The 53,846-nt window shown below is 56.3% G+C and carries 61 protein-coding genes, 4 tRNA genes and 1 pseudogene (1 of these 66 only partly in view); 55 read left to right on the top strand and 11 right to left on the bottom strand.

Going from position 1 to position 53,846, the window contains the following annotated elements; all coding sequences use genetic code 11:
* Positions 1-79: 79 nt before the first annotated feature.
* From birA to bfr, 50 genes and pseudogenes are all read left to right on the top strand, one after another.
* Positions 80-1,039, top strand: coding sequence for a bifunctional biotin--[acetyl-CoA-carboxylase] ligase/biotin operon repressor BirA (birA, locus tag V5E99_RS11780; RefSeq protein WP_499802584.1), 960 nt, complete (start codon positions 80-82; stop codon positions 1,037-1,039).
* Positions 1,029-1,778, top strand: coding sequence for a pantothenate kinase (locus V5E99_RS11775; protein ID WP_499802583.1), 750 nt, complete (start codon positions 1,029-1,031; stop codon positions 1,776-1,778). The genes birA and V5E99_RS11775 overlap by 11 nt, the downstream gene beginning before the upstream one ends.
* A 7-nt stretch (positions 1,779-1,785) precedes the next feature.
* A complete protein-coding gene (locus tag V5E99_RS11770) occupies positions 1,786-2,226 on the top strand; it encodes a hypothetical protein (protein WP_499802582.1) in 441 nt (146 codons plus the stop codon).
* 142 nt (positions 2,227-2,368) lie between these two features.
* Positions 2,369-2,453 (top strand) — tRNA-Tyr (locus tag V5E99_RS11765).
* Positions 2,454-2,477: 24 nt separating this feature from the next.
* Positions 2,478-2,551, top strand: a tRNA-Gly gene (locus V5E99_RS11760).
* A 26-nt stretch (positions 2,552-2,577) separates the two neighbouring features.
* Positions 2,578-2,653 (top strand) — tRNA-Thr (locus tag V5E99_RS11755).
* 84 nt (positions 2,654-2,737) lie between these two features.
* Positions 2,738-3,931, top strand: a complete 1,194-nt coding sequence (gene tuf / locus V5E99_RS11750; RefSeq protein WP_007896619.1) for an elongation factor Tu — start codon at positions 2,738-2,740, stop codon at positions 3,929-3,931.
* A gap of 53 nt (positions 3,932-3,984) precedes the next feature.
* Positions 3,985-4,060, top strand: a tRNA-Trp gene (locus V5E99_RS11745).
* 45 nt (positions 4,061-4,105) lie between these two features.
* Entirely contained in the window at positions 4,106-4,474 is a 369-nt protein-coding gene (gene secE, locus V5E99_RS11740; protein WP_008145488.1) for a preprotein translocase subunit SecE, read from the top strand.
* A gap of 63 nt (positions 4,475-4,537) precedes the next feature.
* The gene (gene nusG, locus V5E99_RS11735; RefSeq protein WP_008041295.1) at positions 4,538-5,017 is read left to right on the top strand and encodes a transcription termination/antitermination protein NusG; all 480 of its coding nucleotides are present in this window, start codon (positions 4,538-4,540) and stop codon (positions 5,015-5,017) included.
* Positions 5,018-5,134: 117 nt separating this feature from the next.
* Positions 5,135-5,566, top strand: a complete 432-nt coding sequence (rplK, locus tag V5E99_RS11730) for a 50S ribosomal protein L11 (protein WP_003228756.1) — start codon at positions 5,135-5,137, stop codon at positions 5,564-5,566.
* The gene (gene rplA / locus V5E99_RS11725) at positions 5,566-6,261 is read left to right on the top strand and encodes a 50S ribosomal protein L1 (RefSeq protein ID WP_019693883.1); all 696 of its coding nucleotides are present in this window, start codon (positions 5,566-5,568) and stop codon (positions 6,259-6,261) included. Before rplK ends, rplA begins: the two co-directional genes overlap by 1 nt.
* Positions 6,262-6,459: 198 nt before the next feature.
* A complete protein-coding gene (gene rplJ, locus V5E99_RS11720; protein ID WP_028621539.1) occupies positions 6,460-6,960 on the top strand; it encodes a 50S ribosomal protein L10 in 501 nt (166 codons plus the stop codon).
* Positions 6,961-7,040: 80 nt separating this feature from the next.
* Entirely contained in the window at positions 7,041-7,406 is a 366-nt protein-coding gene (gene rplL, locus V5E99_RS11715; RefSeq protein WP_499802581.1) for a 50S ribosomal protein L7/L12, read from the top strand.
* A 220-nt stretch (positions 7,407-7,626) separates the two neighbouring features.
* Positions 7,627-11,700 carry a DNA-directed RNA polymerase subunit beta gene (gene rpoB / locus V5E99_RS11710; protein ID WP_499802580.1) on the top strand — a complete coding sequence of 1,358 codons (4,074 nt, stop codon included), beginning with the start codon at positions 7,627-7,629 and terminating at the stop codon, positions 11,698-11,700.
* Between the two features lie 64 nt (positions 11,701-11,764).
* The gene (gene rpoC / locus V5E99_RS11705; RefSeq protein WP_499802579.1) at positions 11,765-15,964 is read left to right on the top strand and encodes a DNA-directed RNA polymerase subunit beta'; all 4,200 of its coding nucleotides are present in this window, start codon (positions 11,765-11,767) and stop codon (positions 15,962-15,964) included.
* A gap of 216 nt (positions 15,965-16,180) precedes the next feature.
* Positions 16,181-16,552, top strand: a complete 372-nt coding sequence (gene rpsL / locus V5E99_RS11700) for a 30S ribosomal protein S12 (protein WP_002555494.1) — start codon at positions 16,181-16,183, stop codon at positions 16,550-16,552.
* Between the two features lie 118 nt (positions 16,553-16,670).
* Complete coding sequence (rpsG, locus tag V5E99_RS11695) at positions 16,671-17,141, top strand: 30S ribosomal protein S7 (protein WP_002555493.1); 471 nt, start codon at positions 16,671-16,673, stop codon at positions 17,139-17,141.
* A 30-nt stretch (positions 17,142-17,171) separates the two neighbouring features.
* Positions 17,172-19,277, top strand: a complete 2,106-nt coding sequence (gene fusA, locus V5E99_RS11690) for an elongation factor G (RefSeq protein WP_499802578.1) — start codon at positions 17,172-17,174, stop codon at positions 19,275-19,277.
* Positions 19,278-19,307: 30 nt separating this feature from the next.
* Positions 19,308-20,501 carry an elongation factor Tu gene (gene tuf, locus V5E99_RS11685; RefSeq protein ID WP_008145495.1) on the top strand — a complete coding sequence of 398 codons (1,194 nt, stop codon included), beginning with the start codon at positions 19,308-19,310 and terminating at the stop codon, positions 20,499-20,501.
* A 141-nt stretch (positions 20,502-20,642) separates the two neighbouring features.
* A complete protein-coding gene (gene rpsJ, locus V5E99_RS11680) occupies positions 20,643-20,954 on the top strand; it encodes a 30S ribosomal protein S10 (protein WP_003186070.1) in 312 nt (103 codons plus the stop codon).
* Between the two features lie 80 nt (positions 20,955-21,034).
* Positions 21,035-21,670 carry a 50S ribosomal protein L3 gene (rplC, locus tag V5E99_RS11675; protein ID WP_003186059.1) on the top strand — a complete coding sequence of 212 codons (636 nt, stop codon included), beginning with the start codon at positions 21,035-21,037 and terminating at the stop codon, positions 21,668-21,670.
* A 12-nt stretch (positions 21,671-21,682) separates the two neighbouring features.
* A complete protein-coding gene (rplD, locus tag V5E99_RS11670) occupies positions 21,683-22,285 on the top strand; it encodes a 50S ribosomal protein L4 (RefSeq protein ID WP_007896707.1) in 603 nt (200 codons plus the stop codon).
* A complete protein-coding gene (gene rplW / locus V5E99_RS11665) occupies positions 22,282-22,581 on the top strand; it encodes a 50S ribosomal protein L23 (RefSeq protein WP_002555488.1) in 300 nt (99 codons plus the stop codon). The genes rplD and rplW overlap by 4 nt, the downstream gene beginning before the upstream one ends.
* Before the next feature lie 14 nt (positions 22,582-22,595).
* Positions 22,596-23,420: a 50S ribosomal protein L2 gene (gene rplB / locus V5E99_RS11660; RefSeq protein WP_003176423.1), complete on the top strand. Its 825-nt coding sequence runs from the start codon at positions 22,596-22,598 to the stop codon at positions 23,418-23,420.
* A gap of 16 nt (positions 23,421-23,436) precedes the next feature.
* Positions 23,437-23,712: a 30S ribosomal protein S19 gene (gene rpsS, locus V5E99_RS11655; protein WP_002555486.1), complete on the top strand. Its 276-nt coding sequence runs from the start codon at positions 23,437-23,439 to the stop codon at positions 23,710-23,712.
* A gap of 13 nt (positions 23,713-23,725) precedes the next feature.
* On the top strand, positions 23,726-24,058 hold the full coding sequence (rplV, locus tag V5E99_RS11650) for a 50S ribosomal protein L22 (protein WP_003103908.1): 333 nt from the start codon (positions 23,726-23,728) through the stop codon (positions 24,056-24,058).
* Positions 24,059-24,071: 13 nt separating this feature from the next.
* Positions 24,072-24,746 (top strand): annotated as a pseudogene (gene rpsC, locus V5E99_RS11645) (30S ribosomal protein S3); the annotation flags it as partial.
* Positions 24,747-24,770: 24 nt separating this feature from the next.
* Positions 24,771-25,184 (top strand): 50S ribosomal protein L16, encoded by a 414-nt coding sequence (gene rplP, locus V5E99_RS11640; RefSeq protein WP_008145497.1) that lies wholly within the window; start codon positions 24,771-24,773, stop codon positions 25,182-25,184.
* Entirely contained in the window at positions 25,184-25,375 is a 192-nt protein-coding gene (gene rpmC, locus V5E99_RS11635; protein WP_008030901.1) for a 50S ribosomal protein L29, read from the top strand. The genes rplP and rpmC overlap by 1 nt, the downstream gene beginning before the upstream one ends.
* 2 nt (positions 25,376-25,377) lie before the next feature.
* On the top strand, positions 25,378-25,644 hold the full coding sequence (gene rpsQ, locus V5E99_RS11630; protein WP_003176419.1) for a 30S ribosomal protein S17: 267 nt from the start codon (positions 25,378-25,380) through the stop codon (positions 25,642-25,644).
* A gap of 23 nt (positions 25,645-25,667) precedes the next feature.
* Positions 25,668-26,036, top strand: a complete 369-nt coding sequence (rplN, locus tag V5E99_RS11625; protein WP_002555479.1) for a 50S ribosomal protein L14 — start codon at positions 25,668-25,670, stop codon at positions 26,034-26,036.
* Between the two features lie 11 nt (positions 26,037-26,047).
* Positions 26,048-26,362 carry a 50S ribosomal protein L24 gene (rplX, locus tag V5E99_RS11620; RefSeq protein WP_003176416.1) on the top strand — a complete coding sequence of 105 codons (315 nt, stop codon included), beginning with the start codon at positions 26,048-26,050 and terminating at the stop codon, positions 26,360-26,362.
* A gap of 20 nt (positions 26,363-26,382) precedes the next feature.
* Positions 26,383-26,922 (top strand): 50S ribosomal protein L5, encoded by a 540-nt coding sequence (gene rplE / locus V5E99_RS11615; RefSeq protein WP_003176415.1) that lies wholly within the window; start codon positions 26,383-26,385, stop codon positions 26,920-26,922.
* Between the two features lie 13 nt (positions 26,923-26,935).
* Positions 26,936-27,241, top strand: coding sequence for a 30S ribosomal protein S14 (gene rpsN / locus V5E99_RS11610; RefSeq protein ID WP_003176414.1), 306 nt, complete (start codon positions 26,936-26,938; stop codon positions 27,239-27,241).
* Positions 27,242-27,450: 209 nt separating this feature from the next.
* A complete protein-coding gene (rpsH, locus tag V5E99_RS11605) occupies positions 27,451-27,843 on the top strand; it encodes a 30S ribosomal protein S8 (RefSeq protein WP_003186040.1) in 393 nt (130 codons plus the stop codon).
* Between the two features lie 12 nt (positions 27,844-27,855).
* Positions 27,856-28,389, top strand: coding sequence for a 50S ribosomal protein L6 (gene rplF / locus V5E99_RS11600; RefSeq protein ID WP_003176412.1), 534 nt, complete (start codon positions 27,856-27,858; stop codon positions 28,387-28,389).
* A 10-nt stretch (positions 28,390-28,399) separates the two neighbouring features.
* Positions 28,400-28,750 (top strand): 50S ribosomal protein L18, encoded by a 351-nt coding sequence (rplR, locus tag V5E99_RS11595; protein ID WP_003186037.1) that lies wholly within the window; start codon positions 28,400-28,402, stop codon positions 28,748-28,750.
* Positions 28,751-28,753: 3 nt separating this feature from the next.
* Positions 28,754-29,254: a 30S ribosomal protein S5 gene (gene rpsE / locus V5E99_RS11590; RefSeq protein ID WP_007943782.1), complete on the top strand. Its 501-nt coding sequence runs from the start codon at positions 28,754-28,756 to the stop codon at positions 29,252-29,254.
* A gap of 2 nt (positions 29,255-29,256) precedes the next feature.
* Positions 29,257-29,433 (top strand): 50S ribosomal protein L30, encoded by a 177-nt coding sequence (gene rpmD / locus V5E99_RS11585; RefSeq protein ID WP_003186033.1) that lies wholly within the window; start codon positions 29,257-29,259, stop codon positions 29,431-29,433.
* A 3-nt stretch (positions 29,434-29,436) separates the two neighbouring features.
* Positions 29,437-29,874 (top strand): 50S ribosomal protein L15, encoded by a 438-nt coding sequence (rplO, locus tag V5E99_RS11580; protein ID WP_007896782.1) that lies wholly within the window; start codon positions 29,437-29,439, stop codon positions 29,872-29,874.
* Entirely contained in the window at positions 29,875-31,203 is a 1,329-nt protein-coding gene (gene secY / locus V5E99_RS11575) for a preprotein translocase subunit SecY (RefSeq protein WP_003228718.1), read from the top strand.
* Between the two features lie 27 nt (positions 31,204-31,230).
* Entirely contained in the window at positions 31,231-31,347 is a 117-nt protein-coding gene (gene rpmJ / locus V5E99_RS11570) for a 50S ribosomal protein L36 (protein WP_002555468.1), read from the top strand.
* A 130-nt stretch (positions 31,348-31,477) separates the two neighbouring features.
* Positions 31,478-31,834, top strand: coding sequence for a 30S ribosomal protein S13 (rpsM, locus tag V5E99_RS11565; protein WP_003186020.1), 357 nt, complete (start codon positions 31,478-31,480; stop codon positions 31,832-31,834).
* Between the two features lie 30 nt (positions 31,835-31,864).
* Positions 31,865-32,254, top strand: coding sequence for a 30S ribosomal protein S11 (gene rpsK, locus V5E99_RS11560; RefSeq protein WP_002555466.1), 390 nt, complete (start codon positions 31,865-31,867; stop codon positions 32,252-32,254).
* A gap of 18 nt (positions 32,255-32,272) precedes the next feature.
* Positions 32,273-32,893: a 30S ribosomal protein S4 gene (gene rpsD, locus V5E99_RS11555; RefSeq protein WP_003210056.1), complete on the top strand. Its 621-nt coding sequence runs from the start codon at positions 32,273-32,275 to the stop codon at positions 32,891-32,893.
* A 28-nt stretch (positions 32,894-32,921) separates the two neighbouring features.
* Positions 32,922-33,917: a DNA-directed RNA polymerase subunit alpha gene (locus V5E99_RS11550; protein ID WP_499244095.1), complete on the top strand. Its 996-nt coding sequence runs from the start codon at positions 32,922-32,924 to the stop codon at positions 33,915-33,917.
* A 42-nt stretch (positions 33,918-33,959) separates the two neighbouring features.
* Complete coding sequence (gene rplQ, locus V5E99_RS11545) at positions 33,960-34,346, top strand: 50S ribosomal protein L17 (RefSeq protein ID WP_007896790.1); 387 nt, start codon at positions 33,960-33,962, stop codon at positions 34,344-34,346.
* A gap of 241 nt (positions 34,347-34,587) precedes the next feature.
* Positions 34,588-36,042 carry a catalase gene (locus V5E99_RS11540; protein WP_499802577.1) on the top strand — a complete coding sequence of 485 codons (1,455 nt, stop codon included), beginning with the start codon at positions 34,588-34,590 and terminating at the stop codon, positions 36,040-36,042.
* Positions 36,043-36,191: 149 nt separating this feature from the next.
* Positions 36,192-36,656 carry a bacterioferritin gene (gene bfr / locus V5E99_RS11535; RefSeq protein WP_499802576.1) on the top strand — a complete coding sequence of 155 codons (465 nt, stop codon included), beginning with the start codon at positions 36,192-36,194 and terminating at the stop codon, positions 36,654-36,656.
* Positions 36,657-36,735: 79 nt separating this feature from the next.
* Here the strand turns inward: bfr and uvrA are convergent, their stop codons facing one another.
* Positions 36,736-39,570, bottom strand: coding sequence for an excinuclease ABC subunit UvrA (gene uvrA, locus V5E99_RS11530; RefSeq protein ID WP_499802575.1), 2,835 nt, complete (start codon positions 39,568-39,570; stop codon positions 36,736-36,738).
* A gap of 191 nt (positions 39,571-39,761) precedes the next feature.
* Between uvrA and V5E99_RS11525 the strand changes: the two genes are divergently transcribed.
* Both V5E99_RS11525 and V5E99_RS11520 read left to right on the top strand, forming a co-directional pair.
* Positions 39,762-41,159, top strand: coding sequence for an MFS transporter (locus V5E99_RS11525; RefSeq protein ID WP_499802574.1), 1,398 nt, complete (start codon positions 39,762-39,764; stop codon positions 41,157-41,159).
* A 9-nt stretch (positions 41,160-41,168) separates the two neighbouring features.
* Positions 41,169-41,696: a single-stranded DNA-binding protein gene (locus tag V5E99_RS11520; RefSeq protein WP_010467282.1), complete on the top strand. Its 528-nt coding sequence runs from the start codon at positions 41,169-41,171 to the stop codon at positions 41,694-41,696.
* A 70-nt stretch (positions 41,697-41,766) separates the two neighbouring features.
* On the opposite strand, the gene V5E99_RS11515 is transcribed toward V5E99_RS11520, so the two are convergent.
* The 10 genes from V5E99_RS11515 to V5E99_RS11470 all read right to left on the bottom strand — a co-directional run bounded on the left by V5E99_RS11515 (position 41,767) and on the right by V5E99_RS11470 (position 51,092).
* Positions 41,767-43,971 carry an OsmC domain/YcaO domain-containing protein gene (locus V5E99_RS11515; RefSeq protein ID WP_499802573.1) on the bottom strand — a complete coding sequence of 735 codons (2,205 nt, stop codon included), beginning with the start codon at positions 43,969-43,971 and terminating at the stop codon, positions 41,767-41,769.
* A gap of 146 nt (positions 43,972-44,117) precedes the next feature.
* Complete coding sequence (locus tag V5E99_RS11510) at positions 44,118-45,275, bottom strand: glutathionylspermidine synthase family protein (protein WP_499802572.1); 1,158 nt, start codon at positions 45,273-45,275, stop codon at positions 44,118-44,120.
* A gap of 12 nt (positions 45,276-45,287) precedes the next feature.
* Positions 45,288-46,022, bottom strand: coding sequence for a DUF1190 domain-containing protein (locus tag V5E99_RS11505; RefSeq protein ID WP_499802571.1), 735 nt, complete (start codon positions 46,020-46,022; stop codon positions 45,288-45,290).
* 17 nt (positions 46,023-46,039) lie between these two features.
* On the bottom strand, positions 46,040-46,468 hold the full coding sequence (locus V5E99_RS11500; RefSeq protein WP_499802570.1) for a DUF350 domain-containing protein: 429 nt from the start codon (positions 46,466-46,468) through the stop codon (positions 46,040-46,042).
* 14 nt (positions 46,469-46,482) lie between these two features.
* Entirely contained in the window at positions 46,483-47,160 is a 678-nt protein-coding gene (locus tag V5E99_RS11495; RefSeq protein WP_499802569.1) for a DUF2491 family protein, read from the bottom strand.
* The gene (locus V5E99_RS11490) at positions 47,147-48,181 is read right to left on the bottom strand and encodes an ion channel (RefSeq protein WP_499802568.1); all 1,035 of its coding nucleotides are present in this window, start codon (positions 48,179-48,181) and stop codon (positions 47,147-47,149) included. Before V5E99_RS11490 ends, V5E99_RS11495 begins: the two co-directional genes overlap by 14 nt.
* Before the next feature lie 62 nt (positions 48,182-48,243).
* A complete protein-coding gene (locus V5E99_RS11485) occupies positions 48,244-48,807 on the bottom strand; it encodes a rhomboid family intramembrane serine protease (RefSeq protein WP_499802567.1) in 564 nt (187 codons plus the stop codon).
* Positions 48,808-48,970: 163 nt separating this feature from the next.
* Positions 48,971-49,669, bottom strand: a complete 699-nt coding sequence (locus tag V5E99_RS11480; RefSeq protein WP_499802566.1) for a PspA/IM30 family protein — start codon at positions 49,667-49,669, stop codon at positions 48,971-48,973.
* A 24-nt stretch (positions 49,670-49,693) separates the two neighbouring features.
* On the bottom strand, positions 49,694-50,275 hold the full coding sequence (locus V5E99_RS11475; protein WP_499802565.1) for a YjfI family protein: 582 nt from the start codon (positions 50,273-50,275) through the stop codon (positions 49,694-49,696).
* Between the two features lie 268 nt (positions 50,276-50,543).
* Positions 50,544-51,092, bottom strand: a complete 549-nt coding sequence (locus V5E99_RS11470) for a cysteine hydrolase family protein (RefSeq protein WP_499802564.1) — start codon at positions 51,090-51,092, stop codon at positions 50,544-50,546.
* A gap of 100 nt (positions 51,093-51,192) precedes the next feature.
* Here V5E99_RS11470 and V5E99_RS11465 point away from each other — a divergent pair, with 100 nt between their 5' ends.
* The 3 genes from V5E99_RS11465 to V5E99_RS11455 all read left to right on the top strand — a co-directional run.
* The gene (locus V5E99_RS11465) at positions 51,193-52,188 is read left to right on the top strand and encodes a GlxA family transcriptional regulator (RefSeq protein ID WP_499802563.1); all 996 of its coding nucleotides are present in this window, start codon (positions 51,193-51,195) and stop codon (positions 52,186-52,188) included.
* 276 nt (positions 52,189-52,464) lie between these two features.
* Complete coding sequence (locus V5E99_RS11460; RefSeq protein WP_499802562.1) at positions 52,465-53,574, top strand: DUF3182 family protein; 1,110 nt, start codon at positions 52,465-52,467, stop codon at positions 53,572-53,574.
* Positions 53,564-53,846: the start of an alpha/beta hydrolase family protein gene (locus V5E99_RS11455; RefSeq protein WP_499802561.1), read on the top strand. 476 nt of this gene lie beyond the right edge of the window; only the first 283 of its 759 coding nucleotides appear in the window; it begins with the start codon at positions 53,564-53,566; its stop codon lies beyond the right edge, outside the window. Before V5E99_RS11460 ends, V5E99_RS11455 begins: the two co-directional genes overlap by 11 nt.

Here is a 53,846-nt window from a genome sequence, read left to right as displayed (position 1 = left end):
AAAATCCGACCTGTAGGGTTTCTATGCAACAGCTCGAGGCATGGCTATTATTCGGGCCTCATTGTGAGGCGAGACTTGCATGCTGACGTTGTTAAAGCTCCTTAAGGATGGTCGATTTCATTCAGGTCAGGCCCTGGGTGTTGCTCTGGGCATCAGTCGTAGCGCTGTATGGAAGCAGCTCCAGCATTTGGAGGCTGAGTTGGGTTTATCGATCCATAAGGTGCGCGGTCGTGGCTATCAATTGGCCGCACCATTAACGCTGCTTGATCCTGTTGAAATTGATGGCAGGTCGTCTGCTTGTGGCTGGCCTATTCAGGTTTTTGATTCTATTGACTCTACCAATGCAGAAGCGCTGCGTGCGATCGAGCGAGGCCGGCCCGCGCCTTTTCTGGTGCTCTCGGAGCGCCAGACTGCAGGTCGCGGTCGGCGTGGTCGCAAGTGGGTAAGTCCGTTCGCTGAAAATATCTACTACAGCCTGGTGCTGCGTATTGAAGGTGGAATGCGGCAGTTGGAGGGTTTGAGTCTGGTTGTTGGTCTCGCCGTAATGCATGCATTGCGCAAACAGGGTGTTCCTGGTGTGGGTTTGAAGTGGCCTAACGATCTTCTTGTGGGGCAGAAAAAGATCGCCGGCATACTGCTTGAGTTGGTGGGGGATCCCGCAGATGTGTGTCATGTGGTAATGGGTGTCGGAATCAACGTAAACATGTTGATGGCCAATGAGGTTGATCAGCAGTGGACGTCCATGCGGCTTGAATCTGGGCAACTGTTCGATCGCAATCACCTAGTGTCGGAGCTGGGGTTGATGCTCCAGGCTTACTTGAAGCGCCATCAAGTCGACGGTTTTTCAGCCATTCGCGCTGAGTGGGAACAGAATCATTTATGGCAGGGGCGAGCGGTGTCGTTGATTGCTGGTGTTAACCAGATCGATGGCGTTGTATTGGGTATCGATAGTCAGGGTGCCTTGCGCTTGAAGGTGGGTGGCGTGGAAAAGATCTTTAGTGGCGGTGAGCTCAGTTTGAGGTTGCGCGATGATTCTTGAGCTCGATTGCGGGAACAGCTTTATCAAATGGCGTGTGCTTGGTGCGGACATCCGCTTGGTGGTCGCTGAAGGCGTTGTGGATTCGGATGTTGCACTGTTGGAGAGTTTAAAGTTGCTCGCTGATTTGGCTCTCAATCACTGCCGAATGGTAAGTGTCAGGACTGGCGAGGAGACTGGTGCTCTCATTTCAATGTTGAGCGACGCGTTTGGGGTGTCCGTGGTCTGCGCGGCTTCCTCGCGTGAGATGTCTGGCGTGCGTAATGGTTACGAGGATTACGAAAAACTGGGGCTTGATCGCTGGCTTGCGATGCTTGGGGGCTTTCACCTGGTCTCCGGTGCATGTCTTGTGCTGGATTTTGGAACGGCGGTCACTGCTGATTTCATAGCTGGTGATGGTCGGCATTTAGGGGGGTTTATTTGTCCGGGAATGCCGCTGATGCGTAACCAATTGCGCACCCATACCCGTCGTATTCGCTATGGCGATGTTGCGGCCGAACGCGCTCTGGAAACCCTTGCTCCTGGTCGTACGACTGTCGAGGCGGTGGAGAGGGGATGTTCCCTGATGTTGAGGGGGTTCGTCCTCACCCAACTCCAGTTGGCGAGCAGTTATTGGGGGCAGGATTACACAGTGTTCCTTACCGGAGGAGACGCAGATCTGGTTTCCGAGATCGTGCCTGAAGCCAGGGTTGTTCCTGATCTGGTATTTGTAGGTTTGGCTATGGCGTGTCCCTTGCCCTGAGGTCTTTATGCGTTGGTTGTTTCTGCTGTTGCTTGTTCTCAATGTGTTTTATTACGTCTGGCATCAACAGGAGGCGCCTCTTCGTGCGAAAGATGTCACCCCTTTGAGTTTATATCGGGGATCTCAGCAGGATATACGGCTGTTGAGTGAGGCGACTGATGCTGCTCGTAATAAGGAAAAGCCTGCTCAGGCGGATGCTGATTGCCTCTATTTGGGTGGCTTTGCTCGACAGGATATTGCTCAAGCGTTCGAGCGGCGATTGGGTGGCATGGATATCAAGGGGCAGTCGTTGCCCAAGGGCTCCGTTGAGTCCAGCGTTTTTTGGGTTCGCGTGGCGCCCGAAAGCCGGGTTTTGCTTGACGATTCGAAGCTGCAAAACCTTTCTAAAGAATTCAATGAGTTAAAACATAAAATAATGCCGTGCGAGGGGGTTGCACCTGTCGAATAGTTTGCATAGAATGGCGCCCGCTTCGCAGTGAAGACCTTTAACAGTCAGCAGTGCGAAGCGAGGTCAACGCAGCTAACCTCAGGTTTTTAATGAGAAAATGCTTGACAGAAGGCTGGCATGATATAGAATGCCGGCTCGCTTAGGAGGGGTTCCCGAGCGGCCAAAGGGATCAGACTGTAAATCTGACGTCTACGACTTCGAAGGTTCGAATCCTTCCCCCTCCACCAATTTTAGCGAGAGCTGCAAGCTCCGCGGGTATAGTTTAGTGGTAGAACCTCAGCCTTCCAAGCTGATGATGCGGGTTCGATTCCCGCTACCCGCTCCAAGTTTGCAGGTTTTGCATAGTGTTTCGCTCTTGTAGCTCAGTTGGTAGAGCACACCCTTGGTAAGGGTGAGGTCAGCGGTTCAAATCCGCTCAAGAGCTCCATATAACAAGGCAGATATGAAAATATCTGCCTTTGTTTTAATGGCTGATGTTACTTGCTCAATTCTTCTGCTAGGGGTTGTTTCGATGGCTAAGGAAAAGTTCGAACGTAATAAGCCGCACGTTAACGTAGGCACCATTGGTCACGTCGACCACGGCAAAACTACTTTGACGGCTGCTCTGACCCGTGTCTGCTCCGAGGTTTTCGGTTCGGCAAAGGTTGACTTCGACAAAATCGATAGCGCCCCAGAAGAAAAAGCTCGCGGCATCACCATCAACACCGCTCACGTTGAATACGATTCGGCAGTGCGTCACTACGCACACGTTGACTGTCCAGGTCACGCTGACTACGTAAAAAACATGATTACTGGTGCTGCTCAGATGGATGGCGCAATCCTGGTTTGTTCGGCCGCTGATGGTCCGATGCCGCAAACCCGTGAGCACATTCTGCTCTCTCGCCAGGTTGGCGTTCCGTACATTGTTGTCTTCCTGAACAAGGCAGACATGGTTGATGATGCGGAGCTGCTTGAGCTGGTAGAGATGGAAGTGCGTGATCTGCTGAGCACTTATGATTTCCCAGGTGATGATACTCCAATCATCATTGGTTCAGCGCTGATGGCGTTGAATGGTCAAGACGACAACGAGATGGGCACTACTGCTGTCAAGAAGTTGGTTGAGACGCTGGATAGCTACATTCCGCAGCCTGAGCGTGCTATTGATAAGCCGTTCCTGATGCCGATCGAGGATGTGTTCTCGATCTCCGGTCGCGGTACTGTTGTGACTGGTCGTGTTGAGCGTGGCATTGTTCGCATTCAGGAAGAAGTTGAGATTGTAGGTCTTCGTGACACGGTCAAAACTACTTGCACTGGTGTTGAGATGTTCCGCAAGCTGCTCGACGAAGGTCGTGCTGGCGAGAACTGTGGGGTGCTGCTGCGTGGTACCAAGCGTGATGATGTTGAGCGTGGCCAGGTTCTGGTCAAGCCAGGTACTGTAAAGCCGCATACCAAGTTCACTGCAGAGGTTTACGTTCTGAGCAAGGAAGAGGGTGGTCGTCATACGCCGTTCTTCAAGGGCTACCGTCCACAGTTCTACTTCCGTACTACGGATGTGACCGGTAACTGCGAATTGCCAGAAGGCGTTGAAATGGTGATGCCAGGTGATAACGTTCAAATGACCGTTACCCTGATCAAAACCATCGCGATGGAAGATGGTCTTCGTTTCGCCATTCGTGAGGGCGGTCGTACCGTCGGCGCTGGTGTCGTGGCTAAAGTCATCGAGTAAGTTGTTGTAATGTCTTTTTCGGGCCGGCATAATGGTCGGCCTGATTTTGTTTTAGGTCAGTAGCTCAATTGGCAGAGCGACGGTCTCCAAAACCGTAGGTTGGGGGTTCGATTCCCTCCTGACCTGCCAGATTCACTTGGTGTGTCTGGCTTTCTTTTCACAGGATCTTCATAGATGACTCCTAAAGCTGAAGCTCAAGGCTCTCGCTTCGATCTGCTCAAGTGGCTAGTAGTAGTCGCTTTGGTGGTTGTTGGCGTTGTTGGCAATCAGTATTACTCTGCTTCGCCGATCCTGTACCGTGTACTTGCTTTGCTCGCCATTGCTGCTGTAGCTGCCTTTGTAGGCCTGCAGACAGTCAAGGGCAAGTCTTTCTTTGTACTGGTTAAGGAAGCTCGCACCGAGATTCGTAAAGTCGTATGGCCAACTCGCCAAGAAACCACGCAGACCACGTTGATCGTTGTGGCTGTTGTTCTGGTTATGGCGTTGCTGTTGTGGGGGCTTGATTCCCTGCTCGGCTGGCTTGTTTCCTTGATTGTCGGCTAAGGGTGTCCCGTGGCTAAGCGTTGGTACGTTGTGCATGCTTACTCCGGTTACGAGAAGCATGTCATGCGCTCGTTGGTAGAGCGCGTAAAGCTGGCTGGCATGGAAGATGGCTTTGGCGAAATTCTGGTTCCCACTGAAGAAGTGGTTGAAATGCGTAATGGCCAGAAACGCAAAAGCGAGCGCAAGTTCTTCCCAGGTTATGTGCTGGTTCAGATGGACATGAATGAGGGTACTTGGCACTTGGTCAAGGATACTCCTCGGGTGATGGGTTTCATCGGCGGTACTGCTGATAAGCCTGCACCAATTACAGATAAAGAGGCAGAAGCGATTCTGCGTCGCGTTGCTGATGGTAGCGACAAGCCGAAGCCGAAGACTCTCTTCGAGCCAGGCGAATCGGTACGCGTCAACGATGGGCCGTTTGCTGATTTTACTGGCACGGTTGAAGAAGTTAACTACGAAAAGAGCCGAATCCAAGTGGCAGTGCTCATTTTCGGTCGCTCTACTCCGGTAGAGCTAGAGTTCAGCCAGGTCGAAAAGGTCTAGCCGAACAAGCATCCCAACCCCGCAGCCCTAGGCTGTGGGGTTTTGTCGTCACTGGGATAAACGCGCAAGTAACCGGGGAGCCTTTCGAGGCGTTCGAACCCGTAATTGGAGTGCCTCATGGCCAAGAAGATTACCGCTTACATCAAGCTGCAAGTGAAGGCCGCTCAGGCTAACCCAAGCCCACCTGTTGGTCCTGCTCTGGGTCAGCACGGCGTGAACATCATGGAATTCTGCAAGGCTTTCAACGCCCGTACTCAGGGTCTTGAAGCAGGTCTGCCGACTCCAGTGATCATCACTGTCTATAGCGACCGTAGCTTCACTTTCGAAACCAAATCCACACCTGCTTCGGTTCTGCTGAAGAAAGCTGCCGGTCTGACTAGCGGTTCCGCTCGTCCGAACACCGTTAAGGTTGGCACCGTTACCCGTGCTCAGCTGGAAGAAATCGCGAAAACCAAAAACGCGGATCTGACTGCAGCTGATATGGACGCGGCCGTGCGTACTATCGCCGGTTCTGCTCGTAGCATGGGCCTTAACGTGGAGGGTGTGTAATGGCTAAGTTGACCAAACGTCAAAAGGCTATCGCCGGCAAAATCGAAGCAGGCAAGGCCTACAACTTTGTAGACGCTGCTGCTCTGCTGGCTGAGCTGTCGACCGTCAAGTTCAGCGAGTCGTTCGACGTTGCTGTGAACCTGGGCGTTGACCCGCGTAAATCTGACCAGGTTGTTCGTAGCGCTACTGTGCTGCCACACGGCACTGGCAAGACCGTTCGCGTTGCTGTGTTCACTCAGGGTCCAGCTGCTGAGGCCGCTCTGGCTGCCGGCGCTGACCGTGTAGGTATGGACGACCTGGCTGCCGAAATGAAAGGCGGCGACCTGAACTATGACGTAGTTATCGCATCCCCGGATGCAATGCGCGTTGTGGGTCAGTTGGGTCAGATCCTCGGTCCACGTGGCCTGATGCCTAACCCTAAAGTCGGCACCGTAACGCCAGACGTAGCTACCGCGGTTAAAAACGCCAAGGCTGGTCAGGTTCGTTATCGCACCGACAAAAACGGCATTATCCACACCTCCGTTGGCAAAGTCGGCTTTGATGCCGTCAAGCTGAAGGAAAACGTTGAAGCCCTGATCGCTGATCTGAAGCGTATCAAGCCTGCTTCCTCGAAAGGTATTTACGTCAAGCGCGTTACCCTGAGCACCACCATGGGCCCAGGTCTGGTCATCGACCAAGGCTCGCTCGACGCGTAAGACACAGGTTGGCGCAAGCGATTGCGCCAATTGAAAGATTGGGGTCCCTGCCTGGCGGGGGCTATCCAAGACCGTAGGCGACGCAAGTCTTAAACCTCAAGCCTACGCAGATGGTGCTCCCGGTTCCTTACCGAATCAGACACCAAAACGACATCCGGCTCCGGTTGGATGAAACGGTAACAAGCAGGAGTTAAACCCGTGGCAATTAAACTCGAAGACAAGAAGGCCATCGTCGCTGAAGTCAACGAGGCTGCCAATGTTGCCCTGTCTGCTGTTGTGGCTGATGCCCGCGGCGTGACAGTAAGCGCTATGACCGGACTCCGTAAAGAGGCTCGTGAAGCTGGCGTTTACGTACGTGTTGTACGTAACACCCTGCTCAAGCGCGCCGTTGCTGGCACTCAATATGACGTGCTCAACGACGTGTTCACCGGCCCGACCTTGATTGCATTCTCGAAAGAACATCCGGGCGCTGCTGCTCGTATCTTCAAAGAGTTCGCAAAAGGTCAGGATAAGTTCGAGATCAAGGCAGCTGCGTTCGAGGGCAAGTTCCTCGCAGCTAATCAGATCGACGTACTGGCAAGTCTGCCGACCCGTGACGAAGCAATTTCTCAGCTGATGAGCGTGATTCAAGGCGCAACCAGCAAATTGGCTCGTACTCTGGCGGCCCTTCGCGACCAGAAAGAAGCTGCCGCAGCCTAAGGCTGAGCGACTCCTTTCAGCGTTTATTGTTTATTTCGATGGCCGCGTAGGCTGTCACCCCAATACAGGAATTTATAGTCATGTCTCTGACTAACGACCAAATCATCGAAGCAATCGGCGAAAAATCCGTTCTGGAAATCGTTGAGCTGATCAAGGCCATGGAAGAGAAGTTCGGCGTTTCCGCTGCCGCTGCTTCCGCTGGTCCAGCTGCTGTCGCTGCTGTTGTTGAAGAACAAACTGAATTCAACGTCATGCTGCTGGAAGCTGGCGAGAAGAAAGTTAACGTGATCAAGGCAGTACGTGAGCTGACCGGTCTGGGCTTGAAAGAAGCCAAGGCTGTAGTTGACGGCGCTCCGGCTATGGTTCTGGAAGCTGTATCGAAAGACGCAGGCGACAAAGCTAAAGCCACTCTGGAAGAAGCAGGCGCTAAAGTCGAGCTGAAGTAAGCATCGACTTTGCGTCTCCAGCCCGAGCGTTAAGCGAAAGGCTGATGGCTGGTGGCTCTTGCCACCGGCCTTTTTCCGTTATTGGCAGCCGACTGGGTCGGTGCTGATAACGAGCTGTAACCACCCGATGCGGTGGAGCAAACCATGGGGTTTGCACGATTTTCTGGCTGCTCCCGTCGGGAGGGGCCAAACAAGCAGGTGACCAAGCTGGGGAACGCTGATGGCTTACTCATATACTGAGAAAAAACGTATCCGCAAGGACTTTAGCAAGTTGCCGGACGTCATGGATGTGCCGTACCTCCTGGCCATCCAGCTGGATTCGTATCGTGAATTCTTGCAAGCGGGAGCGACTAAAGATCAGTTCCGCGACGTGGGCCTGCATGCGGCCTTCAAATCCGTTTTCCCGATCATCAGCTACTCCGGCAATGCTGCGCTGGAGTACGTCGGTTATCGCCTGGGCGAACCGGCATTTGATGTCAAAGAATGCGTATTGCGCGGTGTAACTTACGCCGTACCTTTGCGGGTAAAAGTGCGCCTGATCATTTTCGACAAAGAATCGTCGAACAAAGCGATCAAGGACATCAAAGAGCAAGAAGTCTACATGGGTGAAATCCCCCTGATGACTGAGAACGGTACCTTCGTAATCAACGGTACCGAGCGTGTAATCGTTTCCCAGCTGCACCGTTCCCCGGGCGTGTTCTTCGACCACGACCGTGGCAAGACGCACAGCTCCGGTAAACTGCTGTACTCCGCGCGCATCATTCCTTACCGCGGTTCGTGGCTGGACTTCGAGTTCGACCCGAAAGACTGCGTGTTCGTGCGTATCGACCGTCGTCGCAAGCTGCCTGCATCGGTACTGCTGCGTGCGCTCGGCTATACGACTGAAGAAGTGCTGGATGCTTTCTACACCACTAACGTTTTCCACGTTCAGGGTGAAAGCATTAGCCTGGAGCTGGTACCGCAGCGTCTGCGCGGTGAAATTGCTGTTATCGATATTCTCGATGACAAAGGCAAGGTTATTGTCGAGCAGGGTCGCCGTATCACCGCTCGCCACATCAACCAGCTGGAAAAAGCCGGGATCAAAGAGTTGGTTATGCCCCTGGACTACGTCCTGGGTCGCACTACCGCCAAGGTCATCGTGCATCCGGCAACCGGCGAAATCCTGGCGGAGTGCAACACCGAGCTGAACACTGAGATCCTGGCGAAAATCGCCAAGTCCCAGGTTGTTCGCATCGAAACTCTGTACACCAACGATATCGACTGCGGTCCGTTCGTCTCCGACACACTGAAGATCGACTCCACCAGCAACCAATTGGAAGCGCTGGTCGAGATCTATCGCATGATGCGTCCAGGCGAGCCGCCAACCAAAGACGCTGCCGAGACTCTGTTCAACAACCTGTTCTTCAGCCCTGAGCGCTATGACCTGTCTGCGGTCGGCCGGATGAAGTTCAACCGTCGTATCGGTCGTACCGAGATCGAAGGTTCTGGCGTGTTGTGCAAAGAAGACATCGTCGCGGTGCTGAAGACCCTGGTCGACATCCGTAACGGTAAAGGCATCGTCGATGACATCGACCACCTGGGTAACCGCCGTGTTCGCTGCGTAGGCGAAATGGCCGAGAACCAGTTCCGCGTTGGCCTGGTGCGTGTTGAGCGTGCGGTCAAAGAGCGTCTGTCGATGGCTGAAAGCGAAGGCCTGATGCCGCAAGACCTGATCAACGCCAAGCCAGTGGCTGCGGCGGTGAAAGAGTTCTTCGGTTCCAGCCAGCTCTCCCAGTTCATGGACCAGAACAACCCGCTGTCCGAGATCACCCACAAGCGTCGTGTGTCTGCACTCGGCCCTGGCGGTTTGACTCGTGAGCGTGCTGGCTTCGAAGTTCGTGACGTACACCCGACTCACTACGGTCGTGTATGCCCGATTGAAACGCCGGAAGGTCCGAACATCGGTCTGATCAACTCCCTGGCCGCTTATGCGCGCACCAACCAGTACGGCTTCCTCGAGAGCCCGTACCGTGTGGTGAAAGACGCTCTGGTCACCGACGAGATCGTGTTCCTGTCTGCCATCGAAGAAGCTGATCACGTGATCGCTCAGGCTTCGGCCACGATGAACGACAAGAAAATGCTGATTGACGAACTGGTAGCTGTTCGTCACTTGAACGAGTTCACCGTCAAGGCGCCGGAAGACGTCACCTTGATGGACGTATCGCCGAAGCAGGTAGTTTCGGTTGCAGCGTCGTTGATCCCGTTCCTCGAGCACGATGACGCCAACCGTGCGTTGATGGGTTCGAACATGCAGCGTCAAGCTGTACCAACCCTGCGCGCTGACAAGCCGCTGGTCGGTACCGGCATGGAGCGTAACGTAGCTCGTGACTCCGGCGTTTGCGTCGTGGCTCGTCGTGGTGGCGTGATCGACTCCGTTGATGCAAGCCGTATCGTGGTTCGTGTTGCTGATGACGAAGTTGAAACCGGTGAAGCCGGTGTCGACATCTACAACCTGACCAAATACACCCGCTCCAACCAGAACACCTGCATCAACCAGCGTCCGCTGGTGCGTAAAGGTGATCGGGTTCAGCGCAGCGACATCATGGCCGATGGTCCGTCCACCGACATGGGTGAGCTGGCACTGGGTCAGAACATGCGCATCGCGTTCATGGCCTGGAACGGTTACAACTTCGAAGACTCCATCTGCCTGTCGGAACGAGTTGTTCAAGAAGATCGCTTCACCACGATCCACATCCAGGAACTGACCTGTGTGGCACGTGACACCAAGCTTGGGCCAGAGGAAATCACTGCAGACATCCCGAACGTGGGTGAGGCTGCACTGAACAAGCTGGACGAAGCCGGTATCGTTTACGTAGGTGCTGAAGTTGGCGCAGGCGACATTCTGGTGGGTAAGGTCACTCCGAAAGGCGAGACCCAGCTGACTCCGGAAGAGAAGCTGTTGCGTGCCATCTTCGGTGAAAAAGCCAGCGACGTTAAAGACACCTCCCTGCGTGTGCCTACCGGCACCAAGGGTACCGTCATCGACGTACAGGTCTTCACCCGCGACGGCGTTGAGCGCGATGCTCGTGCACTGTCGATCGAGAAGACTCAGCTCGACGAGATCCGCAAGGATCTGAACGAAGAGTTCCGTATCGTTGAAGGCGCAACTTTCGAACGTCTGCGTTCCGCTCTGGTCGGCCACAAAGCCGAAGGCGGCGCCGGCCTGAAGAAAGGTCAGGACATCACCGACGAAGTTCTCGACGGTCTTGAGCATGGTCAGTGGTTCAAACTGCGCATGACTGAAGATGCTCTGAACGAGCAGCTCGAGAAGGCCCAGGCCTACATCGTTGATCGTCGCCGTCTGCTGGACGACAAGTTCGAAGACAAGAAGCGCAAACTGCAGCAGGGCGATGACCTGGCTCCAGGCGTGCTGAAAATCGTCAAGGTTTACCTGGCAATCCGTCGCCGCATCCAGCCGGGCGACAAGATGGCCGGTCGTCACGGTAACAAAGGTGTGGTCTCCGTGATCATGCCGGTTGAAGACATGCCGCACGATGCCAATGGCACCCCGGTCGACGTCGTCCTCAACCCGTTGGGCGTACCTTCGCGTATGAACGTTGGTCAGATCCTTGAAACCCACCTGGGCCTCGCGGCCAAAGGTCTGGGCGAGAAGATCAACCGGATGATCGAAGAGCAGCGCAAAGTCGCTGAACTTCGTAAATTCCTCGACGAGATCTACAACCAGATCGGCGGTCGTAACGAAGATCTGGATAGCTTCTCCGACCAGGAAATCCTGGATCTGGCGAAGAACCTGCGTGGCGGCGTTCCAATGGCCACTCCAGTGTTCGACGGCGCCAAGGAAAGCGAAATCAAGGCCATGCTGAAACTGGCAGACCTGCCAGAAAGCGGCCAGATGCAGCTGACCGACGGCCGTACCGGCAACAAGTTCGAGCGCCCGGTTACTGTTGGCTACATGTACATGCTGAAGCTGAACCACTTGGTAGACGACAAGATGCACGCTCGTTCTACCGGTTCGTACAGCCTGGTTACCCAGCAGCCGCTGGGTGGTAAGGCACAGTTCGGTGGTCAGCGTTTCGGGGAGATGGAGGTCTGGGCACTGGAAGCATACGGTGCCGCTTACACTCTGCAAGAAATGCTCACAGTGAAGTCGGACGATGTGAACGGCCGTACCAAGATGTACAAAAACATCGTGGATGGCGATCACCGTATGGAGCCGGGCATGCCCGAGTCTTTCAACGTGTTGATCAAGGAAATTCGTTCCCTCGGCATCGATATCGATCTGGAAACCGAATAACACGTGACGCGAATCGAGAGCGGGGCAGGATTGCCCGCTCTCTGCTCCGCCAGGAGGAAAGGCCTTGAAAGACCTACTGAATTTGCTGAAAAACCAGGGTCAAGTCGAAGAGTTCGACGCCATCCGTATTGGATTGGCATCGCCTGAGATGATCCGTTCGTGGTCGTTCGGTGAAGTTAAAAAGCCGGAAACCATCAACTACCGTACGTTCAAACCTGAACGTGACGGCCTGTTCTGCGCCAAGATCTTTGGCCCGGTAAAGGATTACGAGTGCCTGTGCGGTAAGTACAAGCGCTTGAAGCACCGTGGTGTGATCTGCGAGAAGTGCGGCGTTGAAGTCGCGCTGGCTAAAGTTCGTCGTGAGCGCATGGCGCACATCGAACTGGCTTCGCCGGTTGCCCACATCTGGTTCCTGAAATCGCTGCCGTCGCGTATCGGCTTGCTGATGGACATGACCCTGCGTGATATCGAACGCGTTCTCTACTTCGAGAGCTATGTCGTTATCGACCCAGGCATGACCACCCTTGAAAAAGGTCAGTTGCTGAACGATGAGCAGTACTTCGAAGCGCTGGAAGAGTTCGGCGACGATTTCGATGCCCGCATGGGTGCCGAAGCTGTCCGTGAACTGCTGCACGCTATCGACCTGGAACACGAGATTGGCCGTCTGCGCGAAGAAATTCCGCAAACCAACTCCGAAACCAAAATCAAGAAGCTGTCCAAGCGTCTGAAGTTGATGGAAGCCTTCCAGGGTTCCGGCAACCTTCCAGAATGGATGGTGCTGACCGTTCTGCCGGTTCTGCCGCCAGATCTGCGTCCACTGGTCCCGCTGGATGGCGGTCGCTTCGCGACTTCCGACCTCAACGATCTGTATCGTCGAGTGATCAACCGTAACAACCGCTTGAAGCGCCTGCTCGATCTGTCCGCTCCGGACATCATCGTGCGCAACGAAAAGCGTATGTTGCAGGAAGCTGTCGATGCACTGCTCGATAACGGTCGTCGTGGCCGCGCTATCACTGGTTCGAACAAGCGTCCTCTGAAATCCCTGGCTGACATGATCAAGGGTAAGCAAGGTCGTTTCCGTCAGAACTTGCTCGGTAAGCGTGTTGACTACTCCGGTCGTTCGGTAATTACCGTAGGTCCGACCCTGCGTCTGCACCAGTGCGGTCTGCCGAAGAAAATGGCTCTCGAGCTGTTCAAGCCGTTCATTTTTGGCAAGCTGGAAATGCGTGGTCTCGCTACCACCATTAAAGCAGCCAAGAAAATGGTTGAGCGCGAACTGCCAGAGGTTTGGGACGTTCTCGCTGAAGTGATCCGTGAACACCCGGTTCTCCTCAACCGTGCACCGACCCTTCACCGTCTGGGTATCCAGGCGTTTGAACCGGTACTGATCGAAGGTAAGGCTATCCAGCTGCACCCGTTGGTCTGTGCTGCGTACAACGCCGACTTCGACGGCGACCAAATGGCCGTGCACGTACCGCTGACACTGGAAGCCCAGTTGGAAGCGCGTGCGTTGATGATGTCGACCAACAACATTCTGTCGCCAGCCAACGGTGAGCCAATCATCGTTCCGTCGCAGGACGTTGTATTGGGTCTGTACTACATGACTCGTGAAGCGATCAACGCCAAGGGCGAAGGTCGTGTGTTCGCGGATCTGCAAGAAGTTGACCGTGTGTTCCGTGCTGGCGAAGCCGCACTGCACGCTAAAGTCAAAGTGCGGATTCACGAAACCGTTAACGACCGTGATGGCGGCAGCGTCAAGAACACTCGTATCGTCGACACTACCGTCGGCCGTGCGCTGTTGTTCCAGGTTGTTCCACCTGGCCTGTCGTACGACGTGGTCAACCAGCCGATGAAGAAAAAGGCGATCTCCAAGCTGATCAACCAGTGCTACCGCGTGGTTGGTTTGAAAGAGACCGTGATCTTCGCTGACCAGTTGATGTACACCGGTTTTGCCTATTCGACCATCTCCGGCGTTTCCATCGGTGTTAACGACTTCGTTATCCCGGATGAAAAAGCCCGCATCATCAGCGCTGCTACTGATGAAGTGAAAGAAATCGAAAGTCAGTACGCCTCCGGCCTGGTAACCCAGGGCGAGAAGTACAACAAAGTGATCGACCTTTGGTCCAAGGCGAACGACGAAGTTTCCAAGGCGATGATGGCCAACCTCTCGAAAGAGAAAGTCATCGACCGTCATGGCGTCGAAGTCGACCAGGAGTCCTTCAACTCGATGTACATGATGGCCGACTCGGGCGCACGGGGTTCTGCTGCGCAGATCCGTCAGCTCGCCGGTATGCGTGGCCTGATGGCCAAGCCGGACGGTTCCATCATCGAAACGCCGATTACTGCGAACTTCCGTGAAGGTTTGAGCGTACTTCAGTACTTCATCTCTACTCACGGTGCTCGTAAAGGTTTGGCGGATACCGCGTTGAAAACTGCGAACTCCGGTTACCTGACTCGTCGTCTGGTAGACGTGGCGCAGGATCTGGTTGTGACCGAGATCGATTGTGGCACCGAGCATGGCTTGGTAATGACGCCGCACATTGAAGGCGGTGACGTTGTTGAGCCGCTGGGTGAGCGCGTATTGGGTCGTGTTATTGCCCGTGATGTGTTCAAGCCAGGTACCGAAGAAATCATCGTTCCTGCCGGCACATTGGTAGACGAGAAGTGGGTCGAATTCATCGAGCTGAACAGCATCGACGAAGTGATCGTGCGTTCGCCGATCAGCTGCGAAACCCGCTACGGCATTTGCGCCAAGTGCTACGGCCGTGACTTGGCTCGTGGTCACCAGGTGAACATCGGTGAAGCGGTCGGCGTTATCGCTGCCCAGTCCATCGGTGAGCCGGGTACCCAGCTGACCATGCGTACATTCCACATCGGTGGTGCGGCAAGCCGGACCTCCGCTGCGGACAGCGTTCAGGTGAAGAATGGCGGTACCGTCCGTCTGCACAACCTGAAGCACGTTGAACGAGTGGATGGTTGCCTGGTTGCTGTGTCCCGTTCCGGTGAGCTGGCAATCGCTGATGACTTCGGTCGTGAGCGTGAGCGTTACAAGCTGCCGTACGGCGCCGTGATTTCGGTTAAAGAAGGTGACAAGGTCGACGCTGGCGCAATCGTGGCCAAGTGGGACCCGCACACTCACCCAATCGTTACCGAAATGAAAGGTACCGTGACCTACGTGGGCATGGAAGAAGGCATCACGATCAAGCGTCAGACTGACGAATTGACCGGTATGACCAACATTGAAGTACTCGACGCCAAAGACCGTCCAGCTGCCGGTAAAGATATCCGTCCTGCTGTGAAGATGGTTGATGACAACGGCAAGGATCTCCTGCTGCCGGGTACCGACGTAATTGCTCAGTACTTCCTGCCTGCTAACGCCCTGGTCGGTGTAGCGGACGGTGCGAAAATCGCGATCGGTGACGTTATCGCTCGTATTCCGCAAGAGACTTCGAAGACCCGTGACATCACCGGTGGTCTGCCGCGTGTTGCCGACTTGTTCGAAGCCCGTCGTCCGAAAGAAGCCTCGATTCTGGCAGAAGTCAGCGGCACCATCGCGTTCGGTAAAGAGACCAAAGGCAAGCGCCGTCTGGTCATTACCCCGAACGACGGTAGCGATCCGTACGAAGAGCTGATTCCGAAGTGGCGTCACCTGAACGTCTTCGAAGGCGAACAGGTAAACCGCGGCGAAGTTATCTCCGACGGCCCGAGCGATCCACACGACATCCTGCGTCTGCTGGGTGTAAGTGCGCTGGCCAAGTACATCGTGAACGAGATCCAGGACGTTTATCGTCTGCAAGGCGTGAAGATCAACGATAAGCACATCGAGACCATCCTGCGTCAGATGCTGCGTAAAGTTGAAATCGCTGAATCCGGCGATTCCACTTTCATCAAGGGCGACCAGATGGAATTGACTCACGTTCTGGTAGAGAACGAGCGTCTGGCTGGCGACGAGAAATTCGTTTCCAAGTTCACTCGCGTGCTGCTGGGTATCACCAAGGCGTCGTTGTCCACCGAATCGTTCATCTCGGCGGCTTCCTTCCAGGAAACCACTCGCGTACTGACCGAAGCGGCGGTAACCGGCAAGCGCGATTATCTGCGCGGCCTGAAAGAAAACGTGGTCGTGGGTCGTCTGATCCCGGCGGGTACCGGTCTGGCTTATCACAGCGAGCGCAAGCGTCGCCGTGATGCTGACAAACCGTTGCGCGTAAGCGCCAGTGAAGTGGAAGCTGCACTGACCGAAGCACTGAACTCGAGCGGTAACTGAGTTCTGCGGTAAATAAGCGTGGGGCCCCGGCCTTTCCGTTCATCGAATCGAGACAATTTGTCGAGGTTGGATAAGCGGGGAGGTTGGGGCCTTGCCTTGACTGGGGGCAAGATCCTCTTTAGACTCTTGTACCCCTAAATTTGGCGGGAATTCGTTCCTGCCATTTTGCTTTTCTTGCAAGACAATAGCGTCGCAAGACAACAGTGGAGCTAGTAGATGGCAACTATCAACCAGCTGGTACGTCAGCCGCGTAAGCGTATCGTCGAGAAATCCGACGTGCCTGCGCTGCAGAACTGCCCGCAACGTCGTGGCGTATGCACCCGTGTGTATACCACTACGCCGAAAAAACCTAACTCGGCACTGCGTAAAGTATGCCGTGTGCGTCTGACCAACGGTTTCGAGGTTTCCTCGTACATCGGCGGTGAAGGCCACAACCTGCAAGAGCACAGCGTGGTACTGATCCGCGGCGGTCGTGTAAAAGACTTGCCAGGTGTTCGTTATCACACCGTACGCGGTTCTTTGGATACTTCCGGCGTTAAAGGTCGTAACCAGGGTCGTTCGAAGTACGGTACCAAAAAGCCTAAGTAGTAGCGGCTTTTTGTAAAAACTGATTTTCTATTTTTCTGAGTCGATAAGAGTAAGGTCGGAGGCGTCCCGAAAGGGCACCGATTCCGAGCGAACCTGAAGACCGTTTGAGGGCTTATCCATGCCAAGAAGACGCGTAGCAGCCAAGCGCGAAGTGCTTGACGATCCAAAATACGGAAGCCAAATCCTGGCCAAGTTCATGAACCACGTTATGGAAAGCGGCAAGAAAGCCGTTGCCGAACGTATCGTTTATGGCGCGCTGGAAAAGGTTAAAGAACGCAAGAACAGCGATCCCCTGGAAATCTTCGAGAAAGCTCTCGACGCCATCGCTCCGCTGGTCGAAGTGAAGTCGCGCCGTGTAGGCGGTGCTACTTACCAGGTTCCGGTCGAAGTTCGCCCGTCCCGTCGTAACGCCCTGGCAATGCGCTGGTTGGTAGACTTCGCCCGCAAGCGCGGCGAGAAGTCTATGGCTCTGCGTTTGGCTGGCGAACTGTTGGACGCTGCTGAAGGTAAAGGTGCTGCTGTTAAGAAGCGTGAAGACGTGCACCGTATGGCCGAAGCTAACAAAGCTTTCTCGCACTACCGCTTCTAATTTCAGCTTCACTAATTTTGCGAGGGCTTTATGGCTCGTACTACTCCGATTAGTCGCTACCGTAACATCGGTATCGTCGCTCACGTGGATGCTGGTAAAACCACCACCACCGAGCGCGTCCTTTTTTACACAGGCAAAAGTCACAAGATGGGCGAGGTGCATGACGGCGCCGCGACCACGGACTGGATGGTTCAGGAGCAGGAGCGTGGTATTACCATTACTTCTGCTGCTATTACCGCTTTCTGGAAAGGTTCCGAGAAGCAGTACAAGGACGAGCACCGCTTCAACGTAATCGATACCCCGGGCCACGTTGACTTCACTATTGAAGTTGAGCGTTCCCTGCGTGTACTCGACGGCGCGGTCGTTGTGTTCTGTGGTACTTCGGGTGTTGAGCCTCAGTCGGAAACCGTATGGCGTCAGGCCAACAAATACGGCGTTCCACGTCTTGTTTATGTAAACAAGATGGACCGTGCTGGCGCCAACTTCCTGCGTGTTATCGAGCAGATCAAAAAGCGTCTGGGTCACACTCCGGTGCCGATCCAGTTGGCTATCGGTTCGGAAGACAACTTCCAGGGCCAGATCGATCTGATCAACATGCAAGCTGTTTACTGGGATGATGCCGACAAAGGCATGGTTCCTCGTCGCGAAGCTATTCCGGCAGAACTGCAGGAATTGGCTGAAGAATGGCGTGACAACATGGTCCAGGCAGCTGCCGAGGCCACTGAAGAGCTGATGAACAAGTACCTTGAAGGTGAAGAAATCACCAACGAGGAAATCAAGGCTGCTCTGCGTCAGCGTACTATCGCTGGCGAGATCGTCTTGGCTGTTTGCGGTTCTTCCTTCAAGAACAAGGGCGTTCCCCTGGTTCTCGACGCCGTTATCGACTTCCTGCCTGCGCCTACCGATATTCCAGCCATCAAGGGTACTGACCCGGATGACGAGACTATCGAGCTGGAGCGTCATGCAGACGACAGCGAGCCGTTCTCGGCTCTGGCGTTCAAGATCGCTACCGACCCATTCGTGGGTACCTTGACCTTTGTCCGTGTTTACTCGGGCGTGTTGAACTCCGGCGACGGCGTTATCAACTCGGTAAAAGGCAAGAAAGAGCGCGTGGGTCGTATGGTGCAAATGCACGCAAACGCCCGCGAAGAGATCAAGGAAGTACGCGCTGGTGACATCGCGGCCTTGATCGGCATGAAGGACGTCACCACTGGTGAAACCTTGTGCAACGCTGACAAGCCAATCATCCTGGTTCGCATGGACTTCCCGGAGCCGGTTATTTCGGTTGCCGTAGAGCCTAAGACCAAGGATGACCAGGAAAAAATGGGTATCGCACTGGGCAAACTTGCTCAGGAAGATCCATCTTTCCGCGTTAAAACTGATGAAGAGACTGGTCAAACGATCATCTCTGGCATGGGCGAGTTGCACCTGGACATCCTGGTTGACCGGATGCGCCGTGAGTTCAACGTCGAAGCCAACATTGGTAAGCCTCAGGTTTCCTATCGTGAGCGCATCACGAAGAACTGTGAAATCGAAGGTAAGTTCGTTCGTCAATCCGGCGGTCGTGGCCAATTTGGTCACTGCTGGATTCGTTTTGCTCCTGCTGACGAAGGTCAGGAAGGTCTGCAATTCGTGAACGAAGTAGTGGGTGGTGTGGTTCCTAAGGAATACATCCCGGCTATCCAGAAGGGTATCGAAGAGCAGATGAAGAACGGTGTTGTTGCCGGCTATCCGCTGATCGGCCTGAAGGCGACCGTTTTTGATGGTTCTTACCACGACGTCGACTCCAACGAGATGGCGTTTAAAGTGGCTGCTTCCATGGCAACCAAGCAACTGGCCCAGAAGGGTGGTGGTGAGTTGCTTGAGCCGATCATGGCAGTAGAGGTTGTTACGCCTGAAGACTATATGGGTGATGTCATGGGCGACCTTAACCGTCGTCGCGGCATGATCCTGGGTATGGAAGATACGGTTTCCGGCAAAGTGATTCGCGCCGAGGTTCCGTTGGGTGAAATGTTCGGTTACGCAACTGACGTTCGTTCCATGTCCCAAGGTCGCGCAAGCTACTCTATGGAATTCAAAAAATACAATCCGGCTCCAGCGCATATCGCTGAAACCGTATCCAAAAAACAAGGCTGATTCAGCCCTTTAGGCAAGGAGTTAATTGTCGTGGCTAAAGAAAAATTTGACCGTACCCTCCCGCACGTCAACGTTGGCACCATCGGTCACGTCGACCACGGTAAAACCACGCTGACCGCTGCTCTGACTCGCGTCTGTTCCGAAGTTTTCGGTTCGGCCGTTGTTGCTTTCGACAAAATCGACAGCGCTCCGGAAGAAAAGGCTCGTGGTATCACCATCAACACCGCACACGTTGAATACAACTCGCTGATCCGTCACTACGCTCACGTTGACTGCCCAGGTCACGCTGACTATGTGAAGAACATGATCACCGGTGCTGCACAGATGGACGGCGCTATTCTGGTTTGCTCGGCCGCTGATGGTCCGATGCCACAAACCCGTGAGCACATCCTGTTGTCCCGTCAGGTTGGCGTTCCGTACATCGTTGTCTTCCTGAACAAGGCTGACATGGTAGACGACGCTGAGCTGCTGGAACTGGTTGAGATGGAAGTGCGCGATCTGCTGAGCACTTACGACTTCCCGGGCGACGACACTCCGATCATCATCGGTTCGGCTCTGATGGCTCTGAACGGCCAAGACGACAACGAAATGGGCACCACTGCCGTTCGTAAACTGGTTGAGACTCTGGACAGCTACATTCCAGATCCAGTCCGTGTTATCGACAAGCCGTTCCTGATGCCAATCGAAGACGTATTCTCGATCTCGGGTCGCGGTACTGTTGTAACTGGTCGTATCGAGCGCGGTATCGTCAAGGTTCAAGATCCACTGGAAATCGTTGGTCTGCGTGACACTACCGTCACCACCTGCACCGGTGTTGAAATGTTCCGTAAGCTGCTCGACGAAGGTCGTGCTGGCGAGAACTGCGGCGTGCTGCTGCGCGGCACCAAGCGTGACGACGTTGAGCGTGGCCAGGTTCTGGTCAAGCCAGGTTCGGTTAAGCCGCACACTACCTTCGAAGCTGAAGTGTACGTGTTGAGCAAAGAAGAAGGCGGTCGCCACACTCCGTTCTTCAAAGGCTACCGTCCACAGTTCTACTTCCGGACCACTGACGTGACCGGTAACTGCGAACTGCCGGAAGGCGTTGAAATGGTAATGCCAGGCGACAACATCAAAATGGTTGTCACCCTGATCAAAACCATCGCAATGGAAGATGGTCTGCGTTTCGCTATTCGTGAAGGCGGTCGTACCGTCGGCGCTGGCGTCGTAGCCAAAATCATCGCTTAATAAGTGATGACTTGAAAAAGCCCCCGCCTAGCGGGGGCTTTTTTATTGGGTTGACACTGTAGAAACCCGTCTATAGAATTGCGCCTCCTTTTAACGGGCGTATTGCGCTCGCTGGGAATAGCAGCCGGAGTCTGAAATCCAATGCAAAATCAGCAAATCCGTATCAGGTTGAAGGCTTTTGACCATCGCCTGATCGACCAATCCACCCAGGAAATCGTGGAAACCGCGAAACGTACTGGTGCTCAAGTGCGTGGTCCAATTCCACTGCCTACCCGTAAAGAGCGGTTCACCGTTCTGGTCTCCCCGCACGTCAACAAAGACGCGCGCGACCAGTACGAGATCCGTACTCATAAGCGCGTTCTGGACATCGTCCAGCCAACGGATAAAACCGTTGATGCTCTTATGAAGCTTGATCTTGCGGCCGGTGTGGAAGTGCAGATCAGCCTCGGCTAAGACTCGGTCTTAGTCGTGTAACGCTCTGAAATGGGCGGCCATAGCGGGTGAAAGCCCCGTACACTCATGAGGTTTACAACATGACTATTGGTGTAGTCGGTCGTAAATGCGGTATGACCCGTATTTTCACCGAAGAAGGTGTCTCCATTCCGGTCACGGTCATTGAGATCGAACCGAATCGCGTCACCCAGTTCAAAACTGAAGAGACCGATGGCTATCGTGCAGTGCAAGTCACTGTAGGCGAGCGTCGTGCTTCGCGTGTTACAGCTGCTCAGGCTGGCCACTTCGCTAAAGCGAACGTTGCCGCTGGTCGTACCGTAATGGAATTCCGTCTTGAAGAAGGCGAGTACCAGGCCGGCGATCTGATCAACGCTGAAATCTTCGCCGCTGGTCAACTGGTTGATGTAACCGGTCAGTCCAAGGGTAAAGGCTTCCAGGGTACGATCAAGCGTTGGAACTTCCGCGGGCAAGATAATACCCACGGTAACTCCGTGTCCCACCGCGTTCCAGGCTCTATCGGCCAGTGCCAGACTCCTGGTCGTGTATTCAAGGGCAAAAAAATGTCCGGTCATATGGGCGCTGAGCGCGTGACCGTGCAGTCCCTGGAAGTAGTGCGCGTGGACGCTGAACGCAATCTGTTGTTGGTCAAGGGCGCTGTTCCTGGCGCTACTGGCGGCAACTTGGTTGTACGTCCAGCAGCCAAGGCTCGCGGTTAAGGGGAAGCTGACATGCAATTAAATGTAAATGACGCTCAAGCGATCGAAGTTTCCGAACTGACATTTGGCGGCGAATTCAACGAGACGCTGGTTCACCAAGCAGTCGTGGCCTACATGGCCGGCGGCCGTCAAGGTAGCAAGCAGCAAAAGACCCGTTCCGACGTTCGTGGTGGCGGTAAGCGCCCTTGGCGTCAGAAAGGTACGGGCCGTGCTCGTGCCGGTACTATCCGTAGCCCAATCTGGCGCGGCGGCGGTACCACTTTCGCAGCTCGTCCTCAGGATCACACCCAGAAGCTGAACAAGAAGATGTATCGCGCAGCAATGCGTTCCATCCTTGCTGAGCTGGTGCGTACTGATCGTCTGGTTGTGGTTCAGGACTTCGCTGTTGATGCACCGAAGACCAAAGATCTGCTGAACAAACTGACTGGCATGGGCCTGACTGATGTCTTGATCGTGTCTGAAGTGGTTGATCAGAACCTGTACCTGGCTGCTCGTAACCTGCCACACGTTGATGTACGTGACGTTCAAGGTTCCGATCCAGTTAGTCTGATCGCATACGACAAGGTGTTGATCACCGTGTCGGCCGTGAAGAAATTCGAGGAGCTGCTGGGATGAACCAGGAACGCGTATTTAAAGTTCTGCTTGGCCCGCACGTTTCCGAAAAGGCTACGGTTCTGGCTGACAAGAAAGGCCAGTTCGTTTTCAAGGTTGCAACTGACGCAACCAAGCTGGAAATCAAGAAGGCCGTCGAAAGCCTGTTCAGCGTGAAAGTAGAGCGTGTTACTACCCTGAATGTTCTGGGTAAGAGCAAGCGCACTGCTCGCGGTCTGGGCAAGCGTAATGACTGGAAGAAGGCAGTTATCTCCCTTCAGCCAGGCCAAGATCTCGATTTCAGCAGCAGTGCTGAGTAAGGAAGGGGTGCATCATGGCAATCGTTAAATGCAAACCGACTTCCCCTGGCCGCCGTTTTGTGGTCAAGGTGGTCAACCAGGAGCTGCATAAAGGCGCTCCTCACGCACCGCTGCTCGAGAAAAAATCGAAGACTGGTGGTCGTAACAACAATGGTCGCATTACCACCCGTCACATCGGTGGTGGCCATAAGCAGCATTATCGTCTGGTCGATTTCCGTCGCAACGACAAAGATGGCATCTCTGCCACTGTCGAGCGTATTGAATACGATCCAAACCGTACTGCTCACATCGCTCTGCTGCTGTACGCAGATGGCGAGCGTCGCTACATCATCGCCCCTAAAGGCGTGAGTGCTGGTGACCAGCTGATCGCAGGTGCTTTGGCGCCGATCAAGCCGGGCAACGCTCTGCAACTGCGTAACATTCCAGTTGGTAGCACCGTACACGGCATCGAATTGAAGCCAGGTAAAGGCGCGCAAATCGCTCGTTCCGCTGGTGCTTCGGCTCAGCTGATCGCTCGTGAAGGTGTCTACGTGACCCTGCGTCTGCGTTCTGGTGAGATGCGTAAAGTGCTGGCTGAATGCCGCGCGACCCTGGGCGAAGTCTCGAACTCCGAGCACAGCCTGCGTTCGCTGGGTAAAGCTGGTGCCAAACGCTGGCGTGGCGTTCGCCCAACCGTTCGTGGTGTTGCCATGAACCCGGTTGACCACCCACATGGTGGTGGTGAAGGTCGTACCTCTGGTGGTCGTCATCCGGTATCGCCATGGGGCTTCCCGACTAAGGGCGCGAAGACTCGTGGTAATAAGCGTACCGACAAAATGATCGTCCGTCGTCGCAAGTAAATAGAGGGATACGACAGTGCCACGTTCTCTGAAAAAAGGTCCTTTTATTGATCTTCACCTACTGAAGAAGATCGAAGTGGCGGCGGAAAAGAATGATCGCAAACCGGTGAAAACCTGGTCGCGTCGTTCGATGATCCTGCCACAAATGGTCGGTTTGACCATTGCAGTGCATAACGGTCGTCAACATGTTCCAGTTCTCGTGAACGAAGACATGGTCGGCCACAAACTGGGCGAGTTTGCCGGTACCCGCACATATCGTGGGCACGTGGCAGACAAGAAAGCCAAGCGTTAAGGGGTAAGGAACGATGGAAGTAGCCGCTAAGTTGTCGGGCGCTCGAATCTCCGCCCAGAAAGCCCGCTTGGTCGCCGACCAGATCCGCGGGAAGAAGGTGGGCGAAGCGCTCAACCTGTTGGCTTTCAGCAGTAAGAAAGCCGCCGAGATCATGAAGAAAGTGCTGGAGTCGGCCGTAGCCAACGCCGAGCATAACGAAGGCGCAGACGTTGATGACCTTAAAGTCAGCACCGTTTTCGTCAACGAAGGGCGTTCGCTGAAGCGAATCATGCCACGTGCCAAAGGCCGTGCTGATCGCATCGTCAAGCGGTCTTGCCATATCACTGTCAAGGTTGCTGACAAGTAACGGAGTCGAAGAGATGGGTCAGAAAGTACATCCCATTGGCATTCGCCTGGGAATCGTCAAGGAGCACACCTCCGTCTGGTACGCAGACGGTCGGACTTATGCGGACTATTTGTTCGCTGATCTGAAGGTGCGCGAGTATCTCCAAGACAAACTAAAAAGCGCGTCCGTAAGCCGTATCGATATCCATCGTCCGGCTCAAACTGCACGTATCACCATCCACACCGCTCGTCCAGGTATCGTTATCGGGAAGAAAGGTGAAGATGTTGAGAAGCTGCGTCAGGACCTGACCAAGCAAATGGGTGTGCCTGTGCACATCAATATCGAAGAGATCCGCAAGCCGGAGCTTGACGGTATGCTGGTTGCGCAGAGCGTAGCTCAGCAGCTGGAGCGTCGTGTAATGTTCCGTCGCGCTATGAAGCGCGCTGTTCAGAACGCCATGCGCATTGGTGCCAAAGGCATCAAAATCCAAGTGAGCGGTCGTCTCGGCGGTGCTGAAATCGCACGTACTGAATGGTATCGCGAAGGTCGTGTGCCACTGCACACCCTGCGTGCCGACATCGACTATGCCAACTACGAAGCTCACACCACTTACGGTGTGATCGGTGTAAAGGTTTGGATCTTCAAAGGCGAAGTAATTGGTGGTCGCCAAGAAGAACTGAAACCACAAGCACCAGCGCCTCGTAAAAAAGCTGCTAAGTAAGGGGTACGCCAAATGTTGCAACCAAAGCGTACGAAGTTCCGCAAGCAGATGACAGGCCACAACCGTGGTCTGGCTCAGCGCGGTAGCAAAGTCAGCTTCGGCGAGTTCGCGCTGAAGTCTGTAGCTCGTGGTCGTCTCACCGCTCGTCAGATCGAGTCAGCGCGTCGTGCTCTGACCCGTCACGTTAAACGTGGCGGCAAGATCTGGATCCGTGTATTCCCGGACAAGCCTATTTCCAAAAAGCCCCTCGAAGTTCGGATGGGTAAAGGTAAGGGTAGTGTGGAGTACTGGGTTGCCCAGATTCAGCCAGGCAAAGTCCTGTATGAAATCGAGGGCGTTACTGAAGAGCTGGCGCGTGAGGCTTTTGCCCTGGCTGCTGCAAAGCTGCCGCTCGCCACCGCCTTTGTTAAACGGACGGTGATGTGATGAAAGCGAACGAACTTCGTGAAAAAGACGCGCCGCAGCTTAACGAGCAACTGCTCGGCCTGCTGCGCGACCAGTTCAATCTGCGTATGCAGAAAGCAACTGGCCAGTTGGGGCAGTCTCACCTGCTCCGGCAAGTTAAGCGTGACATCGCTCGCGTGAAGACTGTGCTCAAACAGCAGGCAGGTAAGTAATCATGGCTGAAGCCGAAAAAACCGTCCGTACGCTGACTGGCCGTGTTGTCAGCGACAAAATGGACAAGACCATCACCGTTCTGATCGAGCGTCGCGTTAAGCACCCGATCTACGGTAAATACGTTAAGCGTTCGACTAAGCTGCACGCGCACGACGAAACCAATCAGTGCCACATCGGCGACAAAGTCACTATTCGTGAAACTCGTCCGTTGGCCAAGACCAAGTCTTGGGCATTGGTTGATGTTCTCGAACGCGCTGTGGAAGTCTAAGGACTAGGGGTCGGAGAAATTATATGATTCAGACTCAATCCATGCTCGATGTGGCCGATAACAGCGGCGCTCGCCGCGTTATGTGCATCAAGGTGCTGGGTGGCTCCCATCGTCGTTACGCTGGTATCGGTGACATCATCAAAGTTACCGTGAAGGAAGCAATTCCTCGCGGTAAAGTGAAAAAAGGCCAAGTGATGACTGCTGTTGTAGTCCGCACTCGTCACGGCGTACGTCGTGCTGATGGCTCCATTATCCGCTTTGATGGCAACGCTGCTGTTCTTCTGAACAACAAGCAAGAGCCGATCGGCACCCGTATCTTTGGGCCAGTGACCCGTGAACTTCGTACTGAGAAGTTCATGAAGATCGTCTCGCTCGCCCCAGAAGTGCTGTAAGGAGATCCGACATGCAAAAGATTCGTCGTGACGACGAGATCATCGTGATCGCCGGCAAAGACAAAGGTAAGCGCGGTAAGGTGCTTAAGGTTCTCGCTAATAACCGTCTGGTTATTGGTGGTCTGAACCTGGTTAAGCGTCATACCAAGCCTAACCCGATGTCGGGCGTACAAGGCGGTATCGTCGAAAAAGAAGCTCCACTGGACGCTTCTAACGTCGCCATTTTCAACGGCGAAACCAACAAGGCTGACCGCGTTGGTTTCAAAGTAGAAGACGGCAAGAAAATTCGTGTCTTCAAGTCGACCCAAAAAGCGGTTGATGCTTGAACACTGCTAGGTAGAAGACCATGGCACGACTAAAAGAGATTTACTGGAAGGAAATCGCACCGAAGCTTAAGGAAGAACTTAAGCTTTCGAACGTGATGGAAGTTCCACGCGTTACAAAGATCACCCTGAACATGGGTCTGGGCGAAGCAGTCGGTGACAAAAAAGTCATCGAGCACGCTGTTGCCGACCTGGAAAAGATCACCGGTCAGAAAGTTGTTGTGACTTACGCTCGGAAATCCATCGCTGGCTTTAAAGTCCGTGAAGGTTGGCCGATCGGCGTCAAAGTAACTCTGCGCCGTGAGCGTATGTATGAATTCCTGGATCGTCTGCTGTCGATCTCCCTGCCTCGGGTTCGCGACTTCCGCGGCCTGAATGCCAAGTCCTTCGATGGTCGTGGTAACTACAGCATGGGCGTTAAAGAGCAGATCATCTTCCCGGAAATCGACTACGACAAGATCGATGCTCTCCGCGGTCTGGACATTACCCTGACCACCACTGCCAAGAACGATGATGAAGGTCGCGCGCTGCTGCGTGCTTTCAAATTCCCGTTCCGCAACTGATTGGAGTAGGAAAATGGCCAAGATGAGCATGAAAAACCGCGAGCTGAAACGTCAGCTCACGGTTGCCAAGTACGCCAAAAAGCGTGCAGCACTGAAAGCTATCATCGTTGATCTGAACGCAAGTCCAGAAGCACGTTGGGAAGCTACAGTAGCTCTGCAGAAGCAGCCACGTGACGCAAGCGCTTCGCGCATGCGTAACCGCTGCCGCCTGACCGGTCGTCCACACGGCGTTTACCGCAAGTTCGGCCTCGGCCGTAACAAACTGCGTGAAGCTGCAATGCGTGGTGACGTACCTGGTCTGGTTAAAGCCAGCTGGTAAGCACTATCAAAGTCTCGGTGCTCGGGATCGCGAGATCCTGACCATCGGTGACCTTGAACTTGAATCAAGCCCCTTTTGGGGCTTGATTCATTTGTGGGATGTGTCTAGAATACCCGGCTCGCCTGAGCCCGTGCTTTTTTCGCATGGATGAGCTCGGCGACAAGTAGTAGCCGCAAGGCTAATTTTTTTGTATTAGGAGCGTCTAGCCCATGAGTATGCAGGACCCGTTAGCGGACATGCTAACTCGAATCCGTAATGCCCAGATGGCTGAAAAGTCCGTCGTAAGCATGCCATCTTCTACTTTGAAGGTAGCTGTTGCCAAAGTCCTGAAGGACGAAGGTTACATTGCGGGTTATCAGATCAGCAGCGAAATCAAACCACTGCTGTCCATCGAGCTGAAGTACTTCGAAGGCCGTCCGGTCATCGAAGAAGTGAAGCGCGTTAGCCGTCCAGGCCTGCGTCAGTACAAGTCCGTCGATGATCTGCCAAAAGTTCGTGGCGGTCTCGGTGTGTCTATCGTCTCCACCAACAAAGGTGTGATGACGGATCGTGCTGCGCGCGCTGCCGGTGTCGGCGGCGAAGTTCTTTGCACTGTGTTCTAAGGGGGGATAAGCATGTCACGCGTCGCTAAGAACCCCGTTAAGCTGCCAGCCGGTGTCGAAGTAAAATTCGCAGGCCAACAGCTTTCGGTGAAGGGTGCCAAGGGCACTCTCGAACTGAACATCCATTCGTCCGTTGAGATCGTTGAAGAAGCTGGTGAGCTGCGTTTCGCTGCTCGCAATGGCGATCAACAAACTCGCGCAATGGCTGGTACCACTCGTGCGTTGGTAAACAACATGGTCCAAGGCGTAAGCCAAGGCTTCGAGCGCAAGCTCCAGCTGGTCGGTGTTGGTTACAAAGCGCAAGCAAAAGGCACAGTGCTGAACCTGGCTCTTGGCTTCTCGCACCCAGTGGATTATGAACTGCCGGAAGGCATCACCGCTGAGACTCCTAGCCAGACCGATATCCTGATCAAGGGCATCGATAAGCAGCTGGTAGGTCAAGTGGCCGCCGAGATCCGCGACTTCCGTCCACCAGAGCCGTACAAAGGCAAAGGTGTGCGCTACGCGGACGAAGTCGTCCGTCGTAAAGAAGCCAAGAAGAAGTAGGGCATAGCAAATGACCGACAAAAAAGTTACTCGACTGCGTCGCGCTCGCAAAGCACGCCTGAAAATGCACGAACTCGAAGTCGTGCGTCTCTGCGTGTTCCGCTCGTCGCAGCACATCTACGCCCAGGTCATTTCGGCCGACGGCAACAAAGTCCTGGCATCTGCCTCGACTTTGGATAAAGAACTGCGTGATGGCGCCACTGGCAACATCGACGCGGCCACTAAGGTTGGCCAGCTGGTCGCTACGCGTGCAAAAGCCGCTGGCGTCTCGCAGGTGGCTTTCGACCGCTCTGGCTTCAAGTACCACGGCCGCGTCAAGGCGCTGGCTGATGCTGCTCGTGAAGCTGGGCTGGAGTTCTAAGTTATGTCAAATAACGACCAAAAGCGCGACGAAGGCTACATTGAGAAGCTGGTTCAAGTTAACCGCGTAGCCAAAACCGTAAAAGGCGGCCGTATCTTCACTTTCACCGCGTTGACCGTGGTTGGTGATGGTAAAGGGCGTGTTGGCTTCGGCCGTGGCAAGTCACGTGAAGTGCCTGCCGCGATCCAGAAGGCAATGGAAGCAGCTCGTCGCAACATGATCCAAGTTGATCTGAACGGCACCACTCTGCAGTACGCAATGAAGTCCGGTCACGGCGCTTCGAAGGTGTACATGCAGCCTGCTTCTGAAGGTACCGGTATCATCGCTGGCGGCGCTATGCGTGCTGTCCTCGAAGTTGCTGGCGTTCAGAACGTTCTGGCCAAGTGCTACGGCTCGACTAACCCGGTAAACGTGGTTCACGCCACTTTCAAAGGTTTGAAAGCTATGCAATCTCCTGAATCCATTGCCGCCAAGCGTGGCAAAAGCGTCAAGGAGATCTTCTGATCATGGCTACCGTTAAAGTTACGCTGATCAAAAGCATGACCGGCCGCATCCCTAACCACAAACTGTGCGTTAAGGGTCTGGGTCTGCGTCGCATCGGTCACACTGTAGAAGTACTTGATACTCCCGAGAATCGCGGGATGATCAACAAGGCTTACTACATGCTGCGTGTCGAGGGTTAATCGATGAAACTCAATGATCTGAGTCCAGCGCCGGGTTCCCGTCGCGAAAAGCATCGTCCGGGCCGTGGTATCGGTAGTGGTTTGGGCAAGACCGGTGGCCGTGGCCACAAAGGTCAGTCCTCCCGCTCCGGTGGCACCATTGCTCCAGGCTTTGAAGGCGGTCAACAGCCGCTGCATCGTCGCCTGCCGAAATTCGGTTTCGTTTCCCTGAAAGCCATGGATCGCGCAGAAGTGCGTCTGTCCGAGCTGGCCAAAGTGGAAGGCGACATCGTCACCGTGCAGTCCCTGAAAGATGCCAACGTGATTAACGTCAACGTACAGCGTGTGAAAATCATGCTGTCCGGCGAAGTTACTCGCGCTGTCACCATCGGAAAGGGAATCGGCGCCACCAAAGGTGCGCGTGCGGCTATCGAAGCAGCTGGCGGCAAGTTCGAGGAATAAATGGCTAAGCAAGGTGCTCTCTCTGCGCTCGGCAAAGGCGGTATGTCTGAACTCTGGGCTCGTCTGCGTTTTCTGTTCCTGGCGATTATCGTCTACCGAATAGGCGCACACATCCCGGTTCCAGGTATCAACCCGGACCGACTCGCGGACCTGTTTCGACAGAATGAGGGGACCATTCTTAGCTTGTTCAACATGTTTTCCGGCGGCGCGCTGGAACGGATGAGCATCTTTGCACTGGGGATCATGCCGTACATTTCGGCATCGATCATCATGCAACTGATGACCGCCGTCAGCCCGCAGCTGGAGCAGTTGAAGAAGGAAGGTGAAGCTGGCCGTCGCAAGATCAGCCAGTACACCCGCTACGGCACCGTCGTCCTCGCTCTCGTTCAGGCTATTGGTATGTCCATTGGTTTGGCGGGGCAGGGCGTTGCGTTCACTGGTGACTTTGGCTTCCATTTCGTCGCGGTATCCACTTTTGTGGCTGGTGCGATGTTCATGATGTGGCTGGGTGAGCAGATTACTGAGCGTGGTGTTGGCAACGGTATCTCGATGTTGATTTTTTCGGGTATCGTCGCCGGTCTTCCGAGAGCGATCGGGCAGTCTTTCGAGTCTGCACGTCAGGGTGATATCAACATCTTCGCCCTGGTTGCCATCGGTTTGCTGGCAGTAGCGATTATCGGTTTCGTGGTGTTCATTGAGCGTGGTCAGCGTCGTATTGCTGTTCACTACGCCAAGCGTCAGCAGGGCCGCAAGGTCTTCGCTGCGCAGACTAGCCACTTGCCGCTGAAGGTGAATATGGCCGGTGTTATTCCGGCTATTTTCGCGAGCAGCATTTTGCTGTTCCCAGCTTCGTTGGGTGCCTGGTTCGGTCAGTCTGAAGGTATGGGCTGGTTGCAGGACATCTCGCAGTCGATCGCTCCTGGTCAGCCGTTGAATATTCTGCTGTTTAGTGCAGGGATTATTTTCTTCTGCTTCTTCTATACGGCGTTGATGTTCAATCCGAAAGACGTAGCGGAAAACCTGAAGAAGTCCGGTGCCTTTATTCCGGGTATCCGTCCAGGTGAGCAGTCTGCGCGCTACATTGATGGCGTGCTGACTCGTTTGACCATGTTCGGTGCTCTTTACATGACGGCCGTGTGCTTGCTGCCCCAGTTCCTGGTGGTTGCAGCAAACGTACCGTTCTACCTTGGCGGGACCTCGTTGCTGATCGTCGTCGTGGTTGTGATGGACTTCATGTCCCAAGTACAATCGCACCTCGTTTCGCACCAGTACGAATCCCTGATGAAGAAAGCCAACCTGAAGGGTTACGGCAGCGGCATGTTGCGCTGAGTACCCATAAGGTTCGAGGAGTTGGTGATGAAAGTTCGTGCATCGGTGAAAAAGCTGTGCCGTAACTGCAAAATTATTCGCCGCGAAGGTGTTGTTCGAGTAATTTGCAGCGCGGAACCGCGTCACAAACAGCGCCAAGGCTGAGTGTGATTGTGCTTCAAGCCCGGTAGCTAGTGCGCTACCGGGTTGATTATTTGTTATTACAGCGATATTATCTCGCGCCCTATTTCTTGGCTTCCGGGGCGTAGGTAGCTGTCAATTGGAGTCCCACTGAATGGCCCGTATTGCAGGCGTTAACATTCCAGATAACAAGCATACTGTTATCTCGCTGACCTACATCTATGGTGTTGGTCGCACTACTGCACAGAAGATCTGTGCAGTGACTGGGGTAAACCCAGCCGCAAAGATCAAAGATCTGAGCGACGAGCAGATTGAACAGCTGCGTGGCGAAGTGGCGAAGTTCACCACTGAAGGTGACCTGCGTCGCGAAATCAACATGAAAATCAAGCGTTTGATGGACCTCGGTTGCTATCGCGGTCTGCGTCATCGTCGTGGTCTTCCAGTGCGCGGTCAGCGTACCAAGACTAACGCGCGTACCCGTAAAGGTCCGCGTAAGCCGATCCGCAAGTAATCGCCCCAGCGAATCGACAGGAAATTAATCATGGCTAAACCTGCTGCTCGTCCTCGTAAAAAAGTCAAAAAGACAGTGGTTGATGGCATCGCCCACATCCACGCGTCTTTTAACAACACAATCGTGACCATCACCGACCGTCAAGGCAACGCTCTTTCCTGGGCTACCTCCGGTGGTTCGGGTTTCCGCGGTTCCCGCAAGTCCACCCCGTTTGCTGCTCAAGTAGCTGCTGAACGTGCTGGTCAAGCTGCGCTGGAATACGGTCTGAAAAACCTCGACGTTAACGTCAAAGGTCCAGGCCCAGGTCGTGAATCCGCAGTCCGCGCTTTGAACGGCTGTGGCTACAAGATCGCCAGCATCACCGACGTGACGCCAATCCCGCACAACGGGTGCCGTCCGCCGAAGAAGCGCCGCGTGTAATCCAGGAGATTGTAAAGAATGGCTCGTTACATTGGTCCAAAATGCAAACTCGCTCGTCGTGAAGGCACCGATCTCTTTCTGAAGAGCGGCGTGCGCGCGATCGAATCGAAGTGCAACATTGAAGCAGCACCTGGTATCCACGGCCAACGCCGCGGTCGCCAGTCCGATTACGGCACCCAACTGCGTGAAAAGCAGAAGGTCCGTCGTATCTACGGCGTTCTCGAGCGTCAATTCAGCGGCTACTACAAAGAAGCTGCTGGCAAGAAAGGCGCAACTGGTGAAAACCTGCTGCAGCTGCTCGAATGCCGTCTGGACAACGTTGTATACCGTATGGGTTTTGGCTCTACTCGTGCCGAATCCCGTCAGCTGGTATCGCACAAATCCGTAAGCGTTAACGGTCAGACCGTAAACGTGCCGTCGTACCAGGTTCGTGCTGGTGACGTGGTCGCGATTCGCGAGAAAGCAAAGAACCAACTTCGCATTGTCCAAGCTCTCGATCTGTGTGCCCAGCGTGGCCGCGTAGAATGGGTAGAAGTAGACACTGAGAAGAAGTCGGGCGTTTTCAAGAACGTTCCTGCTCGCAGTGATCTGTCCGCCGACATCAACGAAAGCCTGATTGTCGAGCTCTACTCCAAGTAAGGGCTAGAAAATAGGTGCATCCATGCAGATTTCGGTAAATGAGTTCCTGACACCCCGCCATATTGATGTGCAGGTTGTCAGTCCAACCCGCGCCAAGATCACTCTCGAGCCTCTCGAGCGTGGTTTCGGCCACACCCTGGGCAACGCGCTGCGACGCATCCTGTTGTCCTCAATGCCCGGCTGTGCAGTAGTCGAGGCCGAGATTGACGGTGTGCTCCACGAGTACAGCGCCATCGAAGGTGTACAGGAAGACGTAATTGAAATCCTGTTGAACCTTAAAGGTCTGGCTATCAAGCTGCACGGCCGTGACGAAGTTACGCTGACCTTGTCGAAGAAGGGTTCGGGGGTGGTTACCGCTGCCGATATTCAGCTGGATCATGATGTCGAGATCGTTAACCCCGATCACGTAATCGCTAACCTGGCGTCTAACGGCGCCCTGAACATGAAGCTCACCGTAGCTCGTGGTCGTGGTTATGAACCGGCAGACTCGCGTCAGAGCGATGAAGACGAAAGCCGCAGCATCGGTCGCTTGCAGCTTGACTCTTCGTTCAGCCCGGTTCGCCGTATCGCATACGTGGTGGAAAACGCCCGTGTCGAGCAGCGTACTAACCTGGACAAGCTGGTTATTGATCTGGAAACCAACGGTACTCTGGACCCTGAAGAGGCTATCCGTCGCGCTGCAACCATCCTGCAACAGCAGTTGGCTGCGTTCGTGGACCTCAAAGGTGACAGTGAGCCAGTGGTTGTCGAGCAGGAAGACGAGATCGATCCGATCCTGCTTCGCCCGGTTGACGATCTGGAACTGACTGTACGTTCGGCTAACTGCCTTAAGGCGGAAAACATCTACTACATCGGTGACCTGATCCAGCGCACCGAAGTAGAGCTGTTGAAGACTCCGAACCTTGGCAAGAAATCCTTGACTGAAATCAAGGACGTTCTGGCCTCCCGCGGTCTGTCCCTCGGCATGCGCCTCGACAACTGGCCGCCTGCAAGTCTTAAGAAGGACGACAAGGCGACTGCCTGATCGTCGTAATCACCGAACGTTGTGTTTGGTAAGGAATGAACCATGCGTCATCGTAAAAGTGGTCGTCACCTGAGCCGCACTAGCTCGCACCGCAAGGCCATGTTTCAAAACATGGCAGTGTCGCTGTTCGAGCACGAGCTGATCAAAACTACACTGCCGAAAGCTAAAGAACTGCGTCGCGTTGCTGAGCCGCTGATCACTTTGGCCAAGACAGACAGCCTGGCTAACCGCCGTCTGGCTTTCGACCGTACTCGTTCGAAAGCTATCGTTGGTAAGCTCTTCAACGACCTGGGCAAGCGTTACGCTACCCGTGAGGGTGGCTACCTGCGCATCCTCAAGTGCGGCTTCCGCACTGGCGACAACGCGCCTATGGCGTACGTCGAGTTGGTTGATCGTCCAGTTGGCGGTGAAGCTGTATCCGCTGAGTAAGACGTCAGTCTGAAACGAAGAACCGGGCCTAGTGCCCGGTTTTTTGTGCCTGTAAGAAACGCGCGGTTTATACAAGTTTCCTTGCGGTTCACTCCGTCATGATGCGAACGGGATTCATTGGTAGTATTTTTCTATTGATCGCCACGAATTAATGAATTTGTAGCCTTCCTGATCAATGGTCAATACTCCGTCCCAAGCCGATTAGCCGGCAGTTCCAAAACTGACAGAGGAAGAAGATCGCATGAGCCAAAACAAAACGCTTACGACCGCCAGTGGCGCTCCTGTCGCCGACAACCAGAATTCTCGCTCCGCCGGCCCCCGTGGCCCGCTGCTCCTCGACGATTTTCACCTGATCGAGAAGCTTGCCCATTTCAACCGTGAAAACATTCCTGAGCGCCGTGTACACGCCAAAGGTTCGGGCGCTTACGGTACGTTCACCGTTACCCGTGACATCACCGAGTACACCAGCGCCAAGCTGTTCGAAGCAGTCGGCAAGCAAACGCCAACCTTCCTGCGGTTTTCCACCGTGGGCGGTGAGCGTGGTTCGGCGGATACCGAGCGTGATCCACGTGGTTTCGCCCTGAAGTTCTATACCGAAGAAGGCAACTGGGACATCGTCGGCAACAACACGCCTGTGTTCTTCATCCGTGATCCGCTGAAATTCCCTGACTTTATTCACACCCAAAAGCGTCTGCCGCAAAGCAACCTGAAAAGCGCGCAGATGATGTGGGACTTCTGGTCGCACTCGCCAGAGGCGCTGCACCAGGTCACCATCCTGTTTTCGGATCGCGGCATCCCTGATGGCTACCGTCACATGCACGGCTTCGGCAGCCACACCTACAGCCTGATCAACGCTGCAGGCGAACGTCATTGGGTGAAATGGCACTACAAGACAAAGCAAGGGATCAAAAACCTCGCGCCAGCAGAGGCTGCACGCTTGGCCGGTACTGATCCGGATTACGCCCAACGCGATTTGTTCGGTGCGATCGAGCGCGGTGATTTCCCGAAATGGCGTGTGTGCATTCAGATCATGACCGAGGCCCAGGCTGCGGCGCACTACGAGAATCCGTTCGATGTGACCAAAACCTGGTCGCAGAAAGAATTCCCGCTGATCGAAGTCGGCGAATTGGAGCTCAATCGCAATCCGCAGAACTACTTCGCTGAAGTCGAGCAAGCGGCGTTCGGTCCGAGCAACATGGTCCCGGGCGTTGGTCTGTCGCCGGACCGCATGCTGCAAGGTCGTGTGTTCGCTTACGCGGATGCCCACCGCTACCGTGTCGGCACCAACCACCAGCAACTGCCAGTGAACGCTCCACGCAACCCGGTCAACACCTACCAGCGTGACGGTTCCATGGCATTTGGCAGCAATGGTGGCGCAGCGCCGAACTATGAGCCGAACAGCTACATCGAGTCGCCGAAGCAGGCGCCGCGTTATGCCGAACCTGCATTGGCCTTGAGTGGTGCGGCTGATCGTTACGATCATCGCGAAGATACCGATTACTACAGCCACGCCGGTGCGCTGTTCCGTTTGATGAGTGACGAGCAGAGAACCCTGCTGGTCAACAACATTGCCGGCGCGATGGGTGGCGTTTCCGGCGACGTGGTTGATCGTCAGTTGCAGCATTTCTACAAGGCTGACCCGGCGTACGGAGAAGCAATCGCAAAGGCGTTGGGCGTACAGCTTAACGAAGTCTAAACGAGAAGCAGAACCGCCCTCATTTGGGCGGTTTTTGCGTTATTTAAACCACTTTTCTCAGAATATCTTCGCTTTTATCGCGCAAACGAAGTGACCAAACGGTCGGGTTGGTTCAAACTACAGGCTTTCAAGCAGGGAGATGTAGGGCGATGCAAGGCCACCCAGACGTAATCGATTACCTCAACACGTTGCTGACCGGCGAGCTGGCGGCGCGTGATCAATATTTCATCCATTCGCGGATGTACGAGGACTGGGGTTTCACCGAGCTCTACGAACGTATCAACCACGAAATGGAAGAAGAGGCGCAGCACGCTGACGCCCTGATGCGTCGCATTCTGATGCTCGAAGGCACGCCCCGTATGCGTCCCGATGACCTGGATGTCGGCACCACGGTACCGGATATGCTCGCTGCCGATCTGCGACTGGAATACAAAGTCCGCGCCGCACTCTGCAAGGGCATCGAACTCTGCGAGCAGCACAACGACTACGTTAGCCGCGAGATGCTGCGCATTCAGCTGAATGACACCGAAGAAGATCACACCTACTGGCTGGAGAAGCAGTTGGGCCTGATCAAGTTGATCGGTCTGGAGAATTACCTGCAATCGCAGTTCTGATATCCCGGATAAAAACCGCCCGGACACAAAAAAGCCCCTGTCACCGACAAAGTGCCAGGGGCTTTTTCATGGGCCTGAATCAGGCCTTGTCGCGAGCCAGCAATGGCTTGAGGTAGAAGCCAGTGTGTGACTGCTTCATCTCGGACACTTCTTCCGGCGTACCAACGGCAATGATCTGCCCACCTTTGGAACCGCCTTCCGGCCCCAGATCCACCAACCAGTCGGCAGTCTTGATCACGTCCAGGTTGTGCTCGATCACCACCACGGTATTGCCGTGATCGCGCAGGCGATGCAGCACGTCGAGTAATTGCTGGATATCCGCGAAGTGCAGGCCGGTGGTCGGCTCATCGAGGATGTACAGGGTCTTGCCGGTGTCGCGCTTGGACAGCTCACGGGACAATTTCACCCGCTGGGCTTCACCGCCGGACAGTGTCGTCGCGGATTGACCAAGCTTGATATACGACAGGCCGACGTCCATCAGCGTCTGGAGCTTGCGCGCCAGGGCTGGCACCGCATCGAAGAACACCCGTGCTTCCTCGATGGTCATCTCAAGGGTTTCGTGGATGTTCTTGCCCTTGTACTTGATCTCCAGGGTTTCGCGGTTGTAGCGCTTGCTCTTGCAGACGTCGCACGGGACATAGATGTCCGGCAGGAAGTGCATTTCCACCTTGATCAAACCATCGCCCTGACAGGCTTCGCAACGTCCGCCCTTCACGTTGAAGGAGAAACGCCCCGGGCCATAACCACGGGAACGGGACTCCGGTACGCCGGCGAACAGTTCGCGAATCGGTGTGAACAGCCCGGTGTAGGTCGCCGGGTTGGAGCGTGGCGTGCGACCGATCGGGCTCTGGTCGATGTCCACAACCTTGTCCAGATGCTCCAGGCCCTTGATGCTGTCGTGAGCGGCAGCTTCAAGGGTGGTGGCGCCGTTGAGTGCCGTGGCGCTCAGGGGGAACAGCGTGTTGTTGATCAACGTCGACTTGCCCGAACCGGATACACCGGTCACGCAGGTCAGCAGACCCAGTGGGATTTCCAGATCGACATTACGCAAGTTGTTGCCGCGCGCACCCTTGAGCGACAGGGTCATTTTTTTGTTACGCGGTGTGCGTTTGGCCGGCACGGCAATCTTCACGCGGCCCGACAAATACTTGCCGGTCAGCGAATCCGGGTGCGCCATGACTTCGGCAGGCGTCCCTTCGGCAACGATATGCCCGCCGTGCACACCGGCGCCTGGGCCGATATCCACCACGTAATCCGCCAGACGAATCGCATCTTCGTCGTGCTCGACCACAATCACCGTGTTACCGATGTCGCGCAGGTGCTTGAGGGTGCCGAGCAAGCGATCGTTGTCCCGTTGGTGCAGGCCAATCGACGGTTCGTCGAGGATGTACAGAACCCCGACCAAACCGGCGCCAATCTGGCTGGCCAGACGAATACGCTGGGCCTCACCGCCGGACAGCGTGTCCGCACTGCGATCCAGCGACAAATAGTCGAGGCCGACGTTAACCAGGAACTGCAGACGCTCACGGATTTCCTTGAGAATCTTGTCGGCAATTTCGCCGCGACGGCCAGTGAGTTTCAGCAGGCCGAAATACTCGCACGCATCACCAATCGGCAGATTGGTCACCGCCGGCAAGGTCTTCTCGCCCACCCAGACGTGCCGCGCCTCGCGACGCAGACGCGTGCCACGGCAATCCGGGCAAGGCTGGGTGCTGAGGAACTTGGCCAGCTCTTCGCGCACCGAGGCGGACTCGGTTTCGCGGTAGCGGCGTTCCAGGTTCGGCACGATGCCTTCGAACGGGTGCGAACGTTTGACGATGTCGCCACGGTCGTTCAGGTATTTGAAGTCGACGTTCTGCGAACCACTGCCGTGCAGGATGAATTTCTGCTGATCGGCGGGCAGGTCGTTGAACGGCACTTCCAGGCTGAACTTGTAGTGCGAGGCCAGCGACCCGAGCATCTGGAAGTAATAGACGTTGCGCCGGTCCCAGCCGCGAATCGCGCCTTCGGCCAGGGTCAGTTCACCGTTTACCAATCGCTTGATGTCGAAGAACTGCTTAACGCCCAGGCCATCGCACGTCGGGCAGGCGCCGGCCGGGTTGTTGAAGGAGAACAGCTTGGGTTCCAGCTCGCTGATCGCGTGGCCACAGATCGGGCAGGCGAAGCGCGCGGAGAAGATCATCTCTTCCCCCGGCTCGTCGTCCATCGGCGCGACCAGCGCGATACCGTCCGCCAGTTTCAGCGCGGTCTCGAAGGATTCGGCCAGGCGCTGTTGCAGATCGGCGCGGACCTTGAAGCGGTCGACCACCACATCAATCGAATGCTTCTTCTGTTTATCCAGCTTCGGCAACTCGTCCAGCTCGCAGAGCCGACCGTTGACCCGAGCACGCACAAAACCCTGGGCGCGCAGTTCTTCGAAGACTGACAGATGCTCGCCTTTACGCTCGCGAATCACCGGCGCCAGCAACATCAATTTGCTGCCCTCCGGTTGCGCGAGGACCAGGTCGACCATCTGGCTGACGGTCTGGGCCTCCAGCGGAATATCGTGATCCGGGCAGCGCGGAATACCGACGCGGGCGTAGAGCAGGCGCAGGTAGTCGTAGATTTCGGTGATGGTGCCGACGGTCGAACGCGGGTTGTGGGAGGTCGACTTCTGTTCGATGGAGATGGCAGGCGACAGGCCTTCAATGGTGTCGACGTCAGGCTTTTCCATCATCGACAGGAACTGCCGGGCATAGGCCGACAAGGACTCGACGTAGCGGCGCTGACCTTCGGCGTACAAGGTGTCGAAAGCCAGGGACGACTTGCCGGAGCCGGACAGGCCGGTGATAACGATCAGCTTGTCCCGTGGCAGGGTCAGGTCGATGTTTTTCAGGTTGTGGGTTCGGGCCCCACGAATCAGGATCTTGTCCAAAGTGGCCTCGCTCGGCGGGCGTCGAAAACGTAGGAGTATACGGCCAAATACTGGATGGATGCACACTATCAAATGCGGGTTGCACAGGCTTACATGAAGACTGCGTCATCTGTGCGCGTCAAAGCGTCGCGATGTACCCCGTCAATCGATGGGACTGGTAGAATCGCCGCCGGTTCACATGAGGTTTTTCCATGCACGATCCCCACAGCGAACGCATGAGTGGCAGCGAGACCCGCGCAGCAAGCGGTCTGGCCCTGGTGTTCGCCTTCCGTATGCTTGGCATGTTCATGGTGTTGCCGGTATTGGCGACCTATGGGATGGATCTGGCGGGAGCGACCCCGGCCCTTATCGGGCTGGCGATTGGCGCTTACGGCCTGACCCAGGCGATTTTCCAGATTCCGTTCGGTTTCATTTCCGACCGTATCGGCCGGCGCCCGGTGATTTATCTGGGGCTGATCGTTTTTGCCCTCGGCAGCCTGCTGGCGGCCAATGCCGATTCGATCTGGGGCGTGATCGCCGGACGGGTCCTGCAAGGTGCCGGGGCGATTTCCGCCGCCGTGATGGCCTTGCTGTCTGACCTGACCCGGGAACAGCATCGGACCAAGGCCATGGCCATGATCGGTATGACCATTGGTCTGTCGTTCGCCGTCGCCATGGTGGTCGGGCCTCTGCTGACCCGTGCCTTCGGCCTGTCTGGATTATTCCTCGCCACCGGCGGCATGGCGCTGTTCGGCATCGTCATCGTGATGTTCATGGTGCCGCGTGCCACCGGACCGTTGCAGCACCGCGAATCCGGTGTGGCGCGCCAGGCACTGATCCCGACGCTCAAACACCCGGACCTGCTGCGCCTCGACCTCGGCATTTTTGTGTTGCACGCCATGTTGATGTCGAGCTTCGTTGCCTTGCCCCTGGCCCTGGTCGAAAAAGCCGGGTTGCCTAAAGAGCAGCACTGGTGGGTGTACCTGACCGCGCTGCTGATTTCTTTCTTCGCCATGATCCCGTTCATCATCTACGGCGAGAAGAAACGCAAAATGAAACGAGTTTTATTGGGCGCCGTCGCGACGCTGATGCTCACTGAGCTATTCTTCTGGCAGTTCGGCGACAGCTTGCGGGCTCTGGTGATCGGGACGGTGGTGTTCTTTACCGCGTTCAATCTGCTGGAAGCTTCATTGCCATCGCTGATCAGCAAGGTTTCACCGGCAGGCGGCAAAGGCACGGCAATGGGGGTGTATTCCACCAGTCAGTTCCTCGGTTCGGCGCTGGGAGGCATCCTCGGCGGCTGGCTGTTCCAGCATGGCGGTCTGTCGGTTGTGTTCCTCGGATGCGCCGGCCTGGCTGCCCTCTGGCTGGCCTTTGCTGTTACCATGCGCGAACCTCCCTACGTGACGAGCCTGCGCTTGCCGTTGTCGGCCGAGGCGATCCGCGAAGCGGGTCTGGTCGAGCGCCTGAAGGCCGTTGTAGGGGTAACAGATGCGGTAATCGTCGCGGAAGAAGCGGCGATTTACATCAAATTGGACACAGAACTATTGGATCGCACGACCCTCGAGCGCCTGGTGAACAACCCGGCCGAGGCAGCGTGCGTAGCCTAGGAGAACGTTATGGCCCGTGGGGTTAACAAAGTCATATTGGTCGGTACTTGCGGCCAGGATCCCGAAGTTCGCTACTTGCCTAACGGTAACGCCGTGACCAACCTGAGTCTGGCGACCAGCGAACAGTGGACCGACAAGCAAACCGGTCAGAAGGTCGAGAAGACCGAGTGGCACCGTGTATCGATGTTCGGCAAGGTTGCCGAAATCGCCGGCGAATACCTGCGTAAAGGTTCGCAGGTCTACATCGAAGGCAAGTTGCAAACCCGCGAGTGGGAAAAAGACGGTATCAAGCGTTACACCACTGAAATCGTGGTCGACATGCAAGGCACCATGCAACTGCTGGGCGGCCGTCCACAACAGGGCGACCAACAAGGCGGGGGCAATAACTATCAGCAGTCCGCCCCGGCTCCACGCCAGCAGGCTCCACGTCCGCAGCAGTCGGCACCGCAACAGTCGCGCCAGGCTCCGCCTCCACAGCAGGCAGCGCCGCAACCGGCTCCGGATTTCGACAGCTTTGATGACGATATCCCGTTCTAGGCCGCAGCTTTTTCAGAACCTTGAACAAAAAAAAGCGAAGCCCTAGGGCTTCGCTTTTTTGTGGGTGCTGTTAATTGGCCAACGTGCTCACATTGGCCCGTGCCGAGTGCAGTTTTTTGTAGCTCTCGATCAACCGCAGGTGCCGGTCGAGCCCTTCCAGTTTCATGCTGGTCGGCGTCAAGCCATGGAATCGCACAGTGCCGTCGACTGAGCCGATCGCCGCGTCCGTGCGCTCGGTGCCGAACATCCGGCGGAAATTGGCCTCGTAGTCTTCCAGTTCCAGGTCTTCGTCCAGTTTCATCTCCAACACCACATTGACCGCCTGGTAGAACAAGCCGCGCTCAACCGTGTTGTCGTTGTACTGCAGGAACATTTCCACTGCTTCTTTCGCCTCTTCGTATTGCTGCAAGGCCAGGTAAATCAGCAGTTTCAACTCCAGGATCGTCAACTGGCCCCACGCGGTGTTGTCATCAAATTCGATGCCGATCAACGAGGTGATGTCGGTGTAGTCGTCCAGCTCACTTTCAACCAGCCGCTCAGCCAGTGCTTGCAGTTCGCTGTCGTCCAGGCGATGCAGGTTGAGGATGTCTTCGCGGAAGAACAGCGCTTTGTTGGTGTTGTCCCAGATCAGGTCGTCAGCGGGATAGATTTCCGAGTAGTCCGGCACCAGGATGCGGCAGGCCTTGGCGCCGATGTGCTCGTAGACCGCCATGTACACTTCTTTGCCCATGCCTTTGAGAATGCCGAACAGGGTTGCGGCTTCCTCGGCGTTCGAGTTTTCACCCTGGCCGGAGAAGTCCCACTCGACGAATTCGTAATCGGACTTGGAGCTGAAGAAGCGCCACGACACCACGCCGCTGGAGTCGATAAAGTGCTCGACGAAGTTGTTAGGCTCGGTTACCGCATGACCTTCAAGCGTCGGTTGCGGCAGGTCGTTGAGGCCTTCGAAGCTGCGACCCTGCAGCAATTCAGTCAGGCTGCGTTCCAGCGCCACTTCCAGGCTCGGGTGCGCGCCGAACGAGGCGAACACGCCGCCAGTGCGCGGGTTCATCAACGTGACGCACATCACCGGGAATTCACCGCCCAGGGACGCATCCTTCACCAGCACGGGGAATCCTTGCTCTTCCAGCGCCTGAATCCCGGCCAATATCCCGGGGTACTTCGCCAGCACGTCGGCTGGCACATCCGGCAGGGCGAATTCGCCTTCGATGATTTCGCGTTTGACCGCGCGCTCGAAGATCTCCGACAAGCACTGCACCTGGGCTTCGGCCAAGGTGTTACCGGCACTCATGCCGTTGCTCAGGAACAGGTTCTCGATCAGGTTCGACGGGAAATACACCACCTCGCCGTCCGACTGGCGCACGAACGGCAGCGAGCAGATGCCGCGTTCTTCGTTGCCCGAGTTGGTGTCGATCAGGTGGGAGCCACGCAACTCGCCGTCGCGGTTGTAAATCTTCAGGCAGTGCTCGTCGAGAATCTCCGCCGGCAGCGCATCTTTACGGCCAGGCTTGAACCAGCGTTCGTCCGGGTAATGCACGAACGGCGCGTTGGCGATGTCTTCGCCCCAGAACTGATCGTTATAGAAGAAGTTGCAGTTGAGTCGCTCGATGAACTCGCCCAGCGCCGACGCCAGCGCGCCTTCTTTGGTCGCGCCTTTGCCATTGGTGAAACACATCGGCGAGTGCGCGTCGCGGATGTGCAGCGACCACACGTTGGGCACGATATTGCGCCACGAAGCGATTTCAATCTTCATGCCCAGATCAGCCAGAATCGCCGACATGTTGGCGATGGTCTGCTCCAGCGGCAGGTCCTTGCCGGCAATAAACGTATTCGCCGCTGAGCTGGACGCCGGCATCAACAACGCCTGGGCATCGGCGTCGAGGTTTTCCACTTCTTCGATCACAAACTCAGGCCCGGCCTGCACCACTTTTTTCACGGTGCAGCGGTCGATGGAGCGCAGGATGCCTTGGCGATCCTTGTCGGAAATGTCCGCAGGCAGTTCGACCTGAATCTTGAAAATCTGGTTGTAGCGGTTTTCCGGATCAACAATGTTGTTCTGCGACAGGCGGATGTTATCGGTAGGAATACTGCGAGTGTCGCAGTACAACTTCACGAAATACGCCGCACACAACGCCGACGAAGCGAGAAAGTAATCGAACGGGCCCGGTGCCGAGCCATCGCCCTTGTAGCGGATAGGTTGATCGGCCACCACCGTGAAGTCATCGAACTTGGCTTCAAGTCGAAGGTTGTCGAGAAAATTGACCTTGATTTCCATGGGGGATTACCAGAATAACGGGCTAGACGAATTGGTCGCCATTATCCGGCTTTTCAGGCGTAAGTCTCGTTCCGTGCCGGGTTTACACCCGTTTCATCCTAAAGCCCGATGCACGGCGCCGGGCTTCTTTGTGGCCGATGGATCGATCAGTCGAGAATCAGGTGCGGCAGAAACCGGCTCGAATCCTTGGTGATCAAGCTGTTGTCTTCGCGCACGCCAATGCCGGCGGCCTGGTCGCCAATCACCCACGACCCCACCAGCGTGAAGCTTTCGCCAAACCGGGGTAGGGGGGCGAACTCCTGAAGGATAAACGGCGCGTCGGTGTAGGGGCCGTCCTCTTTTACGGTCAGGCCGTCGGCGGTTTGCAATTCGATGTTGGCGCCTTCCCGGGAGAAGTAGGGCTTGCGCACCCACCCCTTCGGCACCGCTTTGTTCGGATCGCTATCCACGTGTGCCGCGAGCAGGTTCGGGTGACCTTTGTTGTACTCCCACAGCAACGGCAGGATGCCCTTGTTGGAGATGATCGATTTCCAGGCAGGCTCGAAAAACTGCGTGTCGCTCTGGGCGATCGCCGCGCCAAACGGTTCGTGGAAGATGAACTCCCAGGCGTGCAGCTTGAACAGGTGCGGAATCCAGCGATCTTCCAGATCGACGAAACGGCCGTCACTGGTCAGGCCAATGTCTTCAAGGTCGATGTGGCGGGATTCGATGCCGACTTTTTCCGCGATCAGGCGCAGGTAGTCGGTGGTGCCCTTGTCTTCGACCGAGTCTTTCATCGAGGCGAAATAGAACGGCTGCTTGAGCTGCAATTGGGCGAAAGCCTGATGCAGCTTGGTGTCGATGCTGTTGAACTGGTCGGCGTGCTTGGGCAGCAGGCCACGTTCGATGCATTGCTCCAGCCAGCCCCACTGAAACGCCGACGCTTCATACAGGCTGGTCGGCGTGTCGTAGTTGAGTTCCAGCAACTTGGCCGGCCCGGTGCCGTTGTAGGAGAAGTCCATCCGGCCATACAGGTGCGGATGGCCTTCGAGCCATGAAGTGCGCACCAGGTCGAAGAACGGCTCGGGAATGCTCAGGCGCTCCAGCAATTGCTCGCTCTGCACCACGCGAGCCACCAGGTCCATGCTCATCTCGTGAAGCTCGGTGGTCGGGTCTTCCAGATCGTTCTCGATCTGCTTGAGCGTGAACTGGTAGTACGCGCTCTCGTCCCAATAGGGCTCGTCGTCGATGGTGTGGAACAGAAAGCCGAGATGTTCGGCGGTCTCTTTCCAGTCATGACGTTCGGCGCAGAGGATTTTTTTCATGGCTGTGTTTCCTTAGCTGCTCGAACCGCCAGAACTCTTGCTCGATCCACCCCAGCCACTGCGGGCGCTGGCCTGGCTGCCGAAGCCGCCGCGTGATGTGGACGAGGCAACGGACACCGGTTTGCTGCGGCTGATGCTGTCGGTGTAACTGCTGCTACTGCCGTAGCGCGCCTGGTTGGACCGGTTGAAGGTCGAGCCCGACGAGACGCGCTGGCTGAGCGTTGAATTCGAGTAGCTGCCACGATCATCGCGATAGCGGTAAACCGGCTCGGAGTAGTAGCTGTTGCGGTTGTTGCTCAGCATGTTGCCGATCAGCAGCCCGGTCAGCAGGCTGCTGCCGGAGAAGCCCGAGCCCGAATTTGCGGCCGTCGCTTCCGAGGCAGGCAGTTTGGCCTTGGCTGCGTCCACTTCGGCTTGCGTGACTTCGCCATCGGCACTCAGCTCGAAACCGCCGAGCTTGGGGATGAACTTGCCGGCGGAATCCTGTTGGCACCAGTCGGCAACGAAGTCGGCATCGCAATCGGCCTGGTTGTCGTACACCGGCGCAATGCTGCGATGCTGGGCCATGGCCTTCATGTAGGCGTCAGAGCAGATATCGACCGGCAGCTTTTCATCGGCGCACTGCTGAACCGACTGGAAGTTGTACTTCTTGTGGATCTCGTAGGTTTTTTCCGTCGGCCCGCAGCCTGAGATCGCCATGGCGACCGACGCGGCCAGCGAGAGCTGAACGTACTTGCTTCGTTTCATCGCAGTCTCCGGCGCAATCAGTTCGAGGAAGGGGTCATGCACGCGGCGTTCAGCATGCCGACGCTGATGGCCACGGCTGCGACGTAGATGCCGGCAGCGACTTCGCCTTTGCGGATGCGCTCGGACGTGCCTTTGAGCACCAGGCTGGTCATCAGGAATGCCAGCAGTTGCACGAACGCGGCGATCACCGCCCAGACCACGAAGTCCAGAATGCTGATCGAATAGGCAATGACGTTGCTCGCCGGAATCGCAAAACCGATGATCGCGCCGCCCAGGGCAATCGCTGCGGCTACGTTGCCCGAACGAATCAATTCGAACTCTTTGTGCGGGGTGATGCGGGTGTAGATGAACTGGAACAACGCGAACAGCACGGCCGCGCCGAGGATGTACAAAACAAAGCCCAGCACGGCGGCCTTGTTCAGAGAAATGGAGAGTGCTTCAAGCATGGGAATCTTCCTTTTTAAAGAATGTTCAGATCGGTTGTGTACAGCGAGATACCCAGCGAAGTACTCAGGCTGATGGTGCCCTCGGCGTCTTCCTCCACGGAAAACAGCAACAACTCGCGCCGATCCGTCAGGCCGGTGTCCCGGGCGTAGAGCATCGAACGGTGTTCAACGGCGTAGGACTCATCAGGATTGACCACCCGCTCGCTTAGCGGGACCAGCTCGGTCTGGCCGTTCTCGGTGCCCCACTCGCGGGTGTATTCGACGCCGTTGTGGGTGTAGGTCGGCAACCCGATCAGGCTCTGAGGGCCGGCCAGTCGAGTCAATTCCGCTTCGCTGTTGATGGTCACGTAGCTCAGGTAATTGAACAGAATCACCGACTCGACCTGCCCGGCAATATCGCCGGTGGTGTGCACTTGCAGCCAATAGTCTTCGTCGTTCATGTAATAACGCGACAACCAGGTCGATTGGCCGAGATCGACCGTGCCGACGCTCCAGATCTGCTGGGAGGCCACCGGAATGGTCACGGCGGTTTTTTCGTCGAGCAGCAATCTCAGGGTGGTGTCGAACATCACCCCTTTGCCCTGCGCCAAGCCAAGTGGGCCAAGAGCCTGGGGGCTGTCGCTGGCTGTCCACTTCGAGTCAGCTTTCGGGGCCGGGGCCTCAAGCCCCATCAACTGTTTAAACCATCCCATTGGAAATGTCCTTGAGGCGAGTGGAGGCGATGTAGAAGAGTTCGCCGCCCTCAATGCGCGTGGCGTTGGGCGGATTGATCGAAGGTTGTGGAGCACCCTGGGCGCGATAGCCGATGAGGGTCGCGTTGTGGCGTTCTTTGAGCTGCGCGTACAAGTCGCCGAAGGTGGCCTGATAGTGTTGCGGCAGCTTCATCAGGTATTGGGTGGCGCCTTCGCCCACGCAGAGCAATTCGTTGATGACCACCGACGAGCCCGGGTCCTGGGACGCACGCACCAGCATCTCGATGGCCATGCTTGAGGTGCATTCCAGGCTCGGCGCGTAGGAACTGGCCAGCGCGGCGATTTCGCTCTCATTGAAATGGGCGACCACATGCCCGACCGGTTTGAGCTGATTGACCGCCAGCACGGTGGCCAGGGTCAGGTCGTCGGAATGGGTTCGCACCAGCACGCGCTCGGCACCGGGAACACCGGCGCGTATCAGCAGCGCGCCGGAGGACAGGCTTTCGCCTTTGATAAAGGCTGCTTTGTCCGGCATCGGGTTTTCTTCAAGGTCGCAATCGCAGATGACGATCAGGTTGTCATTGGAGGTTTCATCCTGCAGCAACAACTCGATGACCCGTTCGCTGGATGAGCCCGCCCAACCGATGAGCACCGTGTGGCCGGTCTTGCCGGTGAAATCGCCTTTGCCCTTCATGCCTTTTCTCCAAACATCAATGACGCTGCTGGTGGTTTTGCCGATGGCCGCCGTCAGCAGCGCAATGCCCCCGAGCATGATCCAGGTGGCCACGAAAACCCGTCCGGCCGAGGTTTGCGGTGCAAGATCGCCGTAACCGACCGTCAGCGTGGTGGTGAGGTAAAAGTAGGTAAACGTGGCGGGGGCGGTGAGGTGTTGTTCGCCCAGAAGCACCAGGCCCAGATAAGCCGTGCTCAGGTGGACGCCCAAGGCAATCGCCAGTCCCGCCCAGCCGAAACGGTGGAAGAAGGACGAGGCGTAGACGCGTAACAAAAGAAAAATCGACATGACGTCCCTGACTCCGTGGGATGACTCGTTCCTGGCAATGCGCAGGCCCGAACCCTGAACGCTTACCGGGCGGCATTAAACCTGTTGCCGGGCGTCGAGAGAAGTACCTTGGCTGCAATAAATCCGGCGAAGGCACCGAAGATATGGCCTTCGAAGGAAACGCCCTGACGCGGAAGAAAGCCAAACACCAGGCCGCCATACAGTAGGGCGACGACTGCGGCGGTGATCAGATTGCCCCAACTGTGCTGGAACCAGGCGCGCGCCAGAATGTACGCCCACAGCCCGAACACCCAGCCGCTGGCGCCGATGTGTGAGCCGGAAAACCCGAACAGCCAGACCAGCAAGCCACCCAGGCCAATGATGATTGCGCTCACGGCGATAAAGCGGTTGAGCCCGTCGACAATGACCAGCGTACCGAGGATCAGAAAGGGAATCAGGTTGGCGCTCAGGTGCGCAAAGGAGGCGTGCAGAAACGGCGAAGTGAGGATGCCGACCAAGCCATGCAATGTTCGCGGAACCAGGCCAAATGCAACAAGGCTGTAGCCGGTCAGCGCATTGAGTACTTGCAGCGCGACCATGAAGATCGCCAGGCCTGCAATTGTCTTGAAACCCTTCAGGGCATCCATCCTTGACCTCGTCTCAACAAAAAACTAAACACCGCAACCCATGTGGGAGCGGGCTTGCTCGCGAAAGCGGTGTGTCAGGCAACATCGATGTCGACTGACACTCCGTCTTCGCGAGCAAGCCCGCTCCCACAGGTTCTGCGCCAGGCAATAGCGCAGGGCTGTGTTACTCCGCCGATTTTTGCTTCAGGCGTTCCAGAATCGCATTGGCGCTGCCCGTATCCGGGGTAATGCCGGCCTCGCGCAGTTTGCGTTCCAGATCGGTGCCGGTCGATGCGTCGGCCAGTTCGTCCTGGGCTTGCAGCTCAGCGGCGCGTTGCTGCTGCTTGGCTTGCAAACGGTTCAACGTACCGACGGCAGTTTCCAGCTTGCCGTTGGCGCCGCCACTGGCAATCGAAGCGCTGACCTGGGCTTTCTGCACGCTTTCGCGGGCCTTGGCCATGTCCACTTGCTGGCGCAGGCTTTTGATCCGGCTTTCGGCCTTGGTGATGTCTTTGCGCATGTTCTCCGCGTAACCGCCGAATTCGGTGGCCTGCTTTTGCTCGACATCCAGTTCATTGGTCAGGGTCGAAATGGCTTCGGCCACTTCCAGTGCCAGGTCTTCGCGGTTGGCCTGGATCGCGGCCATGGCCTTGGATTCCAGGTCCTTGATCTTGGCGTTGTACTCGGCCACACGATCAGCCGACAGCTTGTGCTTGGCCATGATGGTGACCAGCTCGCGCTTGGCGTTGGCCAGGGCGCTGTCCGCATCGCGGATTTCCTGGTCGAGGATGCGCAGGGCCTGTTGGTCAACGATCGATTCGCCGACTTCGTTGGCACCGCCACGCAGCGCGGTGAACAATTTGCTCCAGATGGACTGTGTCATTGGATATTCCCTGTTCCTGAAAAATTAATGGAAGAAACGTTCAAAGGCTTCGCTGGCGCGCTGCACGTTGTCGACGAGGGTTTTGACCTCGGTCACGACGTTGGTCAGGCTCGAATCGGAGCTCAGTGCACCGAACATGTTGTAGACGACCTGGCCGTTGGGCATCGACTCGATACCGATCGAGGACAGCGGGAACAGTTCACGGCTGCGCAGCACCGCATCGTTGAACGCCGGTACGTCCTTGATCGACTCGACGTCCACCAGCACGGTGTCGACGATGATCTGCTCACCCACCACCGCGATGTAAATCGGCAAGCCGCCGAAGTCGTTCATTTCCAGCTTGATGCTCGGCTCGGAACCCTGGACGAGGGACAGAGTGATGTCGTTCGAAACCACTTCATCAAGGGCCTGGAGGGCGCTGAAGAGGCGGTCGATGTTCCAGTTGTTACCTGCGCTCATGTAATTCTCCGACATGAATGAGCCAGCCAGGATCGGTTGGCGTAGCTGTTTCTCCATCTGCTTGAGCAGGCTTCGGTTTTCGGGAAGCACCCAAGTCTCGTGTTTCACATAACCGGCGGCACCCAGGCCCGCGCGCATCTGCTTCATGTAGAAGCTCGACGGTTTTTTCACGGACGGTTTCGAGCGCTCTCCTTTGCGGCTCGCTGTATCGGTATCAGGCTCGGCAGGCGGACCTGATGGAGAGCGGCTTTTCATGCTGGTGACTCCGTTGTGAAATCTCACGCGTGAGAAACCCTACAGTGATTATTGGTGGCTCTCAATAGCTCACGCGTGAGATTTTTACCAACGGAAACACAAAGGCCCGCAGCGCGAGATCGCTGCGGGCCTTTTTGTTTATCCAGTTGTTTCGGCGATGTCAGTTGGCGAGGAATTCGTCGGCAGACACCACACTGGCATAGGCGAAACCCAGCGACGACATAAACGCCGCGTGGACATGCGCCGCTGGCACCGTGACCCCGTTGAACTCCAGGTCACGAGTGGCACAGGCGTCGTGGATCACCGTCACGGTGTAGCCGAGGTCGGCGGCGGCGCGGGTGATGCCGTCGACGCACATGTGGCTCATGCTGCCGACGACCACCAGGTTTTCGATGCCTTGCTCATCGAGGATGGCCTCCAGTTCGGTTTCGCGGAACGAGTTGACGAAATGCTTGAGCACCACCGGCTCGTCGGCGCGGTTGAGAACTTTGGGGTGCAGCTTCGCGCCTTCGGAGCCCGGGGTGAAGAAGGGCGCGGCGTCGGAGGTGAATTCGTGGCGGATGTGCACCACCGGATCACCGGCCTCACGGAACGCCTGAATCAACCGGACCGCGTTGTCGGCGGCGGCCTCGGCACCGACCAGTGGCCACTTGCCTTGGGGGAAGTAGTCGTTCTGGATATCGACTACGATGAGCGCTTGCTTGGCCATGGGTGTTTCCTCGAACAGTGGGTTGTGTGTAACGAAGTATTGGCGTTGGCCGGCCCGCCGAGGATTGGCCGCACCGACAATAGAAGGGGGAAAACTGACAATGGACGTAGAAAGGGCAGTCGCCGAACTGGGCGTGTTGATCTATCCCGGCGCGCAGATGGCGGCGGTGCATGGGTTGACGGACCTGTTCGGGGTGGCCAACCGGATCGCCGCCGAGCATCAGGCGGCGCAATTGCCGTTGTTGCGGGTCAGTCATTGGCGCGCCGATGGCGATCAGTCCCCCGAACGGGTCTACGACAGCCATCCCGGCCCGGACAGTCCCTTGGTGGCGGTGATGATTCCACCGTCGATTGGCGGGTTCTCCGAGGGGCAGGCGCCCCAAGGGCTGATTCAGTGGCTGCGTCAGCAACATGCCCAAGGCGCGACGTTGGGCGGCGTGTGCGTGGGCTCGATCCTGCTGGCCGAAAGCGGTTTGCTCGACGGTCGCAGCGCCACCACCCACTGGACCTCCGCCAAAACCTTTGCCGAACGTTACCCGACGATCCAGCTCAAGGCCGACACGCCCATCGTCGATGACGGCGACCTGATCACCACCGCCGGGCTGATGGCCTGGTCCGAACTGGGCCTGCGCATGGTCGATCGCTTGCTCGGGCCGAGCATCGCCAGTGGCACCGCACGGTTTCTGGTGGTGGAGCACAGCGACAGCGCGAGCCAGTGCGGCAGCAACTTTGCGCCGATCCTCAGTCATGGCGACGGGGCGATTCTCAAGGTCCAGCATTGGCTGCAAAGCACCGGGGCGACTGATGTGTCGCTGACCGCCATGGCCGAGCGGGCAGGGCTGGAAGAACGCACCTTCCTGCGCCGATTCCGCGCCGCAACCGGATTGAAACCCACCGAATACTGCCAGCACCTGCGGGTCGGCAAGGCCCGGGAAATGCTTGAATTCACCAACGGCACCATCGACCACATCGCCTGGACCGTGGGCTATCAGGACCCGAGCGCGTTTCGCGCCACGTTCAGGAAAATCACCGGGCTGGCGCCGAGTGATTACCGGGCGCGGTTTGGTGTGACACCCCCCGTCGCGCAACCCCGCTAACCCGTAGGAGCAAAGCTTGCTCGCGATAGCGTCGGCACATCCAACATTGATCTGACCGTCAGACCGCCATCGCGAGCAAGCTATGCTCCTACAGAAGAGGATCGGCGTCGTGCAAAACGCGGGGTGCTTGACCTCGGTCGTGCAGAATAAAACAGGCTCAACGCCATCACCGTTTGAGCAAATAACTGATTTAACAGCCGTTTACTTTCAGCGCTCATTGGCCTGATCTCTGCACCCCTCAACCTACATTCATCAGCGCAGATTGAAGGGGGGCGCATGACCCCAACACATCGCAAAAAACTCGTTGTCGCCCACTCCGTGCGGCCCGAAGCCCCGCTGCACGAAGTCGAAACCAATCGCGCACTGGCCCGTTGGCTGGCGCAGATCCTCGGGCTCAAATACGGCGGCAGCTACGCGCCCGAACGCCACCGCGACCGTGACCTTTACCTGTTACCGACCCAAACCCTGGTGGGGGCGGCGGCCGCCCGGCAACTGGGGGTCAAAGGGCCGGAGGATTTGTGGGGGGGTTATGTCGACTACAATTTCATCTGCACCAAAGCCATTACCCATGGTTTGCTCAATCGCAATGCGTTTGCACCTGAAGGCTGGTCGCCGCTGTTTTCTGAACGGGTGCGCAGCGTCGTGCTCGATGGCCTCAGCGTGTTTTCCCTCGACGACGCCCGGCCAGCGGCGGAGCACTTGCTCTACAGCGGCCCGATCCGCCTCAAGCCTATTCACGCCTGCGCCGGACGCGGCCAGCAAGTGATCAGCAGCCTCGATCAGTTCGACGCCATCCTCGCCCGCCCCGACGCCGAACAACTGTTCAGCAATGGCGTGGTGCTGGAACAAGACCTCGATCAAGTCATCACCCACAGCGTCGGCCAGACGTTTATCGGCGAACACGTGTTGAGTTACTGCGGTGATCAATACTTGACTGAAGACAGCCTCGGCGAGCAGGTCTATGGCGGTTCGAACCTGTTGGTGGTGCAGGGCTACTACGAGGATCTGCTGAAACTGGAATTGCCCGAAGCGGTGCGTTTGGCCATCCGGCAAGCCCAGGTGTTCGACAGTGCGGCGGACGAGGCCTATCCCGGTTTTTACGCGTCCCGGCGCAATTACGACATCGCCCAGGGCCTGGACAGCGATGGCCAGCAACGCAGTGGCGTGCTGGAGCAGTCTTGGCGCATGGGCGGTGCCAGCAGCGCGGAAGTCGCGGCGTTGCAGAGCTTCGTCAACGACCCGGGGATGCGCGCGATTCGTGTGTCGTCGGTGGAGACCTACATCGATCAGCCGCTGCCGGCGGACGCCATCGAGGTGTATCGCGGGCCGGCGGAAAACGGCGACTTTCTTCTCAAGTACGTGACGGTCAACTCCTATGACGGCTAGAAGCGAAACTATTGAAATCGACATCGACGGCGAACAGATGACCGGGCATTTTCTCAGCCCCAAATCGAAAGTCCCGGGCGTGCTGTTTGTGCACGGCTGGGGCGGCAGTCAGGAACGGGATCTGGAGCGGGCCAAAGGCATCGCCGGTCTGGGTTGTGTCTGTTTGACCTTCGACCTGCGCGGGCACACCGGCGGCACCGGGCTTTCGTTGTCCAAAGTCACCCGCGAAGACAACCTGCGCGATCTGCTGGCGGCCTATGACCGCTTACTCG

The organism is Janthinobacterium sp. LPB2021202312-11-4, from assembly GCF_037049705.1.
Lineage (GTDB): Bacteria > Pseudomonadota > Gammaproteobacteria > Pseudomonadales > Pseudomonadaceae > Aquipseudomonas.
This window is presented reverse-complemented; position numbering and strand designations above follow the sequence as displayed.

Excerpts from the sequence above, each read along its gene's own strand:
- rpsE (WP_007943782.1), top strand. The coding sequence starts at position 28,754 with ATGTCAAATAACGACCAAAAGCGCGACGAAGGCTACATTGAGAAGCTG.
- V5E99_RS11465 (WP_499802563.1), top strand. The coding sequence starts at position 51,193 with ATGGACGTAGAAAGGGCAGTCGCCGAACTGGGCGTGTTGATCTATCCC.
- rpsG (WP_002555493.1), top strand. The coding sequence starts at position 16,671 with ATGCCAAGAAGACGCGTAGCAGCCAAGCGCGAAGTGCTTGACGATCCA.
- rpsD (WP_003210056.1), top strand. The coding sequence starts at position 32,273 with ATGGCTCGTTACATTGGTCCAAAATGCAAACTCGCTCGTCGTGAAGGC.
- rpsH (WP_003186040.1), top strand. The coding sequence starts at position 27,451 with ATGAGTATGCAGGACCCGTTAGCGGACATGCTAACTCGAATCCGTAAT.
- tuf (WP_007896619.1), top strand. The coding sequence starts at position 2,738 with ATGGCTAAGGAAAAGTTCGAACGTAATAAGCCGCACGTTAACGTAGGC.
- rplC (WP_003186059.1), top strand. The coding sequence starts at position 21,035 with ATGACTATTGGTGTAGTCGGTCGTAAATGCGGTATGACCCGTATTTTC.
- V5E99_RS11460 (WP_499802562.1), top strand. The coding sequence starts at position 52,465 with ATGACCCCAACACATCGCAAAAAACTCGTTGTCGCCCACTCCGTGCGG.
- rpmJ (WP_002555468.1), top strand. The coding sequence starts at position 31,231 with ATGAAAGTTCGTGCATCGGTGAAAAAGCTGTGCCGTAACTGCAAAATT.
- rplV (WP_003103908.1), top strand. The coding sequence starts at position 23,726 with ATGGAAGTAGCCGCTAAGTTGTCGGGCGCTCGAATCTCCGCCCAGAAA.
- V5E99_RS11470 (WP_499802564.1), bottom strand. The coding sequence starts at position 51,092 with ATGGCCAAGCAAGCGCTCATCGTAGTCGATATCCAGAACGACTACTTC.
- secE (WP_008145488.1), top strand. The coding sequence starts at position 4,106 with ATGACTCCTAAAGCTGAAGCTCAAGGCTCTCGCTTCGATCTGCTCAAG.
- rplE (WP_003176415.1), top strand. The coding sequence starts at position 26,383 with ATGGCACGACTAAAAGAGATTTACTGGAAGGAAATCGCACCGAAGCTT.
- rplW (WP_002555488.1), top strand. The coding sequence starts at position 22,282 with ATGAACCAGGAACGCGTATTTAAAGTTCTGCTTGGCCCGCACGTTTCC.
- rplB (WP_003176423.1), top strand. The coding sequence starts at position 22,596 with ATGGCAATCGTTAAATGCAAACCGACTTCCCCTGGCCGCCGTTTTGTG.
- rpsK (WP_002555466.1), top strand. The coding sequence starts at position 31,865 with ATGGCTAAACCTGCTGCTCGTCCTCGTAAAAAAGTCAAAAAGACAGTG.
- V5E99_RS11515 (WP_499802573.1), bottom strand. The coding sequence starts at position 43,971 with ATGGAAATCAAGGTCAATTTTCTCGACAACCTTCGACTTGAAGCCAAG.
- rpmC (WP_008030901.1), top strand. The coding sequence starts at position 25,184 with ATGAAAGCGAACGAACTTCGTGAAAAAGACGCGCCGCAGCTTAACGAG.
- rplP (WP_008145497.1), top strand. The coding sequence starts at position 24,771 with ATGTTGCAACCAAAGCGTACGAAGTTCCGCAAGCAGATGACAGGCCAC.
- V5E99_RS11490 (WP_499802568.1), bottom strand. The coding sequence starts at position 48,181 with ATGTCGATTTTTCTTTTGTTACGCGTCTACGCCTCGTCCTTCTTCCAC.
- bfr (WP_499802576.1), top strand. The coding sequence starts at position 36,192 with ATGCAAGGCCACCCAGACGTAATCGATTACCTCAACACGTTGCTGACC.
- birA (WP_499802584.1), top strand. The coding sequence starts at position 80 with ATGCTGACGTTGTTAAAGCTCCTTAAGGATGGTCGATTTCATTCAGGT.
- rplK (WP_003228756.1), top strand. The coding sequence starts at position 5,135 with ATGGCCAAGAAGATTACCGCTTACATCAAGCTGCAAGTGAAGGCCGCT.
- V5E99_RS11775 (WP_499802583.1), top strand. The coding sequence starts at position 1,029 with ATGATTCTTGAGCTCGATTGCGGGAACAGCTTTATCAAATGGCGTGTG.
- rpsM (WP_003186020.1), top strand. The coding sequence starts at position 31,478 with ATGGCCCGTATTGCAGGCGTTAACATTCCAGATAACAAGCATACTGTT.
- rplF (WP_003176412.1), top strand. The coding sequence starts at position 27,856 with ATGTCACGCGTCGCTAAGAACCCCGTTAAGCTGCCAGCCGGTGTCGAA.
- V5E99_RS11500 (WP_499802570.1), bottom strand. The coding sequence starts at position 46,468 with ATGCTTGAAGCACTCTCCATTTCTCTGAACAAGGCCGCCGTGCTGGGC.
- V5E99_RS11495 (WP_499802569.1), bottom strand. The coding sequence starts at position 47,160 with ATGGGATGGTTTAAACAGTTGATGGGGCTTGAGGCCCCGGCCCCGAAA.
- rpsQ (WP_003176419.1), top strand. The coding sequence starts at position 25,378 with ATGGCTGAAGCCGAAAAAACCGTCCGTACGCTGACTGGCCGTGTTGTC.
- secY (WP_003228718.1), top strand. The coding sequence starts at position 29,875 with ATGGCTAAGCAAGGTGCTCTCTCTGCGCTCGGCAAAGGCGGTATGTCT.
- V5E99_RS11540 (WP_499802577.1), top strand. The coding sequence starts at position 34,588 with ATGAGCCAAAACAAAACGCTTACGACCGCCAGTGGCGCTCCTGTCGCC.
- rpsN (WP_003176414.1), top strand. The coding sequence starts at position 26,936 with ATGGCCAAGATGAGCATGAAAAACCGCGAGCTGAAACGTCAGCTCACG.
- rplQ (WP_007896790.1), top strand. The coding sequence starts at position 33,960 with ATGCGTCATCGTAAAAGTGGTCGTCACCTGAGCCGCACTAGCTCGCAC.
- rplD (WP_007896707.1), top strand. The coding sequence starts at position 21,683 with ATGCAATTAAATGTAAATGACGCTCAAGCGATCGAAGTTTCCGAACTG.
- rplX (WP_003176416.1), top strand. The coding sequence starts at position 26,048 with ATGCAAAAGATTCGTCGTGACGACGAGATCATCGTGATCGCCGGCAAA.
- rpmD (WP_003186033.1), top strand. The coding sequence starts at position 29,257 with ATGGCTACCGTTAAAGTTACGCTGATCAAAAGCATGACCGGCCGCATC.
- rpoB (WP_499802580.1), top strand. The coding sequence starts at position 7,627 with ATGGCTTACTCATATACTGAGAAAAAACGTATCCGCAAGGACTTTAGC.
- rplO (WP_007896782.1), top strand. The coding sequence starts at position 29,437 with ATGAAACTCAATGATCTGAGTCCAGCGCCGGGTTCCCGTCGCGAAAAG.
- rplN (WP_002555479.1), top strand. The coding sequence starts at position 25,668 with ATGATTCAGACTCAATCCATGCTCGATGTGGCCGATAACAGCGGCGCT.
- V5E99_RS11770 (WP_499802582.1), top strand. The coding sequence starts at position 1,786 with ATGCGTTGGTTGTTTCTGCTGTTGCTTGTTCTCAATGTGTTTTATTAC.
- rplA (WP_019693883.1), top strand. The coding sequence starts at position 5,566 with ATGGCTAAGTTGACCAAACGTCAAAAGGCTATCGCCGGCAAAATCGAA.
- V5E99_RS11510 (WP_499802572.1), bottom strand. The coding sequence starts at position 45,275 with ATGAAAAAAATCCTCTGCGCCGAACGTCATGACTGGAAAGAGACCGCC.
- rplL (WP_499802581.1), top strand. The coding sequence starts at position 7,041 with ATGTCTCTGACTAACGACCAAATCATCGAAGCAATCGGCGAAAAATCC.
- rpsJ (WP_003186070.1), top strand. The coding sequence starts at position 20,643 with ATGCAAAATCAGCAAATCCGTATCAGGTTGAAGGCTTTTGACCATCGC.
- V5E99_RS11485 (WP_499802567.1), bottom strand. The coding sequence starts at position 48,807 with ATGGATGCCCTGAAGGGTTTCAAGACAATTGCAGGCCTGGCGATCTTC.
- nusG (WP_008041295.1), top strand. The coding sequence starts at position 4,538 with ATGCGCTCGTTGGTAGAGCGCGTAAAGCTGGCTGGCATGGAAGATGGC.
- rplR (WP_003186037.1), top strand. The coding sequence starts at position 28,400 with ATGACCGACAAAAAAGTTACTCGACTGCGTCGCGCTCGCAAAGCACGC.
- V5E99_RS11525 (WP_499802574.1), top strand. The coding sequence starts at position 39,762 with ATGCACGATCCCCACAGCGAACGCATGAGTGGCAGCGAGACCCGCGCA.
- V5E99_RS11480 (WP_499802566.1), bottom strand. The coding sequence starts at position 49,669 with ATGACACAGTCCATCTGGAGCAAATTGTTCACCGCGCTGCGTGGCGGT.
- rpsL (WP_002555494.1), top strand. The coding sequence starts at position 16,181 with ATGGCAACTATCAACCAGCTGGTACGTCAGCCGCGTAAGCGTATCGTC.
- V5E99_RS11475 (WP_499802565.1), bottom strand. The coding sequence starts at position 50,275 with ATGAAGCAGATGCGCGCGGGCCTGGGTGCCGCCGGTTATGTGAAACAC.
- fusA (WP_499802578.1), top strand. The coding sequence starts at position 17,172 with ATGGCTCGTACTACTCCGATTAGTCGCTACCGTAACATCGGTATCGTC.
- V5E99_RS11520 (WP_010467282.1), top strand. The coding sequence starts at position 41,169 with ATGGCCCGTGGGGTTAACAAAGTCATATTGGTCGGTACTTGCGGCCAG.
- V5E99_RS11505 (WP_499802571.1), bottom strand. The coding sequence starts at position 46,022 with ATGAAACGAAGCAAGTACGTTCAGCTCTCGCTGGCCGCGTCGGTCGCC.